We start from the raw sequence: 57,671 nt of genomic DNA on the forward strand, positions 1-57,671 counted from the left end.
GGATAAGATTTTGACTCTAGGTATATTAATAATTGATATATAGGGGTATAGCTCAATTGGTAGAGTAGCGGTCTCCAAAACCGTTGGTTCCGGGTTCAAGTCCTCGTGCCCCTGCCATACATAAAGCCAGTAATCATAAAGGTTACTGGCTTTTAAATACACACATTTATTATTGTGGTTTTTAAGCATTTGGTTGTATTTTGGTTGTCCTCCAAAAATATATGCTTAAGAATCACTATTTTTTTATAAGAAATTTTCTGCTTTTGAGACTTCTTCTTTTTGCATTTTTGTGTTTACATGAGAATAAGTGTCTAAAGTAAAACTAACTGTACTATGCCCTAATCTATCTGAAATGACTTTAGGGTTGGTACCTAATTTTAATAATAAAGTAGCGTGAGTGTGTCTTAAATCATGAAATCTTATCTTAGGTAGATTGTAATCTTTCAGCATTTTAGGAAAGTGTTGACTTATATAATGGGGATCTATAGGACGACCATCTTCCCAACAAAGAATGTAATCTAGCTCTATTCCATATTGTAATTTACGTTGTAAAGCTTCTTTTTTTAAGCTTTGTAAAAAAATAATAGTAGTATCTAAAAGTGTTACTATTCTATTTGAATTTTTAGTTTTAGGCTCCTTTAATGTTAGTTTACTATCTATTCTTTGCAAGGTTTTATTAACAATCATAGTACCATTTATAAAATCAACATCGCTCCATTTTAAAGCACATAGTTCTCCAACTCTTAAACCAGTGTGAACAGCTAATAAGGTAGGGGCATAAAGCTTATGATCCTTTATTTGCTCTAGGTAAAAAGATATTTCATCTGGTTGCCAATATTTCATTTCATTTTTAGTGGCTTTAGGCGGAGTAACTAAGTCGCATGGATTAGTATTTATAAGTTGCCATTGTTGGGCGTGTTTTAATGATAGATGAAACATGCGATGTATTTTAATAACTGTATTATTAGAAAGTTTTCTTTTGGTTATCAAATCTTCATAGAACTTTTGAATAACCATGGGATTTAACTTAGATAATTTATATCTTCCTAAGTATTTAGTGATATCTTTTTTAAATTCATTATATCGCTTGTAGGTACTGGGTGAACAATTACTTTTGGGGTAAGTTTCAAGCCAATAATCCATATATTCTTTAATAGTCATTTTATCATTAGCAATTAGTGTACCTTTTTCTATTTGGGTTATTATTTCTGCTAAAGCTGCTTCACATTCTTTTTTAGTTTTAAATCCTCTTTTCCTTTTATATTTTTTCTTACCTTTCTCATCAGTACCTATGTATACAAGGTATCCCCAAGAAGAACCTTCTTTTCTTATAGTTCCTTTCAATTTACTTCCTCCTTTTAAAATTGTATTATAAAATTCTCACATTAAAGAGAATAATTTATCTTAGTACTAATCTTCTTCGAAAATTTCTATCATCTTTAGAAGCTTTTTTCTATCTGATGGAGAAATTTTTTGGATTCTATTGAATAAAATTTGAAGGTCCTCTTCCATTTTATCTATATCATCCTTTTCATCAATATCATCTTTTAATAATTGTTGCCCTGTCATACCTAGTGCTATAGCTATCTTATTTAGGACATCAATACTGGGATTATATCTATCATTTTCAACATCTGCTAGATAGGAACGAGAAATATTGGCTTTTTCTGATAATTTTTTTTGTGTTAAACCTAATCTTTTTCTTACTTTTTTAATATTTTCACCTATAGACATATCTGAACTCCTTTTAACCCATAATGTCGTTATTTCCGACTATGGTACTATTATAATATTAAAAGTACGGAAATACAATAAACTAAAAGACGGAAATACAAGTAAAATTTAGCATTTAGACGGAATAACAAGTAAATGCGGTATATTTTTCTGTAATGCTTTCAAAAGCTTATTTTTACTTTTTTACTTTTTGACGGATATACAATACAATTATACATGAAGGGAGGCAATTTGATGAATAAAAAGGAACAACAAGAAATTATAGGACAAACTCTTCGGAATAAAAGAAAAGAGTTAAACTTAACACAATTAGAGGTATCTAAGGCAGTGTGTATTTCAAGAAATTATGTATCAGATGTAGAAAACGGAAGATATATGCCTAGTGTAAAAGTATTATTAAAATTAGCAACTTTTTTAAAATTAGATCTTAATTTTTTACTAGATATGACGGAAATACAAGTAAACATATAGGAGGAATGTAAATGTTAAGCCCACAAAAATTTGCAAAAGAAAGCGGATTATCATATCAACAAGTTTTACAGATGTGTAAAGGTAAAGAAATTAATGCATTAAGAACAGAGGGTGGACATTTCAAAATACCACCAAAAGAATTAGATAAATTTAAAAATAGTAATTATGTAACAAAAGAAGATTATTTACAAATCATTAGAGAAAACGAAAGACTCAAAGCATTATTAGAACAATTTAAAAAATACGCTTTAAATTTAAATATTTAGTAGGAGGCAAACAAAATGCAAAAAGTAATTTTAAACATAGAAAATGGACAACCTATGGTAGGGAAAAGGGAAGACAACTTACAGATTTTTAAAAATAATGAGTTTGGAGAAGTAAGAACAATACAAATAAAAAATGAAGTTTGGTTTGTTGGAAGAGATATAGCGGAATGCTTAGGATATAGTAATCCATTGAAAGCTATAAGAACTCATGTTGATGAAGAAGACAAAGGGATGAACGAAATGGACACCCCAGGAGGTAAGCAAAATTCAATATTCATTAATGAAAGTGGACTTTACAGTTTAGTATTAAGTTCTAAATTACCAACAGCTAAGAAATTTAAAAGATGGGTTACATCAGAAGTATTACCACAGATAAGACAAACAGGTGGATATATACCCCATAGTGAAGATGAAACAGAAGAAGATATATTAGCTAAAGCAATTCTAATAGCACAAAAAACTATAGATAAGAAAAATAAAATAATAGAAGAACAAAAACCATTAGTGAATTTTGCTAACAGAGTGGCAACATCACAAAATAGTTTATTAGTTAGAGAAGTTGCAAAGTTAGCTAGTAAACAAGGAATAACAATAGGTGAAAAAAGATTATGGAACAAATTAAGAGAATGGAATTTAATATTTAAAAATAGTAGAGAGCCTAAACAGTGTGGAATAGATAGAGGATATTTTGAAGTAGTAGAAGGCACTAAGGAGAGTTCTAAAGGTACTTTCACATATAAGACAACTCGTGTTACTGGTAAAGGTCAAGTTTATATAATTTCAAAACTAGGAAAAGAATTTAATAAATAATCAAGTTAGTTTTTAGGAGGGATTAAATGGACGTAATGATTGGAGGCACTATTGTAGACAATGAAAGGATTGAGCAAGCAGTTATTAATATTATTAACACACTGGCTTACAATGAATTAAATTATGATAGTTCTAATTATGTATTAAATTTAGTTAAAGATAAATTAGGAGAAAAATGTTTTATTAAAGCTTAGGAGGGATAGAAATGAATAAACACTATTCTAAATGTAAAGACGAAAAAAATGCTCCTGAAGTACCAGTTCAAGAGCAAAAAATAAAAAAAACATTAAGTAAGTTTCTAATATATATGGTAATTCTAAGTATATTACAATTAAGCTCAACTATTTTTTCAGTAGTATATGCTGAAAAGCAAAAAGCTTATTTGCAAGATTATTATAATAATCTTCAACAATTAAAAAAAATTAATAAAGGGTACAAATAGTAAAAGGAGGGACTATATGAATAAATCTAAATGGGAAATAGAACTTGATAAAAAAATAGAAGCCCAAAATAAAAGAATAATGGGCTATGTAATAAATATTTTTATAAGTATGATTACATCAATAGTATTTACATTATTACTACTTAAAGCAGTAGGTGGTAAGTAAGTATATGATCCCTGAAGTTGATATAGAAACCAATATAGGTACTATAACACTTTTATATATAAATTCCTTAGTTTGAAGCCACTCGAATTCTTTATAGTTTTGAGCTTCATAGCTAAGAAAAATATTAAAAATAGTATCATCACCATTATCACATTCAATATAACCTTTACTTTCTAAATACCATAAAATTTTATCAACTTCGGAATGAGTAAATTTTTTAGATAAATGTAGCATCAAAAATTTAGAACCGCTAACATAACCAATATCATTTTTAGCTTTATTTAAAGCTTTAAGTACTTGTTTCGATTTTCTATCTAACATAAATTTTCCCCCTTTCAACAAAATTTTACCACAAAGGGAACAAGCAGTAAAAGGAGGACATAGATGAATAAAAAAGAAAAAATAGCACTAGGAATACTTACAATATTATCACTGACACTATCAATAGTGTCATTTATAAGAAATTTTATTAGTTAGTCGTAAAGGGGATGATAAAAATGACTGAAGTAGGACAAGCAATAACAGAAACATACAGCCTACTTATAGTTACAACAATTATGATATTAGATATAAGAAGAATGATAAAAAATAGTAAGATGGGTTGGATAGCAGTAGCTTTAACACCAGTATTTATATTACTAATTAATATAGTCTACAAATAGAAAGGAAATATAAGTATGATAGTAAAATTTAAAAATATTGGACATAGCAATAAAAATTTTAAAAAGAACATAAAAGAAATATCTTATGAGGAAATGGTTAGATGTGTTGCTCCATATTGTTGTAGTTCATCAAGTAGTATATGGTTTTCATTTACAAATGAAGAAAGGACAAGAGGTCGTGTAAATGCAAATTTTCATACTATAGGATATTTTGAGATAAAAAAAGAGATGGCTTAAGCCACCAAAAAACTTGAATAAAAAATCGCTAAATACAGTTTATAAGAAATTGAAGTATTTGTAAAGTTTAAAATACAGAATAGAATTTCTACAAAGTTAGGAGGTTTAAACCTTGAGTGACAATAAAAAATATTATTATATAAGAATTAAAGAAAGTTTTTATGATACGGAAGATATGAAGATTTTACAAAGTATGGATAATGGGTATTTATACTCAGATATATTAATGAAACTATATTTAAAATCACTTAAAAATGAAGGAAGGTTAATGTTTAAGGAACATATTCCATACAACCCTAAGATGGTTGCTACAGTAACAGGGCACAATATTGCTATAGTAGAAAAGGCTATAAAAGTATTTATGGAGTTAGGACTGATAGAAATACTGGATAATGGAGCTATTTATATGCTAGATATACAAAATCTCATAGGTAAAAGTAGTTCAGAGGGAGATAGAAAAAGAGAGTATAGAAAGAAAATAGAGGCTGAAAAGCAAAACTTATTACCAAAAGGACAAATGTCCGACGAACGTCCACCAGAGATAGAGTTAGAGAAAGAGTTAGAGAAAGAGTTAGAGAAAAAGTTAGATATAGAGAAAGATACAGAGTTAGCGAAAAAGAAAGGAAGTAAGAAAGAAGGTACTAAGAAAACTTACAATACAATAATTGATGAATATACAAACAATGAAGAACTTAAAAATACTATATTAGAATTTATAAAAATGCGAACTTTAATAAAATCTAAAATGACAAATAATGCATTAGACTTAATGCTTAAAAACTTAAGTAAATTATCTAATAATGATGATATGAAAATTAAGATATTAGAACAATCAATAATGAATAGTTGGAAAGGTGTATTTCCATTAAAAGACCCTATAAAACAAAATGCTAGTAATATAGATTCTAATAACGTATTTTTAAATATGATGGATAGGGGTATGTAAATGACAAGAGAAGAAACTATAGTTACATTAAGTGTTATTAAAGCAGCATATCCGCAATGGGCGAGAGGATTAACGAAAACAGATGCAGATATGATGATTAATTTATGGTCAAGTATGTTAGAGGATTTTGAATATAAGATAGTACAAGTAGCCATTAAAAAGATTATAGCAACTAATAAATTTCCACCAAGTGTGGCCGAAGTTATAGAAGCTATTAATTATATAAAAACAGGTGGACAAGCAGAAATGACAGAGATAGAAGCGTGGGGATTAGTTAGACGAGCCATAAAGAATTCCGCTTACAATGCAGAGAAAGAGTTTAATAAGTTACCAGAAAAGATACAGCAGGCTATAGGGAGCCACAATGTACTCCATAATTGGAGCCAAGAGGGCATTAATGGTATAGAAACTGTTATAGGGTCTAATTTTATGCGGAGCTACAAACAAACAGTAATAAGGAAAAAAGAAGAAAAACAGTTACCACAGAGCATTAGAACTATGTTAGGAAGTATAGGTAATAAAATGATTGAGGGGGAAGAATTGTGCTAAATAATAATCAAAAAAAGATGTGTGAAAAAATAATAAAAAATAGCACAGAAATAAAACAAAGTTTTGTAGCTATGGAAGAATTAGCAGAGTTACAACAAGCTATTAGTAAATACCAAAGAGAACCAACTATATTTAATGTAGATAATATAATTGAAGAAATGGCAGATGTTTATATAATACTGGAAGAATTAAAATATGTATTTCCCATGTATGAAGATGAGATAGAAAAGCAAATAGAGTTTAAATTGCAAAGGGAATTAAAAAGAATAGCGGATAAAAATTCGTAATTTGAAATAATTCCAAAATAGGAAGGTGGAATAAAAAATGAATAATTTAGAAAATAGTATAAAGGATTGTATTACAAAGGAGATTGAAAAAGGGATTATAGAAAAAGTAATTGCAGAACAATTAGAAAAGTGCATTGAAAAATCAATAAGTGATATGTTTAGTTGGAGTGGAGATGTAAAAAAAGTTGTAGAAGAAAAAGTAAAATCAGTTATGATTCCATATTTAGAAAACTATGATTACTCACAATATATAACAAAGTTAGATAGTGTTTTAGTTGATGTTTTAAAAAGTAGTGCTTTAGATAATAAAAAAATGCTAGAAAACTTTAAAGAATTAATGACCAGTGAAGATATTAAAGGAGCAATTAAATTAAGTGATATATTTAAACAATGGACGGAATATTGTAAGGAAACTATTGATAAAGACAATATAGATATGGATTATGAGGGTGGTTATATAACTACAAGTTTTGAAGTAGAGGAAGTTAGTAATAGCTGGAGCAGTTATAAAACTTATATGGTTACATTTGAGTGTGAAGAAGATGAAGAGTTAAAGTTTGAATTTAGTATACAGGCATGGAAACCAACAGCAGATAGTAAATATACCAGCAATTATAAAAACAGTTGTGATTTAAGAAGCTTAAGATATTTAAATGACTTTGAAATACTAATGATGAGAATAAGTGAAGGTTATGAAAATATAATCTTGGATAGCGAAGGAGATAGCGAAGATACATCTATAGAATATGAAGAATAATGCGCAATCTGAAATAAAAGCGAGGTAAATATGAATATTGAAGAAAGTATTATAACTAATTTACAATTCAAAAATTGGAGGGCAGATTATGCAAGAAAAGATTAATTTAGGGCAAATAACATCATTAATTTATTGTGAAGATTGTGGTATACCTATTGAAATATATCCCTCTCAAAAAGAAACTGTGTGTAAAAATTGTAACAAGAAAATAAATCTTGAATATATTTTCGGTGTAGATTTAGCTAAGGACTATAATTCATAATTCAAAGAGCAGCTGCAGGAGCTGAAATGTTTACGACGTAAAGGAGTGATAAATTGAATACAGCAATAATGTTTAGTAGTAAAACGGATTTATGGGCTACACCTCAAAACTTTTTTGATAAATTAAATAAAGAGTTTGATTTTGATCTAGATCCATGTGCTACCCATGAAAATGCCAAGTGCTCTAAATATTTTACTAAAGAAATAGATGGTCTAAAACAGGATTGGCAAGGACATAAAGTATTTTGTAATCCTCCATATGGACGAGCTATAAAAGATTGGGTTAGGAAGTGTTATGAGGAAAGTTTAAAGCTTAATACAACAGTGGTGATGTTAATACCAGCTAGAACAGATACAAAGTATTTTCACGAATATATTTATAATAAGGTTAAGGAAATAAGATTTATAAAAGGAAGGCTGAAATTTGGAGATGCTAAAAATTCAGCACCATTTCCAAGTATGGTTGTAGTGTTTTAGCGTCACAATTCAAATAAATTATAAAGTTAAAGGAGAGATAATAATGAACTTCGGAAATTATATAGAACATGAATATACAAGAGAGATTACATGTCCATTCTGTGGATATGAGTATGTAGATAGTTGGGATTATGAAAATAACGAGGAAGATTTAGGATTAATGGAATGCCCAGAATGTGAAAAGCTATTCTATGCATCTAGAGAAATTGAGGTTACTTATTCTACAGAAAAAGCTAATTATGGAACTTGCAAGAAATGTAAAGCCGAACATGTTGTAATCGAAGACTATTGTTCTTCTATAGGAGAATATAAAGGGCTTTGTGTAAAGTGTGGGGAAAAAGAAGAAGCAAGACTTTACACAGAATATGCAAACACAAAGAGGTGATAAATATGTTTTTAGTACAACAATATTATTTGTTTAATGGCGAGGTTAAGTCACACACATACAGTATATGTGAAACATTTAAAGAAGCTTATAATGACCAAATTAAAGCATATAAAGCACTTCCAGAAATGTTTATAATTTTCCCAAGCATACCAAGTAAAATAAAAGATGAATTTCTGAAATTTATTTTAAATAAAAATAAAGACAAAAATATACTAACAATAATTAATTCATAGTTCAAATAAAATTAAATAGGTGTAGGGATTAAACTAAGTATTTCTACACCTATAGTGTACTAGAGTAATAAAACAATATAACGGTTAGGAGAAAAAAATATGAAGATTGAACTAGGATATATTAATTTTGGGGATCAACTTAATATATTTAACTTAATTAAGTATATAGATGATAAAAAAGAAAATAAGAGATCTTTAAATAAGAATGGAAATAAAGAAGTGAATACAGAAAAATAAAGGAGTATAACTATGGCTAAAATGAAAGGAAAAACAAAGATACTTATATTACCATGTAAAGATTTTAAACATAGGATTAGACTTACTAAGCATTACGAAAGGGATTATATTATAGAAAATATGAATGGATATTTGTATATGGTTAGGAGGGTATAAAGGTGCTAAAGGTTATTTTATGGAGCATAGATATAATTAGTTTAACTATACTAATGGCAGTTATAAAAGCGCATAAGAATCAATGCAGTATGTGCCACTACAATTGTAAACATTGTAGTGAGAGCGATGTTTGTGGCATAAAGAGGAGGAATAAGGGTGAAAGAAACCTATAATAATTTATTAGAATTGATTAAAATAAATGAAAACATAAAGCAGAATTGTGAAAATAATTTAAGATTAATAGAGAGATTTTTATTAAAACAAGGTCCAAAAGGGTTCCCTAATAGTACAAGTTATTTAGATGCTGATTGTATCCATGGAAGCAAAGGGGAAATGCATGTAGAAGATTATGGGAAACTAATGAATGAATGTGAAAAACTTAAAAATATGATTTTTTTACAACATAATATTTTGGAAGGACTTTATGAAACTAAAAATAATATAGATAAAAAGTTGAAAAAATTAGAAGGGATCGAATATGAGGTAGCTTATTTAAAGTTGGTCAAAGGATATACTATCCATTCTATAGCAAGTAAACTAAATATAAGTGAAAGTTATGCAAGACAAATAAGCTCCAGAATATAAAGAGTGTACTTTTTGTGTACTTTATTAATTCATAAATGTGATATAATGATAGTGTAGAAAAAGCAGGGCTTATCGTGCAATAAGGTAACTGCAAAAATAAAAAACAAATATAATATATTATGTCTATATACTAAAAAAACACTTAAGGAATTAACCTTAGGTGTTTTTATTTATGAAAGGATGTGAGGATATGCTAAGTATGTATACAAGTTACATGTGTATTTGTTGTAAGAAAGAATTTGTTTTATTAACAGAAGAATTACAAAATGCAAAAGGATACTTAGTATGTCCTTACTGTTCTAGTAAAAAAGTTAAGAAAGAAAATATAGCAGATAACTTAAAAGAGTGTATGGGACATAGTAGTTATAAAAAGATAAAAGGAACAATAAGGCAGGTGAGATAGTTGGGGATAAAAAGGCCTGCTAAACCAATTACTAGTACAACCAAAGTATTAGATATACAAGACTATCTCAAATATAAAAATCAAAGAGATTATGTATTATTTATACTGGGAATCACAACAGGGTATAGAGCAGGTGACTTAGTTAAATTAAAGGTTAGAGATATTAAAGAAGCTTTAAAGAGAAATGAATTTACAATTTATGAAGGAAAGAAGATGAATTGCAAAAACATAAAAGAAAGAAATAGAAAACCTAGAACTGTTGAGTTACTTCCTAAAGTAGCTAAGATATTAAAGAACTGGATTGCAAATAAGAAAGACTATGAATATATATTTCAATCTAGAAAAGGTATTAATCAACATATAGGAGTACAGGCGGTAAGTAATACATTAAAAGAGGCAGGAGAATATTTTGGCTTACATGACATAACAGCACATAGTATGCGTAAGACTTATTCGTATAAAATTTATATAGAAAGTAATAGAGATATAGTTGCAGTTAAAGAGTTATTAGGACATAGGAGCATAGAAGAAACTAAAAGATATATAGGACTTGATAAAGAAAAATATCATCAATACTCAAAATCATTAGGTGAGTATGTGAGATGATATTTTATTTTTTTATTATTCAATGTTTAAAAAATTACATAGTAAACATTGAAGGTACTAAATTAAGTGCATATATTAGAAGCTAATTTTTAAAATGAATATGCTATTCACCTATATAATTAAACATTCAAACAGAAAAATCCGAACGATTAAATAAAAAAACAATATAATATACGTATAAAAAGAGGTGTTTTAATTGAGTAAAGATAAGAACATAAAGGTTGCTTTTAAAAATGGTCAGGGAAGTATATTTGAAGGGTCTGTCATACTAAATTCAAGTGAGATAAGAAGTATTGAATATGATGAGAACAGGTATGCAATGAAACTTATTAATAACGGATTTATTAAGATGGAAATTAAGATGGAGAAAAATAGTGGCGAAAGAGTTTGCTAAAGCTTTTTATAAAAGCACAGCATGGAAGAAATGCAGAAACAGTTATATTAAATCTGTATATGGTCTATGTGAAAGGTGTGGCCGACCAGGATATATAGTACATCACAAGATGATGATAACTAAAAGCAATATAAACAATCCAGATGTAACACTTAATCATAATAACTTAGAGTATCTATGTTTAGAGTGTCATAACAAAGAACATAACTTTGGCAGAGAAAAAAATTCCAGTATAAGGAAAGGTTTTGCGTTTAACAGTAAAGGAGAATTTGTTCCAAGTCCCCCCATAAAATAATATTTATATTATCTTTGAAGGGTTCGATGTGCAACAACAATTTTCCTCCGCATTAATTTTCCAAAATGAAGGGGGGTATATTTTTGAGTATTTCCGAACAATTAGAAAGAGAAAAGAAAATTAAACAAGAAGTAAACAGAATTAAAAAATTATATAAGGATTTTCCAAAAGATAAAGTTAAGGTTTTAGAAGGTCTTATAAATCAAGCTTCCTTTATGAAGATTTCACTTGAAGAAGTAAAAAGTGATTTAATTAAAAATGGATTAACAGAGTTGTTTGAGCAGGGTGACCAATGTTTTGATAGAGAACGACCAAACTTCAAGATTTATACAAGTCTCATGAAAATATATACCAATGCTATGAAACAATTAATTGATCTATTACCAGTTGAAGTGAAAAAAGAGGAAACGGACGCATTAATGGAGTTCATCAAGAAAGGGAAGATTAAGAAATGACATATATAGAGGAATACTATAACAAAATTATGTCAGATGAAATAGTTGCTTGTAAAAGGATTAAGCAAGTTTATTCTATGTTAGTTGATAAACTGCATAATGAAGAAAAGTATTATCCTTGGATTTTTGATGAAGAAGCAGGGAACAGACCTATAGAGTTTATTGAAACATTTTGTAAACAAGCACAAGGAGAACTTGGTGGGGCTTTAAAGTTAGAATTATTTCAAAAGGCTAAACATCAAGCGGTATTTGGGTTTGTCCATAAAGATACAGGGTTTAGGCAATATCAAGAAGTATTAGATATTAGAGGTCGTAAAAATGGTAAAACCACTGAATTGGCAGCAGATGAATTATATATGTTAATTGGTGATGGAGAAGGTTCACCAGAAGTATATAACATAGCAACAAAGCTAGAGCAGGCTAAAAAGGGATTTAATGAGTGCTATAAGATGGCTCAACAATCAAAAGATTTAGGTAGGCATCTAAAGAAAAGAAAATCAGATATTTATTTTCATGCGAATTATGGGACGCTTCAAGCTTTAGCTAGTAACAGCAATGGACTTGATGGTTTAAATAGCCATATGGTTACTATAGATGAATTAGCAGCTATTAAAAATCGAGATATCTATGATTTAATGAAACAATCAATGTCATCAAGAAGACAACCTTTATTAAATTGTATTACTACTAATGGCTTTGTAAGGGGTTCTATATTTGATTCCCAATATGAGTATGCTTGTAAAGTTTTAGATGGAAAAACAGAAGATGATAGATTCTTACCATTTATTTATGAACTAGATGATAAAGAAGAATGGGACAAAGAAGAATGTTGGATAAAAGCAAATCCAGGATTAGGCCCTATTAAAAAAATAGAGTTTTTAAGAGATTGTGTAAAGAAAGCTAAATCAGATCCAGCATTTAAAGCTACTGTATTAGTTAAAGATTTCAATATGAAAGAAAATTCATCTACATGTTGGCTTAGATGGGACGAGCTTAATAACGAAACTATATTTAATATTAAGGATATGGGATTTAAATATGGTATAGGATGTTTTGACTTAGCTGAAACTACTGACTTAGCATCAGCTAAAGTTTTATGTATGAGACCTAATGATAATAATATTTACGTATTATCAATGTACTTTATCCCTGAAGAAAAGCTAAATAAAAAAGAGGATAATAAAGAAGATGATAATGTTCCTTATAAACTTTGGGAAAAACAAGGTTTAATAAGAGTATGTCCAGGAAATAAAGTTAATAAATTTGACATGCTGGAATGGTTTAAAGAAATAAGAGATAAGTTTGATATTTATATTCCTTGGATTGGATATGATCCATGGCATGTAGATGATAGTTTACTTCAAGCTTATCAAGATGAATTCGGTAAAGATGCAATGATTAAAGTAAGACAAGGTGTTTTTACTTTATCAGCACCTATGAAAGAACTTAAAGCGGATCTAGAAGCACATAAAGTAATTTATAATAATAATCCTATAGATAAATGGTGTTTAAGTAACACTGAAATCAAGACAGATATAAATAATAATATACAACCTATTAAGGGTGTAGATAATAGAAAGCGTATTGATGGATGTGTAGCACTTATTATTGGGTATGTTGTTCTAAAGGATAAAATGAGTGAGTATGAAATAATGATTTAATAAGGGGGTGAAAAATAATGAGTATATTAAATAAATTCTTAAACAGAAGTCCATCAGTGGTTAGATTTGAAATGATAGCAGATAAGGGCAATGGATTTTATTCATGGAATGGAAATTTATATCAAAGTGATATTATAAGATCCTGTATAAGACCTAAATCAAAGGCTATAGGGAAACTGGTTCCAAAACATATTAGAAATAATAATCAAGATGGATTTTCAATTAACCCAGAAACATATATGAGATTTTTACTTGAAGAACCAAACCCTTATATGACAGGGCAAATACTACAAGAAAAAGTAGCAACTCAATTACAATTAAATAATAATGCTTTTATATATATAAATAGAGATGATCTAGGATATCCAACGGAACTATATCCTATACCAGCATTAGGAGTTGAGGCCTTATATGATAAAGAAGGTTCATTATATCTAAAATGTACATTGATTAATGGGAAAACTTGTACTTACCCATATAAAGACGTTATCCATTTAAGACAAGATATTAATAATAATGATATTTTTGGGGAAAGCCCAGCAAAAGCATTAAATCAGCTCATGGAAATAGTAACAACTACAGATCAAGGAATTGTTAAAGCTATCAAAAATAGTGGAATTGTAAAATGGTTACTGAAGTTTAATCAAAGCTTAAGACCTGAAGACATGAAAAAACAAACAGATGATTTCACTAAGAATTTTTTATCAATAGAAAATTCTGGAGGAGCTGCAGCAACGGATGCAAAATCTGATGCTAAGCAAGTAGAACCTAAAGATTATGTTCCCAATGCTGCTCAAATGGATAGAACTATAGGAAGGTTATATTCATTTTTTAATACAAATGAAAAGATAGTACAAAGCAAATACAATGAAGATGAATGGAATTCCTATTATGAAAGCGAAATCGAACCTTTAGCTATGCAATTTTCAAATGAGTATACAAGAAAATTATTTTCAAGAAGGGAAAGAGGATTTGGAAATAAAATAATATTTTCAGCTAATAATCTTCAATATGCATCAATGAGTACTAAGATGCAGTTAGTACAAATGGTGGATAGGGGGGCATTAACACCTAATGAATGGAGAGAAGTTCTTGGACTTGAACCTACTGAAAATGGAGATAAGCCTATTAGAAGATTAGATACTACGGTTGTGAAGGGAGGTGAGTAATAAGTGGATATTGAAATTAAAGGTGACATTATCGAAGATGATAATAAATGGATTTATGATTGGATTGGATGGAGTTATACAAGTCCTAAAAATGTAATATCAAAACTTAAAGAAGCTAATGGACAGCCAGTAACATTAAAGGTTAATAGCCCAGGAGGATCAGTTGCAGCAGCATCAGAAATTTATACAGAATTAAGAAGTTATCAAGGTGAAGTTAATATTCAAATTGTAGGATTAGCAGCAAGTGCAGCAAGTGTTATTTCTATGGCAGGAAAAAGTTCCATGTCACCAACGGGGCAATTAATGGTACATAATGTATCGAGTTCAGCTTGTGGAGATTACAGGGCAATGGATCATATGTCAGGTATATTAAAAAATGCAAATGAAACTATTGCAAATGCTTATATAGATAAAAGCGGAATGAGTAAAGAGCAGGCACTTCAATTAATGAATAATGAAACTTGGTTAACTGCTGAAAAAGCAAAAGATCTGGGGTTAATTGATGAGATAATGTTTATGGAAAGCTCAGATCAATTTAAAGGATTAAGCAATTTCAATAAAAAGGTTTTTTATAATTCTTATTCAACTATACCAAAAGAATTATTAAATAAATTAGAAAATCTCAATCAACCATCAAGAGAAAGCATGGTTGATTTTTTTATTCAACAAAAGGCACAAGCACAAATAAACTTACTAAAATTAGGAGGAATAAAAGATTATGAATAAAGAACAGTATATTAAACAAAGGAATGCATTAATAGAAAAGGGACAAAAGTTAATAGACGAAGGTAAGTTTGAAGAATTTAATACTACAAAATTAGAAGTGGAAAAACTTGATAATGATTTTGAAAATTCAGCTAAATTACAAGCAAACTTAAATTCACTTAAAGATAATTCTAAGTTTACAAATATAAGTTCAAAGGGCGTTGATATAGCTGGTGGAGTTGTAGTTGATAGCACATCCAATGAATTGGATAGTAATTATACTAATTCTATTGAATATAGAAAAGCGTTTATGAATTATGTTGTTAAGGGTGCAGATATTCCAAGAGAATTTAAAAATTCAACTACAAAAACTACAGATGTAGGAGAATTTATTCCAGAAACTGTTTTATCTAAAATAGTAGAAAAAATGGAAGCAACGGGCATGATCCTTCCTTTAATAACTAGAACTGCTTATAAAGGTGGAGTTAAAATACCAACTTCAACTGTAAAACCAACTGCTACATGGGTAAGTGAAGGAAGTGGAAGTAACAAACAAGGGAAATCAACAAGTTATATTTCATTTGGATATAATAAACTAAGATGTGCTATTTCATCAAGCCTAGAAGTAGACACTATGGCACTACCTTTCTTTGAAACTACCTTTATAAATAATGTAGTTGAGGCTATGACAAAGGCTTTAGAACTATCAATTATAAGTGGTACAGGAAATGGTCAACCAAAAGGTATATTGCTTGAAACAGTTTCAAATGACCAAAACGTAAATATTGAGGCTGATAAAGGATTAGAATATAAAACATTAACAAGTGCAGAGGCAGCATTGCCATTAGCTTATGAAAATGGTGCAGTATGGTTTATGACTAAAAAAACATTCATGGAATTTATGTCTATGACTGATTCAAATGGACAGCCTATTGCAAGAGTTAACTATGGTATAAATGGTAATGCAGATAGAACTTTACTCGGAAGAAAAGTTATATTAAATGATTATATGAAAAGCTACGCAACTACAGTAACAGAAGATACAGTAGTTGCTTTCTTATTTAATCCAACTGATTATGTGCTTAATAGTAATTTAAATATGACTATTAAAAGATATGAAGATAATGATACTGATGATATGGTTACTAAAGCTATAATGTTAGTCGATGGTAAAGTAGTGGATAAAAACTCTTTAGTAGTTATAACTAAAAAGTCAACAGTAAAGGCATCAGAATAAGGGGAGTAATTTCTTCCCTTTTACTCTTATGATGGAGGTGCCAAATTGCTTGAAAAAATAAAATTAGTACTAAGGTTTGATGATGATGAGTTTGATGGAGATATAGGAGAAACCATAGAAGCAGCTAAAGCTGATTTAGAACTATGTGGTGTAGATAAAAATAAAATTAATGAAACAGATCCATTAATATTAAGAGCAATAAAAACATTCTGCAAGGCTGAGTTTAGTACAGATATTAAGGAAGCGGAACGATATAGAAAATCATACGAAAGTATTAGAGACCATATGACGTTATCTAAAGATTATACTGAGGTCACTTAATTAAATAATTAAGAGGAGACAATATGGCTATTAATATACAAAAATTAGATAAAAGAATAATTATAGAAAAACGTATTGTAGAATACGTTAAAGGATTTAAAAAGGAAACTTGGCATGGACATTATGAATGTTGGGCTGAGTTACTAGATTTATTTAATACTGAAAAATATGCAGCACTTCAAGTGAAGTTGGAGAATAGTATTAAATTTAAGTGTAGAATGTGTAGAAAATTAAAAGAATTAATAGGTGATGACTTAAAAGAATATAGGTTAATATGGAATAAAAAAATATATGAAATAAAATTTGTAGACTCTATGAATGGCAGTAGAACAGAAATTGTTTTGCAAGTTTTAAGGGTGAATTAATATGCATATAGGAGTTAATGGATTAGATGAACTAATAAAACAGGCTGAAGAATTAGCTACTGGCAGAGAGTTAGAAGCAACAGATAGAAAAGCTATAAAAGAATGTATAGATAATGCAAAACCAATTGTAGAAAGCACTGCTAGAGTATCCACAGATGTAATGAAAAGTGGCAGAAAGGGAAGTAGAACAGGGATACATTATAAAGATGTTATAAAAACCAAAGTAGGAAAAAAAGATGGAAAGGTTATAGGGTATGTACAAGTAGATGATGGTAAAAGTAATAATTCATGGTTTTATAGTAGATTTGATGAATTTGACTATGGAAATAGCAAATATCCACCAAACAAACCCTTTCAAAAAGCTTTCAAAGGTCAAAGAAAGAAATGGGATGAGATATTTAAAAAATACTATGAACAACTAATAAAAAAATTAAATGATTAGGTATGGAGTGATAAATGGATATACAAGAATTAATTACAAGTATTTTAAGTGAATCGAATGTACCTGTTATTTACGGTTGGTATGATAAGGAATTAAATAAAGCTCATATAACTTTTTTGGAAATAGATACAGAGGAAACAGATTATCAAGATGATGTACCAACAAGTATAGAACATTTAATACAAGTTGATATCTGGACAAGAGATGGACAGGAAGCCCAAAAGTTAAAGAAAGAAGTAAAAGAAAAATTAAAGAATAGTGGATTTAGATTTCAAAATGGACAAGATAAGTTTGAAATGGATACAAAACTATGGCATATACCACAAAGGTTTTTAATAATAGAAAATATATAAAGAAGGAGCCGATATAATGGTAGTCAGCAAAAAAAGAAAGATACAAGCTTCAATGATAGAAAATGGAGTTATAGTAATAGATTTAAATAATGATCTAGATCTGAAAATAGATAATAATAAAGTTATAGTTTTTAAAAAGAATAATACTGCTCAAGAAATGTAAGCTCAAGAGCAGTATATGTCTTATTTAGTAGAATTGTCGACCTGTAATGAGGGACATTCCATTTGAACTTTTTTGCATGTACAACATCCCATAAGTTTAACTGCTAAGCCAGATCCTGGATTAAACGTTGGGGGATTGATAGTGGTGTCTACAGTTGTTAATACAAAAGAGCTCCCTGATGTAGGCGGTATTTCTCCATAAGTTAATGCACCACAAAATGGACAATTAGTTAGCACAAGTATCACCTCCCTTTAAATATTATTTCTACAAATAATTACAAAATCCTTTAATTGGATGTACTAAAAATTAAGAAAGGAAATGATAAATTATGGCAATAAATAGAAATGTAGGTTTAAGAGATTTATATACAGCTGATGTAACTACAAATACAAAAGAAGAATATACAACTGGTAAACCAGAATTATTAGCTAGAGCTGTTAGTGCTAAAATACAAGAAAAATTTAATAGCCAAACCTTATATTCTGATGATAGCCCTGAGGGAGCTATAAGAAGTTTTGAAGGTGTATCTATAGACCTTGAAGTAGATAAATTGTTATGCCAAAAAATTGCAAGCTTATATGGCCAAAAATATGAAAATGGTTTTTTAGTAGGTAATACACAAGATACAGCAAAAGATAAAGCACTAGGTTTTAGATCCAAAATAGGAGATACAAATAAATATGAGTTCTATTGGTTTTATGTTGTTGGAGTAGATGGAGGACTTGAAACAGAATTAGAAACATTAGCAGAAAAGCCGAAGGGTGCTAAAGTTAAAATTAAGCTTCTAGGTCGAGGTAGGGAAAAAGATGATAATTATAAAATAGTTGTAAATGAAACCGAATTGATGGAAGGAGAAACTGATGCAATGGCAGCTATAAAAGCTTGGTTTAGTAAAGTTCAAGAACCAGTAGCAAAAGTAGCATAATATATGGGTGTACTTAATATGGTACACCTTTTGTATTAGAATTTAGGAAAAAATAAATATTGCTCCTAAGAATTTATAAGAATAAGAATTTTTAAAAGAAAACAAATAATAGAGAGAAGGTTAGATTATATGAAAATAATTATATGTGAGAAAACTTATGAGCAGACTAAATTTAAAGGTAGAATAACAAGAAATTTATTAGAAATACAACAACACTTAGAGGAAGTGGGAGAAAATTTTAAAGCAAGTGATTTAGATTTATTATGTCAATTTATAGTTAATGTATTTGATAATGAATTCACTACAGATGATTTATTAGATGAATTTGAGTATTCAGACATAATTTTAACTTTTAGAAAAATTACTGATGAAATTAATAAAAAAACAAAAAAGAAATTTGAACAACTAGCAAAAAAATAGCACCCTCATATTCCTGTGAATATGGGGGTGAATCTATATGTAAAGAATTAGATGAAATGTACGCTGATGAATATGAATCAGAATGTGAAAGAATAGCAAGATATACAGATGTATTATTTTATATATACAGGTCAGCTATGCAAAATATGGCTACATTTGAAAGTTGCGAAGAAATGGATATTGTTGCATATATAGATTATTTAATATTTTGCATAGATCATAAGAAAGAATTTGAACAAAGTGAGCAGGTGAATGAATAATGGGAGCTAATATCAAAATTAAATCTGAATCTAAATCCTTTCAAGATGATATGAAAAAGGTTGTACAAGACTTAAAGACAATGAATAGTGAATTAGGTGTAGTTACAACAAAAGCTGAATTATTTGGAAGTGAAACGGATAAATTAGGAGCTAAATCTAAAACTTTGTCTCAAAACATCAAAGGACAAACAAAGTTATTGGATTTACAGCGAAAAACTATGAGTTCCCTTACTGGAGATATAGGTAAATATAAAAATAGAAATGAAGAATTAGGTAAATCAATAAAGGATGTAGAAACTAAATTAAAAGATGAAATTAAAGCCAATGGTGAAAATTCTAAAGAAGCTAAGAAATTAACTAAAGAATTAAATAGTTTGCAAAAAGAATACAAGGCCAATGAAAAAGCTATTGATAAGGCGGAAAATAATATAAATAAATATAGAGAAAAAACCGCAGAGACAGAAAAGGCCATATTAAAAAATAACAAGGCTTTAGAGGAGACTAATAAAAAACTTAAGAATCAAAAGTGGGAAGAACTTTCTGCAAAGATGGATAAAGCCAATAATAAAATGGTAGACGTAGGAGGTAAAATTGCTAATGTAGGAAGTAGTTTAACTACAAGATTGACACTCCCCATAGTTGGACTAGGTGGTGCCAGTGTAAAAATGGCATCAGATCTAGATGAAAATATGAATAAAGTTAACAGCGTATTTGGTAAAAATGCTGACGGAGTAAAAAAGTGGTCTGAAACAAGTATTGAAAAAATGGGTATGGCAAGTAGTACTGCTTTAGATATGTCTTCTAAATTTGGAGATATGGCAACTTCAATGGGACTTCCTATTGATAAAAGTGCTAGTATGTCTAAAAATTTGACTCAATTAGGTGCAGATTTAGCAAGTTTTAAAAATATTAGCTTAGATCAAGCATCTACTGCACTAACTAGTGTGTTTACTGGAGAAACGGAGAGCTTAAAAGGTTTGGGCATAGTAATGACAGAAACAAATTTACAAAGTTTTGCATTAGCTAGCGGATTTAAAAAATCAAGCACTAATTCAGTGGAAGCACAAAAGGCAGCATTAGCACACGAAAAAGCACAAAAGAGTCTTAATGAAGCGATTAAATCACATGGCCAAAATTCTATGCAGGCTCGTGAAGCTGATTTAAAAGTGAAAGAGTCACAAGAAAAGTTAACTAAAGCTATGAAGGGCGGGAAATTAGAGTTAACTGAAGCTGAAAAAGTACAACTTAGATACAATTATGTTATGGATAAAACAAAAAATGCTCAAGGGGACTTCCAAAAAACTGGAGCAGGTACTGCTAACCAAATGAGAATGTTAAGAGAGAATGTTAAGCAGTTAGGTGCTAGTGTAGGACAAGAATTAATTCCACAGGTTTTACCTTGGATAAAAAAAGCAAATGAATGGGTAAAAGGATTATCAAAAATGGATACTGGAACTAAGAATTTGATAGTATCTATCGGGAAGTTTGCAGCTATAACTGCTCCAGCTATTATGGTGGTTGGAAAGGGAATAAGTTTTATTGGTAATTTTAACAAAGGTATAAAATCCACTATTGGATTTATGAGGGATCTACCATCTAACACTAAGAAAACAATAACCAGTATAAAAGATTTTAATAAAAATATGGGTAATGGTGTTAAAAGTATAGCTAATTTTACAAAGAATATAGGTAAAGCAACTTTTACTAAGTTTACAAATGGATTAAAGCTTGCGGGAAATGGAGCTAAAACTGCTGGAATGTATATTGGCACTTTTGCAAAGAATGTGGCACTAGCTACTAGAAATATAGCTAAGGCTGGCTTTACTAAACTTGCTAATGGTTTAAAATTAGTTGGACAAGGTGCATTAACTGCTGGAAGGAATATAGCTACTTTTGCAAAGAATGTAGCAGTAGCAGGGTTAAATGCTGCAAAAGCCACTATAAGTTTTATAGCACAGAAAACCGCATTAATAGCACATAAAATAGCTACTATAGCTAGTACAGCGGCACAAACTGCTTTAAATGTAGTTATGAATATGAATCCTATCGTTCTAATAGTTACATTGATAGGAACTTTAGTATTAGCATTAGTTCATTTGTATAAAACAAATGATAAAGTAAGAGCTATTATGGATAAATGTTGGAATGGAATTAAAACAGCTGTTATTACAGTTGTAAATGGAATTAAGGCGAGTATAACTTCTGCATGGAATGGAATAAAGTCCGTTACACAAACAGTGTGGGGTGGCATCAAGATGTTAATAGTAAATCCAATTAAAGGAGCAGTTGATTTTATTAAAGGAGCAGTAGAAAAAATTAAAGGCTTTTTTAACAATATGCACATTAAATTACCTAACATCAAGTTACCGCATTTTAGTTTAGAAGGTGAATTTAGTCTAAAAAAAATGTCAGTCCCACACTTAGCTGTTAATTGGTATAGTGAAGGTGGTATTTTTACAAGACCTACAATATTAGGTGGTATCGGTGTAGGAGATGCAAATAGAGGATTTGGTAGAAATGCAGAGGCAGTATTACCATTAAATCAACTTTGGAATAAATTAAATGATAATTTTGATAGATTAGCACAACGACTAGAAAATAATACTAATAAAAATGGTGATGTAATAATTAAAATAGAAAATTTTAATGGTACAAAACAAGATATGCGGAATTTAGCACAAGAATTGGAGTTTATGACAAGACAGCAAAAGCTAGCAAGAGGAGGTAAGATTAAATGATACATAAATCTTGGTTTATATGGAAAGATGTTAACAGCTTAGATTTAGGGATAATTGTTAATAAATTACCTTCTATAATTAAAAGTGAAAAAAATATAGAGAGAATAGAAGTTGTAGGTAGAAATGGATTTTTAACACAAGATTATAATACTTATAAATCCTGTGTTAAGTCTGTAGAATGTACTATAAGAAATTTAGATAATATAGATCATATATGTAGTTGGCTCAATGGCAATGGCTATGTGATATTCTCTAATGAAGAAGATAAGCTCTATAAAGCTACTATAATTAATCAAATACCTATAGATAAAATAGCAAGAACTTATCATAATTTTATAATTCAATTTGAATGCCAACCTTTTAAATATGATAGATATTCTAGTCCAATAATAAAAATAACAGAAAATAACGTAACTAGAAATAGCAAAGTAATACATCCACTAGCTACACTTAATTATACTGGTGGTAATTTAGTAGAAGTAAATAAGTTACCAGTTATAAATGAAAGTAATTCTATGGAGATAATTAATCCTGGCACTGTAGAAAGTGCTTCAGTTATAACTATTTATGGATATGGAAATATAGATCTAAACATAAATAATAATATAATTAATCTAACAAATATACAAAATCACATAACAATAGATAGTGAAATAATGGATTGTTACAGAGATGGACAATTATTTAATAACTATATGAAGGGAGAGTTCCCAACCTTCAAACTAGGAATAAATAAAATATCTTGGATGGGGAAAATTCAAAGACTAGAGATAAAACCAAACTGGAGGTGGTTGTAATGGCTTATACAAGAACGAATTGGGTGGACGGATTTACACCACTAAATTCGGATAATTTAAATAATATTGAAGCTGGTATTGCTAAAGTAGATAATTCATTATTGAACATTTATACAAAAAATGATTGGAAAGTTTATAAAAAAGATGGATTTACATTCTTTGAATTTCCCAATGGAATCCAAAGAATAACTGGTGTTGTTGATTCAGTTGTGGGGAGAGGTTATGCAGCTATTGCATTGCAAAATTATTTTAAAGAAATATTTGATATAGATCCTCAGATTAAATACGGTGAGGGTGGCAGTGAGGAGAATAAAGTTGTGATAGGTTCAGTTCAAATATCTCCAGTGAGCAATACTAATATTTATATAAGACTGCTTACTGGAGATGTACCACAACAACCACGTAAAATTTATTTTCAAGCTTGGGGAATTAAAAAATGATTAAATTATTTGAACCTACTGCCACAGACTTTACAACTAATGGAGTAACTATATTAACTAATGCTATAGATGCAGAAATTTTAGAAGAATTAAATGGAGCTTATACACTTACTTTTAAATATCCTATAGAGAAACCTAAGATAGTAAAAGGTATAATACAATCTAATGTTAATGTAATTACTAATAAGAGTACAATAGTAGGAACTAGGACAGATGTGAATCTGCATCCTAAAAGTTATTTTCTACAGAAAGATTATATAGTTTATGCCAATGGCCAAGCCTTTAGAATATACAATGTTAAGAGGGATATGTCTACAATAGAAGTTAATTGTAGGCATATTTTTTACGACCTTTTAGATAATTTTTTAGAAGATGTAAGACCAACTAAATTAAACAGGCTAGACGCTTTAAAGTGGATTTTAGAAAGAACTCAATACCCTCACAAGTTTACTGCTACTGGTAATCTAGGTGGGACAAATACAAGAAATTTTATAAGAAAAAATGTTGTAGAGTCCATAATGGGTGAAGAAAGTATTTTATCTACATGGGGGGGAGAAATAGTAAGAGATAATTTTTCTATAGGTATATGGGATTCAAGAGGAAATGACAGAGGAGTTTTAATACAAGGCGGTAAAAATTTAGTAGGTATAGAGGAAGATTTAAATACAGATAACGTAATTACACGTGTTATGCCTACAGGGCTTGATGAGAATGATACTGTTATTATGCTCCCAGAAAAGTATATAGATAGCCCATATATAAATGCTTATCCCCATCCAAAAGTTAGACATATACATTATGGAGATATAAAAGTAAATAAGGAAACTGGAATAACTAAAGATGATGTAATAAGATTATTAAGATTAAGAGTTAAGGAACTTTATGAAGTAGAAAAAGTAGATATTCCAGAAGTTAATTACAAAGTGGATTTTATAGAACTTAGCAAAACAGAAGAATACAAGAATTATATATCTTTGGAGAAAGTAGAAGTTGGGGACACTGTAACAGTAAGATACAATAAATTAAACTTAGATATAAAAGCTAAAGTAATAAAAACAACTAAAAGACAGTTAGGAAATACGTGGATTAACGATACTGTAGAGCTAGGTAATTTTAAAAAAGATATAAGTAATTCTCTAAATAAAATAGATTCTATAACAACACCAGATGGGAAAGTTAAAGGTGAAGTAATATGGGGGTCGATAGATGCTGCAAAGGCAACTTTAAAAGCTATGGCAGATAGTGCAGAAACGCAAGTGGAAAGAGCAGCTTTTTTCGAGGATAGGGATACAAATTCTCCTACCTATGGAGCAATGTGTCTTGGTACTAGGGGGTTCCAGATAGCTAAAGAAATGTCTAACGGAGAGTGGCAGTGGTCTACCTTTGGAACTGGCCAAGGATTTACAGCGGACTTAATAAGTGCTGGTGTATTAAAATCTTTAGATGGTACTTTAAAAATAGACTTGGGCGGTGGAGCCTTTAGAACATATAACAATACAGGATTTCCAGCAATAGATATGGAAAATATGAATCTTAGTTTTTATGATTGGAAGAAAGCCAATAGTAAGGTTGGCATGTTTTATACATCTTACCAATTAGATGAGCCTCAACAAATGGGCTTGTCATTTGCTCATTTTCAAGATTATATTATGAATTTAACTTATTATAATCCAAGTGAGGATAATTACCTTGCTTATATTACATTTGATAAATATTTTAAGAGAGATACAACTCGACAACCGATAACAATATCTGAAAATATGGATGTAAGACGAAATATGTACTGGTATTGGGCGGCTAATAATGCAGTTATGGCAAGTTTACAATTATGGTCTACGGGTTTGAATATCGGATATATGGGAGATAATTCGAGACTTAATTTTGGTAGGCAATGGACAGATAGTATGGATATAATGTTTAGTGCTTTAAATCATAGGACATCTTCAAATCATGTAGGTTTTGCAAGTTGGGAAAATGCTCATTTCGATAAAGAAGTAAGGGTATCTGGTGCTTTAAAAGTAGATGGTAGTAAGAACTCACTTCAAAAAACCCAACATTATGGGGACAGGTTAATAAATGCCTATGAAACAATGGGTTATTATTTCGGTGACTTAGGTAGTGGAATAGTTGGAGAAGATGGAATTGCTATTGTAGCTATAGAAGATATGGTAACTGAGGTTATGAATACTGATATACCTTACCACGTGACTTATACCGAAATAGTTCCGTATGAATTAACAGATAAAGAAGTGAAAAAGCGTTCTCCATTTAGGTTGGTTGAAATGAAGCCAACTTATTTTATATTTAGGGGAGAACCTAACACACATTTTACATGGGAACTTAAAGCTAAAAGAAAAGGCTATGAGCAGGTAAGGGCTGAAAATAATGCCAATGATACTAGACTTAATAATATAGATGATCATATTGAATTTGAATCAACTGAAGAAAATGACAATTTAGAAAATGTTTTATTAGAAGAAGATACTTTAATTGATAATTTATTAGGGGGTTTTTAAATGAAAGTATTAACAGGAATAGCAATAGTAAATAGAAGTGAAGGTAAGAGAATAGCCTACACATGTTCAAATGTAAATGAGATCACTGGAGAGATAATCGAAGACAACATAAAAAAATCATTCATAGCACTAAATACTGATTTATTGGAACATGTAAAAGCGTTAGAAGATTATGTAAAAGAAAATAAAATTGAGGTCTAATTATGAGCATTTTTATAGGAGGAGATACAACAGAAATACCTTATAATTTTTCTACGAAAGTAGCTGGTAGTATGACAGAATGTCCTATGAAGTGCTACTATGCTGATAGTCCAGAATTATTATTTCCAAATGATACTAAGTGGATTGAATTTACCCAAGAAGAATATGATAAATTAAAAAAATTAGATAATATTGTATCTCCTAATGGAGGATATGGAGTTGGAGAAAAAGGACAATTTCTTATAGAATTAGACCTTAATGGATTGTGTAATAGTTTATATGGTGGATCTAATACTGTTTTAAAAAATTCCATTAAAGAAATAAAGGCTTATACATGGGCTATGGGTTCTGGAGATAATGGCGGTAATATTGGTTATAAAGGTGTAAGTAGAATGTGGGTACCAACTGGAGGGTATTGGACTTTAGATTCATGGTTGGACAAAGGCACAGCTTTTAATTATTCAGATAAGATAGAAAATATGTATTCACATTCTTCAGAGGTGACCAATCTAATTACAAATAAGAATAAAATATATATATTAATATCTTCTGGTTATCCAGCCAGTGGAACTATTCCAAGTAAAGTATTCTTAGATTATATAAATATAAAATTAGAACTAGTAAGACAACGAGATAAAATAGATCCAATTGATATAGAACTAGGAGAAGAATGGAGTGTTTTACTTAAGGGTGTAGCAATTAATCCCCAATCCCTTGAAGCTAATCAAAGCATTATTAATATTGCAAATTCATATGGGAGATTTTCATTTTATAGACAAGGCACCAACAAATTACTTAGATTATGGGAAAGTTATAGTTTATTGACTGAAGAAACAATAACAACAGAAGCTAATAAATTTCAAGTATGTAATATACTTATAATCAAAAAGGACAATATGATAACTGGTTATATAGCTAAAAATAAAGATAATAATATTTATAAAGCTTCCATAAGAACTTCATTAACAAAAGGACTTTATAAATTATATCTTGGTAGAGCTTCAATGGACTTAGAATACTCAGATTCATTTATAGAAGATATTCAAGTTTTAAATAACAAAACTTTTAAGGATAAGGAAGCAGAAATAATTTTAAAAGGTAGAAATGAGATAGATCAAAACAATAATTATTATAATAAATTAGCAGAGAAATATAAAAATCCTAATATATGTCCAACATTAGATAACTTTTATATTAACTTACAGTATAGCTCACCAGCTGTAGAATTAAAAGATGGGAAATTATTTATAGAGAATACTAAATCCCGAAACGATAGTAATGAACAATATGTATTTTCTAAAAAATTTCAATTGTTGCCTAATAATAGGTATGAATTACAAGTGAATTGTGAATCTATAGGAAATTGTGAGGTGTTTATATTAAACAGTAAAACCCAATTTGGGCTAAGTGTTTTGAATGGTAAAAAATTAACTACTGGAATAAATAAGTTTGTATTTACAACTACAGAAACAAACTGTCCATTAGATTCTCAACACATTCGATTGGATGTAAATACATGGGATTCTAAACTAGTTGTGAATAAAATAGAATTAAGAAGATTAGATTAGAAATAGAGAGGATGATAATATGTTTTATAATGTAGAAAAGAAAGTAAGCTCCATATACAATACAAGTGATTTACAAGTAGTAGGATATGTAGATGTATTTATAGATGAAGATAAAACTCAAAAGCTAACAACCATAAGCTTTAATGAATTAGGAATTTATTTAGCTTTTAAAGATTGCCCTAAGGATAAAGAAGAATTTAATAATTTTATAGATTCTAAAGCTTTAGAGGAAATAAATAAAGAAGAAATACAGAGCAAGTTACAAGAAGTTAAAGTTGCCTATGATATGGGATTAATAGAACTAAATAATTTATAAATGGGAATTAGAGACCAGATAGGTCTTTTTTATTTTATTTAAAACAGGAGTGAAGTTTATGAGATATGAAATAACAAATATTAATAATGAAAATTTAACTTTAGATAGTAGAGAAGTAGCTTATAAAATGATAGGAACTAAAGGCGCTCAATTTACAGTAACATATATAAATAAGATAGAAAAGATGATAATATGTTAAATATAATTTTAAGCTTTAAAAAATGAAAAGAGAGGAGCATCTATTAAGATACTCCTTTTACTTAAGAGTGACACATTAAATATTTTGTATATTAAATTTTAGTTTATTATTTTAATGCTTCAGCTACTTGCATAGCTTGAACAGTAACATCATAATTGTGTTCATCTTTAACGGTTATAAATAAAACTTTCTCTTTTTCTATATCTACTGTAATGGTAAGTGCTATAGGTAATGCTAGCATTACACTACCTGTGCTTTCATTCTGAACTGCAAATAATATATTATATTGATAAGTTGTTTTATGAGCCTCAGTACTTTGCCAGAATATCCAAGCATCTCCATCTTGTTGTTGTAAATCAGTAAAAGCTTCTTTTATAGCTTTTTCATAAGCTTCTGTTTCAGCTGCAGTTAAACTAACAGATAAGAGTTCTTGTAATAATTCTACAACTTTATCTATCATTGCTTTGACTACAGCTGTGCTTTGTGAAATTGTTTGATTCACTGTACCTACTATAGCCATTTCAGGGTGATTATTAACTATATCAATAGCCTTTTGAAAGTTAAAATTTAAAACTTTTTTATCATTAATAGTAACATATTCTACAGCACCTTGAAAAGCTCTAGCCATTTGTAACGCTTGACCAACATATTGTACGCCTACACTAAATATTTGCTTAAATTTAATTGTCTCACTTTCTTCGTCTCTTGATAATAAAATAACTTTGTCAAATCCTTTGGTATTCATAAAAAACCTCCATATTATAAATTTGAATTATTAATTTATAATATTCAACGATATTTAATAACTTTATTAAATAATTATTGATTTACTATAAATTTAATTTGTCACTTTAATAATATTCTATAGAAATTCAATTATTACTAAAATATAAATGTTTTTAAAGAGATGATGTCTCGATAATTTAAGTATTATTCTCACAACATTTTTGAACATAGACTATTGATAATATTGATTTAATAGTACAATATAGAAATGAAATTAAACAAAAATCAAAATTAGGACAGTATATATTAAGAGATGAAGGGCTAGATGATATATTATACAGTGAAAAAATAAAAGTGTAAAAAATTTAGAGGAGGATAAATAATATAAAAGCTAAATGTATAGAAGAACTCGAATTTATAAAAGAGGACACAATAAAATAAATTCCAAAGGTAAAGTAGACACCAAATAGGTGTTTTTATTTTGCATATTTTTAATTAAGAGAGGTGACATATGAATATTGAAATATCAATATTATACACTATTTTAGGTGCTGCATTAAGCTATTTAGGGTATAAAAGACTTAAAGAAAAAGATAATAAGGAAGAAGGAAAAAATGAAGGTATAACTGCTTTAAAGTTAGATTATATTTCAAAAGGTGTAGATGATATAAGATTAGATTTAAAAGCAGCAGATAGAAAAATAGAAGATGTAAATACTAGATTAATTAAAGTAGAAGAAAGCACTAAGAGTGCTCATCATAGAATAGATGGATTAGAAAAGGAGGATTAAACTATGGAATTTATAAAACAATTTCTACAAATAAAAAAGATAATAGCATTATTAACAACTATAGTATTTTGTACTTTAGCACTAAAAACTAATATATCTAGTACAGAGTTTCTTTCTGTATTTACATTAATAATAGGATTCTATTTTGGTCAGTCTAGTGCTAGACAAGCAGTGAAAGAAAGTAAAGAGCAGGAATAAACCTGTTCTTTGTTTAATTAAATATAAAAAAAATATGGGAGGTATTTATATGAAAATAGGATTAAGAGGTGGACATTCCCCAAATTGTAAAGGTGCAAGTGGATATTTAGATGAACAAAGTTGTGTAAGAGAGTTATATTATAAGATTAAGCCATTATTAGAAGCACAAGGTCATATAGTAATTGACTGCAATAGTAATGCTAGTAGTGTAAATGAAGAGTTAAACCAAGGTACAAATAAATGCAATGCTAATAACTGTGATTTATATATTCCATTACATATGAATGCATCTAATGGACAAGGTAATGGTGTAGAGTGTTGGACTTACAGTTCAAGTAGTAGCACAGCTAATGCAATAGGAAATAGAATATGTTGTAATTTAGCAAGTGTAGGTTTACAGAATAGAGGTGTAAAACATAGTACAGGATTACATGATACCAGAGCAGTTAAAGGACAAACTTGTTTGGTGGAAATTTTATTTTGTGATAATAAGCACGATACTGACATATGGAGAAATGTAGGAATTAATAAAATAGCTAATCATATAGCTAGTGCTATATGTAATAAAACTATAAGTTCTAGTTCTCATAGTATTAGTTCTTCAAAGCCTAATACTTCTTCTAGTTCCTCAACTATCTATGGTACACATAATTTAATAGGAGCATTACAAAAAGAAATAAATAACCAAGGTTTTGGAAATATTGCATTAGACAACATGGCGGGAGAGGTAACATTAAATAGCGCACCAATGTGTAAACAAGGTGCTAGAGGAAATATAACTAGAATTATACAAAAAATGCTTATAAATATAGGTTATCCAGTTGGAAGCTATGGAGCAGATGGAGTATTTGGAGAAGGTACAGTAACAGCTATAAAAGCACTACAAAAAGATTGCAATTTAAATCCAGATGGAATTGTAGGAAAAGAAACATGGAAAGCATTATTTAGGAATTTAAAATAGATTTAAAATCCGAGGACGTTTCAAACGACCACAAAAATTAATCATAAATTAAAAAATAAGTTTTAGGGGTACTTCTTTAATGGGAGTACCTCTTTTTTATTTGTTTAATATTATGAATATTGGTTAAAACTTATAAATAGAATTTAATTAGAATAATAAATTTGATTTGTTAATCAATTAAGTTAAATTGTAGAATATTGAAGTTTAAATGCTTTTATGGTATTATATAGAAAAATATATAGCTTGTACCAAAAACTTCAATCTTCTATATTGAGAGGTGTGAAGTATGGGAAAAGTAATAAATTTTTTTAATAGATGGGGGGATGATGGAATGAATTCAAGTAATAAAATTTATAATGTTATAGATGTGGCTAAATATGTAATAAATAAAAGTATTGAAATGGAGACCCCTATAAGCAATCTTAAATTGCAAAAAATATTATATTTTATTCAGGGTGAGTTCCTTTCAGTATTAAAAAAACCAGCTTTCTTGCAAGAAATTCAAGCATGGAAACATGGACCTGTTGTGCCAGAAGTTTATTATGAATTTAATAAATATATAGCAGATGAGATTACTTCTAAATTTAATGATTTTAATGAAACAATTCTTGAGAAAAAAGACCGTAATATAATTGATAAAGTTATAAAAGATAATTTAAATAAAGATGCATGGAAACTAGTTCAAATTACACATAAGCAGTCCCCATGGATAGATAATTATAAACCAGGAGAAAATATCATTATACCAAATGGTGATATAAAAAAATATTTTTGTAATAAGCATAAAGATAAGGAAAGAAACAAGGAAATATGAAGGATGTAGAATGCAAAAAATAAATTATCATGAAAGTTTTGCGGCAGAACAAGAAAAAGATAATGAAATTAAAAATATAATTAAAGATATAATAGATAAAGGTGTAGATGATATTGATGCTTTTATACAAAGATTTAGTGAAGTGTACAATCATGAGTATAGGCATAAGTATTCTGAGATACTGAAACTTTTGATGAAAATTAAGTCTGAATCAGGAGCTGAGTCATTAGATTACTTAGTATTAAATATGAATATTTTAAAAGAACATATTTCTTGTTCCCAATATAGTTTTAAGAAATCTTTTTTTAAACTGTATGATCATATAATGTTGGAAGTAACCCGAATACAATTATACTATGATTATGAAAAAAGAGAAAAGTTAATTGAAAGCAAAGTAAATACAGCTAAAAATCAATTAGAGTATTATGGAAATTTATATAATAATTTAAGTACAGATATTAATGGATTATATTCAACTGTTAATAATGTTAATGAACAACTTCAAGGTTCTAATGCACAATCTATATCTATACTAGGTATATTTTCAGGTATAGTTATAGCTTTCTTTGGTAGTATAAAAGTTGCAGAAAATATTTTTTCAAATTTGGGTGAAGGTATAAGTAAATGTAGGATTATTTTTATGGCAGGATTGGTAGGATTTATTTTGTTTAACACCATTTTTGTGTTGTTATATTTTATTGCTAAAATTTCTGATAAAAATATTGCTACTGGTAATTTTAGTTTATATTACCGTAAATGTTATGATTGGAATTGCTGGGATGAAGAAAAAGGATCCTATAAAGAAAACAGCAAAAATATAAAAAAATATAGGAAAATTTTAGATTCACCGTGTAAAAGATTGAAAATTAGATATCCTATTGTATATTGGGTCAATTTATTTATGCTATTAATAATTACAATGTCATTTGTAGTATGGCTCATGCAAAATCAAACTATATTTAGAATTTAACTAAGATGATAATGTTGATATTGAATAATTACATAATGTGGATTAATAAAAAAGATGGTAGTTCCTTAATTGGAGCTACCATCTTTTTTTTATTGGGAAAGTATAAATATTATTATTAACTTGTAAGAAAGAAGGGCTGAGCTCTATTAATATAAATTTTCTATTCATGTTGGTGTAGTGTTTTGGGTTATTTTTATTATACCCAAATAATATAATTTTAACTATAAAAAATAAATATTTAAGCAGGAATGTTATTTATAAATGTAGAATTATACTCATAAGACTTTAGTGATCTAAAGCACAGGCCGCACTTAATAATAAAAAGAGCCCTATTTTAAATAGAGCTCTTTTTATTTGGAAAATATAAATGTTTAGTTTATAGTACCTAATGATATATTAAGTATGTCACATTTAAGAATCGTTTATTCAAGGATTTTAGGGAAAATATCTTTATTCTTGTAGAAGGTTAATAATATTAATATAACTATTATCAAATAAGTGGCTCCATTAACATGGAATTTTCTATGCATAATGCATATCACAGTGTAATTAAATCCAATTCTAGTATATCCAAATATAATGATTTTATTTATAAAAATTAATACATTAAGAAGGAATTTTTATTACAAATATGGAATATATTAAATAACACACCTTTTAAAAAAACACCTTTTAATACAATCCATTCCTCTTTTGAATATATCAAAAAAAGAGTCCATATTTATTTTGTGGACTCTTTTTATTGGTTAATTTTATTATATATTAATACAATAAAAGGAATTTATTCATAAAAGTAGAATATTAAATATAAGGTCTTTCTGAAAAATTTTTAAAGTCCCTTTCCAAATATAGAAAAGAAGCCCATTAAAAAGTACAGGGCTTCTTTTTACTATATAATTATGTATTAACCCATCTAAATTATATACATAGAAGAATAGTTTTAAACGTAAAAAGGAATATTGTTAAAAATGTAGAATACTATTATATACTTCCTATAGTTGTTTATTCTTATAAATAAAAAGAGCTCAAGCATATAGTGGGGGCTCTTTTTACATTATATTTATCAAGTAGGACTTTTAACTCTACTTTTATTATATGTATAGAAACTTATTTTAGTTATAAATGAAGGAATATATTAACATTTATAGAATATTAATATTATATGGTTGTTTTCCGTAAATAACTATGTAATATGCAATTCTTCTTAAATAGCGAAAAGAGTCTACTTGATATAGTAGGCTCTTTTTATATAGTTTAAATTTAATATTTTATTTACAAATATAACATTTTTGGTATAATTAAACTATATTTGCATAAGGGGGAACAAAAAAATGAAAAAAGTAATAGGAATTATAAGTATAGTGTTATTTGCGCTTGTTAGCTTTCAATCCTGTGCAGCAGGCACTATGAATGCTCTTAACAACTCCAAAGAAACAAGTGGGTCAGCAGGATTTATGTTGGCTATATGTATGCTTGTGGCTGGAATTATAAGTATAATCTCTAAAAAAAGCAAAGGAATGACCATAACAGCTATAGTTTTTTATGCAATAGGTGGAATAATTGGACTAGCTAATGTTGGTGCATTTAAAGATTTACAAATTTGGTCAATTCTTAATTTAATATTTGCAGGATTATTGATATTCCATATTGTAAAAAATAAAGAGTTGTATACTAAAAAAGTTAAATAATTTAAAAATAAAGTTCTAGTATTATCTAGAGCTTTATTTTTTATAAGTTTTCCAATATCATTTCCCTTTCTAATGCCTATATGTCTGAAATTACACATCTTGGAGCATAATTACTTAATTATTAAAGACTGTTTAATAAAGTTTATATAAAAATAAAAAGTCCTTGTATAACCGTACAATAAATTACTGGTAATAACAGCTTACTTTTTCTTTTACTTGTATAGAATGGTTCCATTTTATTTGTTCTACATAAAAGATAGTCTAGGGATATATTAAAATAGTCAGCTATTTTTACTAACAAATGAATATCTGGTTCACGAATACCATTTTCATAGTTAGCTACAGCAGAACGTGTTGTGTTGAGAACATCTGCGATTTGATCTTGGGTTAAATCTCTATCTTCTCTTAATCCTTTAAGTCTATCTTTAAATACCAATATAATCACCTCAAATAAAAATTTTATCATTAGAGTATATTGGAATTATTGAGTGTCACATTGTGTGACGCTGATATTAAACTATTTCATAGAACAAACGTTCTTTACAGTAATGGATAAAAGTGCTATTATTATGGTAACAACTCGATTAGTGGAGGGATTAAGATTATGGAAAAACTAGAAACACAAAATTATAAATTTGATGATAAAGTAATTTTATTAAAGCAAAAAATATCTAGATTAGAAAATGAGAATAAAAGACTTAAAATTATTTTAAAAAATATATTTATTTTTATAAGAAATAATAGTATTATATAATTTATACTGGTTGTATTTTGGTTGTGTAAATTTCAAAAAATATAGGCAAAATACAAAAAAATATTATCTATGATTTTATTAAGATGTACTTATTTAGTGCAATTCTAATAAACTAGGAATATTGGAAAAAGAGTTCGAACGAACTCCAAAACCGTTGGTTCCGGGTTCAAGTCCTCGTGCCCCTGCCATACATAAAGCCAGTAATCATAAAGATTACTGGCTTTTTAATAAAAATAATTTATAGGTGATGGAGTTCACCATAACTGCTTAATGCTAATGACTCCTACAGGTAATACTATAAGTATATCTGTAGGAGTTTTTATATTTACATTTTATTGTGGAGGGATACTATGACGCAATTAAGAAAAAAGTTTTTAGGCATTACAGAAAAAGTAAATCATGCTGCATTATTAGCCAATTTAATAAAATGGGCTATATTAGGAAGTATAGTGGGGGTAGTGATAGGAGCATTATCAGCACTGTTTTTAATTAGTTTACAAACTGTAACTGATAAACGTATGGAATATCCTTGGTTAATTTATTTATTACCATTAGGAGGGGCTTTTGTTAGCTTTTTGTATGCTAAATATGGTAAAACATCTGGTGAAGGAAATAATTTAATCCTAGATCAAATTCATGGGGGAAATAAGGAAATACCATTAAGGATGGCACCTTTAGTTTTTATTGGAACTATAATTACTCATTTGTTTGGTGGATCTGCAGGAAGAGAAGGAACAGCGGTACAGATGGGTGGAAGTATAGCAGAATATATAGGAAAATTATTTAAATTAGATAGAGTAGATAAAAGAATTATACTAATGTGTGGAGTTAGTAGCGGTTTTGGATCAGTATTTGGAACTCCATTGGCAGGAACCATTTTTGGCATGGAAATCATATCAATAGGTACTATGGAATATAGTGCATTAATTCCTTGTTTTGCAGCAAGTTTTACCGGAAATTTAGTTGCCACAGCCCTAGGAGCAAAACATTCCCACTATGTAATAACTTCTATTCCTGAGTTGTCAGGGATTGTAATAATAAAAGTTATTTTTGCTTCATTATTATTTGGAGTTATTAGTATAGTTTTTAGTGAAAGTATACATGGATGTAAAAGAATATTTTCTAAGTTCTTTCCAAATCCAATGATAAGAAGTATGGTAGGAGGAATAGTAGTAATATTATTAGCTACACTTATTGGAACAAGAGAATATTTAGGACTAGGATTGCCTGTTTTATCTACTTCTTTTCATAATGTTTTATCAAAATTTGCATTCTTATGGAAGATAGTATTTACAGCAGTCACTTTGGGTTCAGGATTTCAAGGAGGAGAAGTTACTCCATTGTTTTTTGTAGGGTCTACTTTTGGAAATGCATTGGGAGGAATTATTAATTTATCACCATCTTTTCTTGCTGGCTTAGGACTAGTTGCTGTGTTTTGTGGTGCAACCAATACTCCAATATCATCTTTTGTTTTAGGTTTAGAACTATTTAATGGAGATGCAATTATTTACTTATTTATGGCTTGTATTATTAGTTATCTATTTTCAGGTTATCATGGAATCTATACCTCACAAAAAATAAGTAGTGTAAAAAGCAAGATACTTCAAATACCAGGGGACACAACTATAGGTTCTATAAGACAATTTAAAAAATAAAATCCTAAATTTACTTTAATTTTATTTTATTTAATATATATGATAAAATTATATAGGAATTAAATCTAAATTCATATTAATAGCATTGTGCTGGAGGGTCTAATAATGAAGGAAATAGATTTAGTGATTATAGGCGGAGGACCGGCAGGTATGGCTGCTGCCATTTCAGCCAGAAACCAAGGAATTGATAATATCTTAATATTAGAAAGAGAAGACACATTAGGCGGAATACTTAATCAATGTATACATACAGGATTTGGAATACATGTATTCAAAGAAGATTTATCTGGTCCAGAATATGCTCAAAGATTGATAGATAAGGTAAATATATTAGAGATAAAATATAAAATAGAGACAATGGCTTTATCTATAGATAGAGATAAAATTATTAAAGCAGTTAATCCTCAAGATGGAATGTTTACCATAAAAGCTAAAGCTATCATACTAGCAGTAGGCTGTAGGGAAAGACCTAAAGGAGCAATAAGCATACCAGGAAGTAAGTGTGCAGGTATATATACAGCAGGTTCTATACAGAAATTTATAAATATAGAAGGTTATATGCCTGGTAAAGAAGTGGTTATATTAGGTTCAGGAGATGTGGCTTTGGCTATGGCAAGAAGAATGACCTTAGAAGGAGCTCATGTAAAGGCTGTAGTGGAGATAATGCCTTATTGTTATGGAACAGAGAACAATGTGATTAATTGCTTAGATCAATTTAATATACCACTTAAATTAGGTCATACTGTTGTAAATATAAAAGGAAAAGATAGAGTACAGGGAGTTACTATAGCAAGAGTAGATGAAGATAGGATGCAAATACCAGGTACTGAAATGTATATACCTTGTGATACTTTAATGTTATCTGTAGAGCTTAGAGGAGACAGTGAAATTATAAGGAAAACTGGTATAGAATTAAATAAATCTACTTGGGGGCCTAAGGTAGGAGAAAACCTCCAAACTATGGTGGATGGAATATTTGCTTGTGGAAATGTGTTGCACATATTTGATACTGCAGACAATGTAACTAAGGAAGGGTATAAAGTAGGAGAGAGTGCTGCTTACTATATTAAAGGTAAGAACTTTTTGCAAGGTAAAAAAGTAGAGTTATGGGCAGATAAGGGGATAAAATATCTATTACCTAATTTTATAAATTTGGAAAATTTAAAAGAGGATGTACAGCTAGAATTGAAGTTTGATAAGCTATATGAAAATCAAGATATTTATATTTATTATGACCAAATTAAGGAGAAATTAAGTTCAAATGAAAATATAAAACCTGAAGATATTATTAATATAAAAATATCTAAGTATAAACTATTAAGTTATAACAACTTAAAGAAGATAACTATAGGCATAAAGTAATATGGCAAATTAAAATATATAGTTTTAATGAATCTATTTAGTAGAGTATACATAAGTTATATAACATTAATAGAATTTATTAAAATAGATTTAATTTTAAAATCACAACTATAAAAAGCACTGACAAGTATTGAAATGAGGCTGTGGCATTAAAGAATTTAAGCACAATATATTGTTTTACAAGTTTAAAGGTAACACAATATATTGTAGAATTTATTCTTAGTGCGACAGCTCAATTTTATTAACTTTAATTTTGTTAAATATAGGTTTAATTATTTCTATGTAAATACTTTTATAAATTTGTATTAAAATAATTTTGTTAAACATTTTTACAAAGTATCATTGTTTGTTTATTAGCGGTTACCATGTCACTTTTATTTATAGGTTTGCCACAGATTTCACATATTACTTTATCATGAGATACTACTAAAGGCTTGGATTTACTTTTATTATATTTATTTTTTTTATTAGGTGGAGGATTATAAGTTATAGGTTTATCTGGAGTGTTCTTTTTTATAATATTATAATCTATTTTAAAAGAACTTTCTCCAAATAGCTCTAGTTCAAAACGAGGAAATTCTTTATCATAAAATTCTTCTATTATTAATCTTGTTATTTGAGCATCATTAACTATAAGACCACTTTTTTCTATTCCATCAAATATACTTTTAGTTATGTTATTGGTATCTGGGTGGCGTTTTTCGCTTTTATAATACACTTTTAGTACCGCAATCAAGGATTCAGATAATACTTTGTTAGGATTTTGAAGCCTTGTTTCATAAGCTATTTTTTCTTCATATACTGCATATCTATCATGATATTTACCGGAATTTAAAGGCATTATAGCTCGTCCTTGTAAATTGAATAATTTAAAATTAGATTTAGATATGGGGGACCCATCAACTATTACTTTGGCGTAGTTTTTCATATTTAAACTCCTTTTGATATTCTGTAATTTATTATAACATAGTTCATCAGAAAATTTGGATATAACAGAGTCAATTTTGTGTTAGCTATACTTAGATAATTTTTTATGATAAAACTACATTTGAATATCTAAATTCAATAAAGTATAATGTAATTTAGATTTACAAAAGAGTGATAAAGTAAACAGTTGATATATAGTTGAGTACATAAAAAGGAGTAGAGATTATGAAAGAAAACATAAATATTTTAGCAATAGAAAGTAGTTGTGATGAAACTTCCGCAGCTGTGGTGGTTAATGGCAGAGAAGTTTTATCCAATATAATAGCTTCACAAATAAGCACCCATGAAAAGTTTGGAGGAGTGGTTCCAGAAGTCGCATCAAGAAAACATATAGAGGTTATAGGCACAGTTGTACAAGAAGCTTTAGAAGAAGCAAATCTTACTTTAGATGATATAGATGCTATTGGTGTAACTTATGGACCAGGATTAGTGGGAGCGTTACTTGTGGGATTACAATATGCAAAAGGGTTAGCTTTTGCTACAGGAAAGCCACTTATAGGAGTAAATCATATAGAAGGACATATAAGTGCTAATTTTATACAATATAAAGATTTAAAGCCACCCTTTATGTGCTTAGTGGTATCAGGAGGACATACATTTATAGTTTATATGAAAGACTATGGTGAATTTGAAGTATTAGGTGAAACTAGAGACGATGCAGCGGGAGAAGCTTTTGATAAAGTAGCCAGAGCGATAGGTCTTGGATATCCAGGAGGACCTAAGATAGATAAGTTATCTAAAGAAGGAAATGAAGAAGCTATAAAATTTCCAAGAGCTAATTTTCACAATGATACGTTAGATTTTTCTTTCAGCGGAATAAAATCAGCTGTATTAAATTATTTAAACAAGAAAGAAATGAAGGGTGAAGATGTAAATAAAGCAGATGTGGCAGCTTCTTTTCAAAAATCTGTAATAGATGTTCTTGTAGACAATACTATAAAGGCTTGCAAGAGTAAGAAAGTAAATAAGATAGCTGTAGCAGGAGGAGTAGCATCTAATTCTTGTTTAAGAGAGACAATAATAACAGAATGCAAAAAACAAGGAATAGAAGTATTAATCCCCCCATTTATATTGTGTACAGATAATGCAGCTATGATAGGTAGTGCAGCTTACTTTGAATATATTAAAGGAAGAAGAACTTCTTTAGATATAAATGCTGTACCAAATTTAAAGTTAGGCGAAAGATAGAACATGAGAAACTTTCAATAAAGGTAAAATTTCATATAATAATGAAGACTTTTTTTATAAATAATATGATAGTTTATAATAAAAATAAACTACTATATAGCCTATAAAAAAAGTCTTTTTTATGGTATGTATAATTATTAATATTAATATTATAATATTGTATATATTAAAAAACTATTAATAATTATCTAAAAATGTTAAAAAGTATCACTATATTACTGAATATAGTAAGATATAATTATATCATCATATTAAGTTTATATTAACAGTAAAGGAATTTTTTTATATTACAATACCTTTACAAAAATAATAAACTAGAATATCAAATGAAAGAAAAACAAGAAAAAATGCAATTGAAAAATTTTATAAATTATATATAATGTAGAGGTATATTTATAACTTAGAAAATAATGCGGTAAAAAAATAGGGTATTATATAAAAAAGGGGGATAACAATGAATAAATTTAAAAGAGTGTTAGTAGCAAATAGAGGAGAAATTGCCATAAGAGTATTCAGAGCATGTCATGAGCTAGGAATAAGGACTGTTGCAATATATTCTGAAGAAGATAAATTCTCATTATTTAGAACGAAGGCAGATGAAGCATATCTTATAGGAAAAAATAAAGGACCTATAGATGCTTATTTAAATATAGAAGAAATAATACAATTGGCTCTAAAAAAAGGGGTGGATGCAATACATCCAGGCTATGGTTTTTTATCAGAGAATTCTGAGTTTGCCAGAAAATGTGCAGAGGCAGGAATAGAGTTTATAGGACCTACATCAGACATGATGGAAAAGTTAGGAGACAAAATAAAATCTAAAATAGTTGCAGAAGAAGCTGGAGTATCTACTATCCCCGGAGTTCAAAAACCAATAATATCAGAGAAAGAAGCATTAGAATTTGCAAGGTACTGTGGATATCCAATAATGCTTAAAGCAGCTGCCGGCGGCGGTGGTAGAGGTATGAGGATAGTTAGAACAGAAGAAGAATTAATATCCTCCTTTAATAGTGCAAAAAATGAAGCTAAGAAAGCTTTTGGTATAGATGATATATTTATAGAAAAATATTTAGAAAATCCTAAACATATAGAAGTTCAAATATTAGGAGATAAGCATGGAAATATAGTACATTTACATGAAAGAGATTGTTCTATACAAAGAAGACACCAAAAGGTTATAGAATTTACACCAGCTTTCGCTCTTTCAAAGGAAAAAAGAGAAGAAATATGTAACGACGCTTTAAAAATAGCAAAAACTGTTGGATATAGAAGTGCAGGTACATTAGAATTTTTAGTAGACACTACAGGAAATCACTATTTTATAGAAATGAATCCAAGAATACAGGTAGAGCATACTGTTACAGAGATGATTACAGGAATTGATATTGTTCAAAGTCAAATATTAATAGCTGAAGGATTTAAATTAGATTCAGAAGAAGTAGGGATAAAGTCCCAAGAATCTATACAAACAAGAGGATATGCTATTCAATGTAGGGTAACTACAGAAGATCCATCCAATAATTTTGCACCAGACACAGGGAAAATAGAAGATTATAGAACGGGTTCAGGATTCGGTATTAGACTAGATGGAGGAAATGGATTTACAGGTTCTATTATAAGTCCATATTATGATAGCTTATTAGTAAAAACAACATCTTGGTCTAGAACATTTAATGATGCTATAAGAAAATCTACAAGAGCTATAAAGGAATTTAAGATAAATGGTGTTAAAACTAATATAGGATTTTTGATAAATGTTTTAAATCATGAACAGTTTAAAAAAGGTCTATGTGATACTAACTTTATAGAAAAGAATCCACAATTATTTGATATAACATCAAAAACTGATGATGAAATTAGAATATTAAGATTTATAGGTGAAAAGGTAGTAAATGAAACCCATGGTATAAAAAAGGATTTTGATGTACCTACAGTACCAATAGTAGATGAAAATTTAAAATTAAGAGGAACTAAGCAAATATTAGATGGAAATGGACCAAAAGGATTAATAGATTGGATAAAGAATGAAAATAAGCTTCTTTTAACAGATACAACTATGAGAGATGCTCATCAATCTCTTATGGCTACAAGAATGAGAAGTGTAGATATGTTTAAAATAGCTAAGGCTCAATCAGTGCTTGGTAAAGATTTATTTTCAATGGAAATGTGGGGAGGAGCAACTTTTGATGTTGCTTATAGATTTTTAAATGAATCCCCTTGGACTAGATTAGAAGAGTTAAGAAAAGCTGTACCAAATGTATTGTTCCAAATGTTAATAAGAGGAGCTAATGCAGTTGGCTATAAAAATTATCCAGACAATGTTATAAGGAAATTTATAAAACAATCTGCTAATTCTGGAATAGATGTATTTAGAATATTTGATTCATTAAATTGGCTAAAAGGAATGGAAGTAGCCACAGATGAGGTTCTAAATCAAAATAAAGTTGCAGAAACTTGTATGTGTTATACAGGAGATATATTAGATGAATGTAGAGATAAATATAGTCTCCAATATTATGTAGATTTAGCAAAGGAAATAGAAAAAACAGGAGCTCATATACTTGGAATAAAAGATATGTCAGCTTTATTAAAACCATATGCTGCAGTTAAGCTTATAAAGGCATTAAAAAATGAAATATCTATTCCTATACATCTTCATACACATGATACTACAGGTAATGGTGTAGCAACAGTGCTTATGGCAGCTCACGCAGGGGTTGATATTGTAGATACTGCTTTTAATAGTATGTCAGGGCTTACAAGTCAACCAGCACTAAATTCTATAGTTGCAGCATTAGAAAATACAGATAGAGATACAGGTTTAGATTTAACAGATATGCAGGAGTTATCAGATTATTGGAGCGCAGTAAGACCGGTATATAGTCAATTTGAGTCAGAGTTAAAATCAGGCTCAGCAGAAATATATAAATATGAAATACCTGGAGGACAATACTCTAATTTAAAACCACAGGTAGAGAGTTTTGGACTAGGTCATAAATTTGAAGAAGTAAAAGAAATGTATAAAAAAGTTAATGAAATGCTTGGAGATATTATAAAAGTTACCCCATCTTCAAAAGTAGTTGGAGATTTAGCTATATTTATGGTTAAAAATGATTTAACACCTGAAAATATATATGAAAAAGGGGAAAAAATGGCATTCCCAGATTCAACGGTATCATATTTTAAGGGAATGATGGGTCAACCAATGGGGGGATTCCCAGAAAAATTACAAAAGTTGGTTTTAAAAGGAGAAGATCCTATAACTTGTAGACCAGGAGAAATGCTACCCTCAGAGGATTTTGAAAAAATAAGAGAGTATTTAAAACACCAATATGGTTTAAAGGCAACAGAAAATGATATTATAAGTTATGCTTTATATCCAGAGGTTTTTGAAAAATATTTAGATTTCTTACAAGAGTACGGAGATTTAACTTATATGGGAAGTGATGTATTTTTCCATGGACTATATGAAGGTGAAACTGCTGAAATAGAATTACAAGAAGGAAAAACTTTTATAGTTCAATTATCAGAAATAGGTAAGGTAGACTCAGAAGGAAATAGAACAGTTGTGTTTGAAATAAACGGTAATAGAAGAGAAATGAAGATAAAAGATAAATCTAGTTTAATGGCACAAAGTATAGCTTCTAATAGTACAAAGATGGCTGATGCTTCAAATAAAAAACATATAGGTTCTAGCATACCAGGTACAGTACTAAAAGTTTTGGTAAATAAAGGTGATAAAATAAAAGAAGGAAATAGCTTGATTGTAATAGAAGCTATGAAGATGGAAACTAATATAGTAGCCAGCTTTGGAGGCGTAGTAGAAAATCTCTTAGTAAAAGAGGGGGATCAAGTTAAATCAGGACAATTGCTTTTAGAATTAGAATAATATAAAAAAAAGCACTGCTTGGGGAAGCGGTGCTTTTTACTATGGGAAGTTTATAATGGGTTTTACTAGTTTTATTTATCTATTTTATATATACATTATACAATAAAAAGGTGATTGTGTCAAAACATTAACAATAAAAATTCAAAAAATTATTAAAATAAAGAATTTATATTGGGGATATTATGATAATTATCGAATGATATTAATAATTTATAATTTAAAAATGTCAATGATTTCTATATAATTGTTAAACATATAATTATTATTGATAGTTTTTAATGAAATATATAGTATAAGAAATATATGGTATAATTAATATCACTATATAAAATAATAGGCATAGATAGTAAATTTAGAAAGGAGAAAATAATACCATGAATTTAAATTTAGGAGAAACATATAATGGATTTAAATTGATAAATGAAGAAGAAATAAAAGAAATTAATTCTGTAGCCCAAGTATTTGTGCATGAGAAAAGTGGAGCTAAGTTACTTTTTATAAAAAATGATGATGATAATAAGATTTTTTCTGTAAGTTTTAGAACTCCTCCAAAAGATAGTACGGGAGTAGCTCATATACTAGAACACTCTGTTTTATGCGGTTCAAGAAAATTTCCTGTTAAAGAACCATTTGTAGAATTAATAAAAGGTTCTTTAAATACATTTCTAAATGCTATGACTTTCCCGGATAAAACCATGTACCCTGTAGGAAGTACAAATGATAAAGACTTTACAAACTTAATGGATGTATACTTAGATGCAGTGTTGTATCCTAATATATATAAATATCCTGAAATAATGATGCAAGAGGGTTGGCATTATGAAATAGAAAATAAGCAAGATGATATAACATATAAAGGTGTAGTATACAATGAAATGAAGGGAGCTTTTTCTTCTCCAGAATCTATATTATTTAGAAAGATACAAGAATCTTTATTACCAGATACCATATATGGCGTTGAATCTGGTGGAGATCCCGATCATATACCAGATCTTACACAAGAAGATTTTAGAGAGTTTCATAAAAAATATTATCATCCGTCTAATAGCTATATGTATTTGTATGGAGATATGGATATATTAGAAAAATTAAAGTTTATAGATGAAAATTATTTAAAAGATTTCAATAAACAAGAAGTAGATTCAAAAATAAAACCACAAGAACCATTTAAAGAGCCTAAATATATGGAAGTTAAGTATCCTATATCTAAAGAAGAAAAAATTGAAGATAAAACTTATTTAAGCTTAAACTTCTCTGTAGGTAAATCTATAGATAAAGAAGCATACTTAGCTTTTGAAATTTTAGAACATATACTTCTTGAAACGCCATCATCACCATTAAAGAAAGCTCTATTACAATCAGGAATAGGTAAAGATGTTTTTGGTGTGTATGATAATAGTATACTTGAATCTACAATTAGTATAATAGTGAAAAATTCTAATAATGATAAAATACAAGAATTTAAATCTGTAGTATTTGATACACTTAAAAAGCTGGTTAGAGAAGGAATAGATAAAAAATTAATAGAATCATCAATAAACTTAAAAGAGTTTAGTTTAAGAGAAGCAGATTATCAGGGATATCCAAAGGGTTTAATATATAATATGAAATCTATGGAAAGTTGGCTTTATGATGAAGAACCTACAATGCATTTAAAATATGAAGATGTACTACAAAAAATAAAGTCTGCATTAAGTTCTAATTATTTTGAAGATTTAATAGAAAAATATATTTTAAATAATAATCATTACTCAATTCTTGTTGTAAGGCCAGAAAAAGGTCTTGAAGAGAGAAGAATAGAAAATATAAGAAAAAAATTAAAAGAATACAAAGAAAGCTTAACAGATAAAGAATTAGAAACACTAATACAGCAAACCAATAAATTAAAGGAAAGACAAAATGAAAAGGATTCTATGGAAAATTTAAGTAAGATTCCATTACTTTCTATAGAAGATATAAATAAAGAAGCAGAAAAGCTTCCATTAGAAGAAAAAAATATTTTAGGAATTAAAACTTTATACCATAATGTATTTACCAATAAAATTTCATACTTTAACTTATATTTCAACACAAGGTCAGTAGAAAAAGAAAATATACCTTATACAGGGCTATTGGCATTTGTTCTTGGAAAAGTAAGTACAAAAAATTACAATTATCAAGATTTATCTAACGAAGTTAATATAAGTACAGGTGGAATTAAGTATAATACAGAAACTTTTAATGTAAAGGAAAGTTATGAAGACTATACTCCTATGTTTATTATAAAGTCTAAATGTTTAACTAGTAATATTAAAGAACTTATGAAGTTGTTGTCAGAAATATTAAGTAACTCTAAATTTGATGAAAAAAACAGATTAAAAGAAATAATACAAGAATTAAAATCAAGATTAGAAATGATGATGTTTGACAGGGGACATATTGTAGCTGTTAAGAGATTATTTTCATATTTTTCATCTCACGGCAAATGTGATGAACTTTTATCAGGAATAGAATTCTATAAATTTATTGTGGATATAGAGAAGAATTTTGAAGATAGATTTGAAGAAATAAGTAGAAATCTACAAGAGGTATTTAATCAAATATTTAATTCTACAAATTTACTATTAAGTATCACTGGGGAACAAGAAGAGTTTAATGGAGTAAGTAAAGAATTCAAAACATTATATGATAGTTTAAAAGAAGAAAAATTAAAATATAATAATTACGAATTTGAATTTAACAATAAAAATGAGGGATTTTCCACTTCTTCTAAAGTTCAGTATGTAGCCAAAGGATATAATTATTTAAAATTAGGATATAAATATAGTGGAAGTATGCAAGTTTTAAGAACTATAGTAAATTATGATTATTTATGGAACAGGATTAGAGTACAGGGTGGAGCATATGGTGCTTTTGCATCTTTTGTGAAGAATGGGAATATGTTCTTTGGGTCTTATAGAGATCCCAACTTAGTAAAGACTATAGAAGCTTATGATGAAGCATTTAAATATGTATCTCAATTCAATCCTGAAGATAGAGAAATGACGAAATACATTATAGGAACTATTTCTGATTTAGATACGCCTTTAAGTCCTGCTGCAAAAGGAGAAAAATCAACAGAAAATTATTTAAGAAAAATATCTTATGAAGATATGCAAAAAGAAAGAGATGAAATATTGTCTACTAATAAGGAAAAAATAATAGCTTTCAGTGATATTATTAAAGATTTAATGAAAGAAAATTATATATGTGTTATAGGTAATGAAGATAAAATAAAAGAGAATAAGGATAAATTTAATAATATAATAAATTTATTTGAATAATAAAAATAGTATGTTGTAAATTTGCAACATACTATTTTTATATTATATTATTTTGCTATGTCTAAATTATCTTTTTTTGAAGTAGTTTTTTTCAAGAATAATCCCAAAACTGCTAAAGCTACCACAATGCCTATAGGATATCCAATTGAAGGGTTAAGTTTAAATCCTTCTGGAGCTACAAGTATATAAGTTATAGAAACTGCAGTCATAAAGGTAGCAGGTATAGTTGCCATCCAATGAGATTTATTTATATTATATAAGTAAGCAGCTGCAGTCCATAGAACTATCATAGCTAGGGTTTGATTTGACCAAGCAAAATATCTCCAAACAACATCGAAATTTATTTTTGTTAACACAAAACCTATCACGAATAGAGGAATACTTATTGCTAATCTATTTTTTATAGGTCCTTGTTCATAATTTAGTAAGTCTGCAATTATAAGCCTAGAACTTCTAAAAGCTGTGTCACCAGAAGTTATAGGACATGCAACAACTCCAAGTATGGCTAAGGCTCCACCTATTTTACCAAGAAGAGAATTTGAAATAGTGTTTACTACCCAAGCTTGTCCTCCGTGAGCAGCCATTTGCTTACCAAGCTCTCCAGTGTTGCCAAAGAAAGTCATTGCAGCGGCAGCCCATATTAAAGCCAGTATACCTTCAGCTATCATTGCTCCGTAGAATATTTGTCTTCCTTGTTTTTCATTTGTTATACATCTAGCCATTAATGGAGATTGAGTTGAATGGAAACCAGATATAGCTCCACAGGCAATTGTTACAAACATTAATGGCCAAATTGGAAGTTTTTTAGGATGTAGATTTGCTAATGTTATTTCTGGTATATGATAACCTTTAACTATTAAGCAAGTAGCAACTCCTATAGCCATTATAAGTAAGCATAAACCGAATATAGGATATATTTTACCTATAATTTTATCAACAGGAAGCATAGTTGCAAGAATGTAGTATATAAATATTACATATATCCAAACTACTTTATTGTATCCAGTTAATGTATTTAAAAGACCAGCAGGTCCTATTATAAATACAACACCAGTAAGAATTAAAAGTATTACTGAGAACCCTCTCATAAATTGTTTGAAACCAGGTCCAAGATATTTACCAACTACTTCTGGAATACTTGCGCCATCGTGTCTTACAGATAGCATACCTGAAAAATAATCATGTACTCCACCTGCAAAAATAGAACCAAATACAATCCATAAGAATGCAGAAGGTCCCCAAAGTGCACCTGCTATAGCGCCAAATATTGGACCTAAACCTGCTATATTTAAAAATTGAATCATAAAAATTTTCCAAGCGGGCATAGGAACAAAATCTACTCCATCTTCTAATCTTATAGCTGGAGTTTTTATTGTTTCATCAGCCCCAAACATTTTTTCTACTATTTTACCATAAATTAAATAACCAATAACAAGTGCTATTAATGAAAGAAAAAATGATATCATAAAATTACCTCCTACCCAATACAATCGATTACATATCGAAATTTAAATTATATAATAATGATAATATAGTATTAAATTTTTATTAACAATATTATTATGAAAGAACATAAAAACACATTAAATTGTAAAAAAATTTCCCTGTTTAGCAATTTAGTATAGAAAAAATATTTATTTATTGTATAATTTATTAAAGAATATTTAATAAATTATATATAATACTGTAATTTAAGGAGAAAAATCCATGATATATATACAATTATTACAAAGTATGTCCTTAATTGGAATATCAGCTTATTTATATAGCCAAACTAATACTTTTAATAAATTTCTTAATAATAAATCACATTACAAATATAAGATTTTGATGATAATTTTTTTTAGTGTCTTATCTATATTGGGAACTTATACTGGGGTTAATATAGAACCCTATGCACTAGCAAATGTAAGACCCATAGGATCTATAGTAGCAGGATATATAGGTGGACCATTAGTAGGTGTCATTGTAGGGACTATAGCAGGAACCCACAGGTATCTTTTAGGAGGATTTACAGCTTTTGCTTGTGCTATAGCTACCATAGTAGAAGGTCTTGTGGGTGGAATAGTTAATAAAATAAAAAGAGATAAACATATAGATGTTTTAACAGGTGTTACTGCAGCAATAATCGCAGAAGTATTACAGATGACCATAATTTTATTAATATCAAGACCATATGAAGACGCACTACAGTTAGAAAAAATTATAGCTTTACCAATGATAATCACAAATTCCATAGGAGTAGGTATATTTATAAATATTATAAATAATACTGAAGAAAGGTATAAAAAAATTGCTGCTATACAATCTCAGAAAGCTTTAAATATAGCAAAAAAAACTTCAATTTATTTAAGAAGTGGTTTTAATCAAGAAATTTCAGATAAAGTATGTTCAATAATATATGAAGCAATAAATTTAGAAAGCATATTTATTACAGAAAATAAAGGCATATTCTCTTATAATGGAGAAGAAATAGATAAGGAAAAACTAAGAGATAAAATAAATGAATATTTTAATATTAAGGATTATAAGTTAATAAAATTTCAATATAATAATAAAGATAAGCTCTTCTATTGTATACCTATATATACAGAAAAAGATAAATTTAAATTTATTATAGGAATAGAAATTAAATCTTATAAAAGTGTAGATAAATATTTCAGTGATTTTGCTAATGAATTAACGGCTCTTTTGGCTACTCAAATAGAACTATATGAATTAGATCAATTAGCTCAAGAAGTCTCAAAGGCAGAATTAAAAATGTTAAGAAATCAAATACATCCTCACTTTCTATTTAATACACTAAATACTATAGCATCCTTTTGTAGAACTGATTCCATAAAAGCTAGAGAGCTTATACTAAATCTTTCAAATTATTTTAGACAAACCTTAAAAAGACAAGAAGAAAAAATTATTTTAAAAGAAGAAATGGAATTTTTACAATCTTATTTGGCTATAGAAAAAGCTAGATTTGGTGATAGACTAATAGTAACTATTAATATACCAGAAAAGCTTTTAGATTTTAAAGTGCCTGTCTTTATACTTCAACCAATAATAGAAAATTCTATGAAGCATGGAATATTAATAAAGCCACAGGGAGGAGAGGTAATAATTACTGCGGTAGATGAACAAGATAAAATTAAGTTTTCCATAAAAGACACAGGGGTAGGTATGGATAAAAATAGGCTTAATCATGTAATTAAAAACTGGCCAGGAATAGGTCTTTCAAATGTAAATAAAAGATTAAAATTACTTTATGGAGAAAGAAGTTATATACATATAGTAAGTAATCTAAATGAAGGAACAGAAGTTATATTTCGTATACCTAAGGAGGCATTTTAGATGAAAGAAATTAGAGCCATTATAATAGAAGACGAAAAGCCAGCTATAGAAGAACTTAAATATGTTTTATCTAAATATAATTTTTTAAATATAATAGATGTAGCTATAAACGGCAAAGATGGATATGAATTAGTAGAAAAATTACAGCCAGAAGTAGTGTTTATGGATATAAATATACCTGTAGAAAGTGGTATGACTTTATCAAAAAAAATAAAAAAATTTAATAAAGATATAAATATTATATTTATAACAGCCTATGAACAATATGCATTGGAAGCTTTTGAAATAGATGCTTTAGACTATATATTAAAACCTTTTGATGATAAAAGAATAGATATAACTATAAAAAGATTGCAAGAAAAAATCAGAGAAAAATATAAAGAGAAAATTCCTGTTATGATAAGTGATATATTAAATAAGTTGGAAAAAGAAGAAAAAATATTTAAGAAAATACCTTGTGAATGCAACGGCAAAATAGTGTTAATAGATACAAAAAATATATATTATTGCTATACTATGAATGATAAAACATATGTGAAAACAGATTCACAGGAGTATGCAACTCACAATACATTAAAAGAAATAGAAGGGAAGACAGATTTGTTTAGAGTCCATAGAAGTTATATAGTAAATATGGATAATATAAAGGAACTATATTCTTGGTTTAATGGTACATATAAATTGGTTATGAGCGATAAAGAGCAATCAGAAATTCCTGTTAGTAGAAATAATGTTAAGAGAGTAAAAGAAATATTAGGAATATAAAAGGATAAAATTATATTTTAAAAATGAGATTAGTTTAATATAAAAAATAAAAGGGGCTGTGGCGCTAAGAATAAACGCTACAATATATTGTGTTAACTTTAAACTGTAAAACGATATATTGTGCTTAAATTCTTTAATGCGACAGCCCCTTATTTTGAAAATTTAAAGGTAAGATTTATTTCAATTTGTTTTTTATATTATTCTGCTAATTGTTCCCATTTTGAATAAAGATCTTCAACTAATTTTTGTTTGTTTATAATATCTTTATTTATTTGTTCACTTTTAGTGGAATCTGAATACACTTCTTCTATGCAAAGTTGTTGTTGAAGTGATATTATTTCTTCTTCCAGATTTGTTATTTCTTTTTCTAAATTTTTTATTTTAAGCTTTTCTTGCTTTAATTTTTTTTCTTCTTCTTTTTTTCTCTTTTTTTCATGATGTATTTGAGTTTTGGTTTTTGAATTTTCAGAGGTTATAGCTTCATAATTAAATCTGTTAGGGTTAATTTTTTTATGCATATAGTAATTATAATTTCCCAGATATTCTTTTATACCATCTATATTTAATTCGTAGATTTTTCCTATGGATTTATTTAAAAAATATCTATCATGAGATATAACTAAAACTGTACCATTGTAGATTAAAAGAGCATCTTCTAAGGCTTCACGAGACATTATGTCTAAATGATTAGTAGGCTCATCTAAAAGAAGAAAGTTAGATTTAGAAAGCATTAATTTTAATAAATTAACCTTACATTTTTCTCCACCACTAAGCTTTGATATTTCTTTAAAAACATCATCACCGGTAAATAAGAATGCAGCTAAAGCATTTCTTACTTCTGTAGTAGTCATTTCAGGAAATTCATCCCATATTTCATCAAGTAAAGTATTATTTTCATTTAAATCTGATTGCTCTTGATCGTAATAACCAATATATACATTTTTACCTACATATTTTGTACCACAGTTGCTTTTAATTTCATCCATTATTATTTTTAATAATGTGGTTTTACCTCTACCGTTATCCCCAATCAAAGCTATTTTTTCGCCTCTTTTTATATCCATTTCCACATTTTCAAATAAAGTTATATCCCCATAAGATTTACTTAGATTTTCTACGTGAAGTATGTCATTCCCACTTTTTATTTGAGTTTCGAAACTTATTTTTACAGGTTTTGGTAAGTTATCCGGAGCATCTATTTTTTCAATTTTATCTAAAGATTTTTGTCTGCTTTCTGCTGCTTTTATACTTTTTTCTCTGTTAAAGGATCTATACTTTTCTATTATTTTTTCTTGCCTTTTGATTTCAGCTTGTTGAAGATTATATGCTTTTAACTTTACTTCGTACTCTTTTTTTCTAAGTTCTATAAATTTAGAATAATTGCCGTTATAGCAATTAATATGACCATTTATAAGTTCAAAAGTTTGATTTGTAATTTCATCTAAAAAATATCTATCATGGGATATAATTAGTACTGTACCTTTATAAGCTTTTAAATATTCTTCTAGCCAATTTATGGCTGTTAAATCCAAATGATTTGTGGGCTCATCTAGAAGCAATATATCTGGACTTTGGAGCAAAAGTTTACAAAGAGCCACTCTAGTTTTTTGACCACCACTTAATATATTTATTTGTTTAGTAAAATCCTCTTCTTCAAAACTTAATCCTTTTAATACTCTGTGAATCTCACCTTTATAGGTATAACCGCCTCTATTTATATATAAATCTGTATAAGTAGTATAATCCTTTATGATTTTATTATGGTATTCTTTATTATTCTCATCATAAGGTTCATTCATCAATTTTTCTAATTTATTTAATTTTTCTTCCATTTTTATAAGTTCATGAAAAACCTCTAATACTTCCTCATAAATAGTATTGTGAGAATCTAAAGAAAGATGCTGTGCTAGATATCCTAAAGATTTAGATTTATCTATAAATATATCACCATTATCTTGTTCTAAAGAAGACGTTAGAATTTTAAATAAAGTAGATTTACCAGCACCATTAGGACCTATTAATCCAACTTTATCTCCTTCATTTATATTAAATGTTAAATTATCTAAAATAGAATCAATACCATAAGTTTTTGAAATATTTTTGCAACTTAATACAACCATTAATTTCACCATCCTTAACAAATACTATTCTACTATGTATTACATTTTTTTTGTAGTGCTATATAGGACTATTTTATTTTATTTTTTACTTTAGTATTCACTAATTTTAGTGTATAATATTTAATTATATGATACAATATAGGTAATAATATTAGTAAAAATATGATATTAAGAGGTGTAATATGGATAAGAAAAAAAATATTTCGATGGCAGTTATAAGAAGATTACCTAAATATCATAGATATTTGTATGAATTATTAAAAAATGATGTAGACAGAATATCTTCAAAAGAATTAAGTGAGAAAATAGGTTTTACTGCATCTCAAATACGCCAAGATCTAAACTGTTTTGGAGATTTTGGTCAACAAGGATATGGGTATAATGTTAGAGAATTACACCATCAAATAAGTAACATATTAGGACTAAATAATCCTTATAATAGTATAATTATTGGAGCAGGCAACATAGGTCAGGCATTGGCTAATTATACTAGATTTGGAAAATTGGGAATTGATGTAAAAGTCATGTTTGATACAAATCCTAAATTAATAGGATTAAAGATAAGAGAAATAGAAATATTAGACATTGATTACTTATCTGATTATCTAGAAAAAAACAAAGTAGATATAGGAGTAATATGTGTACCTAATGATAAGGCTCAAAAAGTAGCTGACGTTCTTATAAAAAATGATATAAAAGGTATATGGAATTTTGCACCTATAGATTTGTCAGTTCCAGAAGATGTAGTGGTAGAGAATGTTCATTTAAGTGATAGTCTTCTAACTTTAACTTGCTTAATAAATAAAACTGAATAAAATATTAGATTTTATTTATTTTAAGATTTGGTTTGTTATTCTATTAACAAACCAAATAAAAAATTGAAACCTTTTAACGGTTCTCTTTACATAGGTAAAGAGGGCCTTTTTATATTTGAGAGTAGTTAAGTTTTAAAATTATTAATTTGATAAAAAATACAATAATTATGTTATAATTATAATGAAAATAATAATATAAATACAGGGGAATAAGGGGGAGTAATTATTATGTACAAAATATTAAAAAAGGAAACCATTGCGCCTAATATATTTCTGATGAAGATTAAAGCGGAAAGAGTAGCAAGGTCAGCACAACCAGGACAATTTGTTATAGTTAAGATGGATGAAAAAGGAGAAAGAATACCTCTTACTATATGTGATTATGATAAAGAAGAGGGTAGTGTAACTATTGTTATTCAAGCTATAGGTTCTTCAACAAAAAGAATGGAAAACTTTAAAGAAGGAGATAGTTTTAGAGACTTTGTAGGACCACTAGGACAACCATCAGATTTTGTGTATGAAAATTTAGATGATGTAAAGAAAAAGAAAATGGTATTTATAGCAGGTGGACTTGGTGCAGCACCAGTATATCCACAGGTGAAATGGCTTAGTGATCATGGTATAAAAGCAGATGTAATTATAGGATGCAAATCAAAAGAACATCTAATACTAGAAGAAGAAATGAAAAAAGTGGCAGGAAATGTTTATGTAGCTACAGATGATGGTTCTTATGGATACAAAGGACTTGTAACTAATCTATTAAAAGAATTGATTGACAAGGAAGAAAAGGCTTATGATCATGTGGTGGCAATAGGGCCTATGATTATGATGAAGTTTGTAACTTTACTTACAAAGGAATATAGCATAAAGACTATAGTAAGTTTAAATACATTGATGGTAGATGGTACAGGAATGTGTGGAGCTTGCAGAGTAACTGTAGGCGGAGAAACTAAGTTTGCCTGTGTAGATGGCCCAGAATTTGATGGACATTTAGTAGATTTTAATGAAGCTATGAGAAGACAACAAATGTATAAAACAGAAGAGGGAAAGAAGATATTAGAGGATCAAGAAAAAGCAGAAGGACATGTATGCCATGTAGGATTGGATGGTGATAAATAATGGGAAATAGAATGAAAAGGGTTTTAGTAAGGGAACAAGATCCTATGAAAAGGATCACAAATTTTGATGAAGTCTGTTTAGGATATACAGAAGAAGAAGCTGTAGAAGAAGCTAAAAGATGCCTTCATTGCAAGAAACCTATGTGTGTAGGAAAGTGTCCTGTAAGTGTTAATATACCAGATTTTATAGAATATATTAAAAATAAGGAATTTGAAGAAGCAGCTAAATCAATTGCAAAAGATAGTGCATTACCAGCAGTTTGTGGAAGAGTATGTCCTCAAGAGACTCAATGTGAAGGTAAGTGTGTTTTAGGAATAAAGGGAGAATCGGTAGCAGTAGGTAAATTAGAAAGGTTTATAGCAGATTGGTCAAGAAAGAATAATGTGGATTTAAGTAAAACAGAAGATAAGAAGAATAAAAAAGTAGCAGTAATAGGAAGTGGTCCTGCAGGGCTTACATGTGCAGGAGATTTGGCCAAAAAAGGATATGATGTTACTATATTTGAAGCTTTACATGAACCAGGGGGAGTATTAGTTTATGGTATACCAGAATTTAGATTACCTAAAGACACAGTAGTAAAGCATGAAATAGATAATGTTAAAAAATTAGGAGTTAAGATAGAAACTAATGTAATAGTTGGAAAAACTGTAACTATCAATGAATTAATAGAAGAAGAAAATTTTGAAGCTATATTTATAGGCTCTGGAGCCGGATTGCCTAAATTTATGGGTATACCAGGTGAAAATTTCAATGCAGTATTTTCTGCTAATGAATTCTTAACAAGAACAAATCTTATGAAAGCCTTTAAAAGCGAATATGATACACCTATAAAGGTGGGAAAAAGAGTTGCTGTAGTTGGTGGTGGAAATGTAGCTATGGATGCTGCAAGAACTGCTAAAAGGCTTGGAGCTGAAGTACATATAGTGTATAGAAGATCAGAATCTGAATTGCCAGCTAGAGTAGAAGAAGTTCATCATGCCAAAGAAGAAGGAATAGAGTTTAATTTACTAACTAATCCTGTAGAGATCTTAGGAGATGAAAATGGTTGGGTGAAAGGCATGAAATGTATTAAAATGGAATTAGGTGAGCCTGATCAAACAGGTAGAAGAAGACCTATAGAAATATCAGGTTCAGAATTTACCATAGAACTAGATAGTGTAATTATGTCTTTAGGAACATCTCCAAATCCTCTTATAGCTGCTACAACAGAAGGATTAGAAAATACAAAACGAGGATGTATAGTAGCCGAAGAAGAAACTGGAGCTACCACAAAGTCTGGAGTATTCGCTGGTGGAGATGCAGTAACTGGTGCTGCCACTGTTATATTAGCTATGGGAGCAGGGAAAAAAGCAGCCAAAGCTATAGATGAATATCTAAATAATAAATAATATTAAGTTACAATTAATATTGACAAATATGTATAATTAGTTATATTGTATAAGCTGTACTCTAAATTTAGAGTACAGCTTATTTATTATTAGATTTTGGTATATACTATTTAGAAGTATAAAAATTTATTTATAAGGAATGATTTATATGGATTTTAATTATGTGGAAAATTGTAAAAACGGTATAGTTGTAAAAGACGTAAGAAATTTTGAATTAGACCATAT

General features: G+C 28.6%; 70 protein-coding genes, 1 tRNA gene, 1 pseudogene and 1 riboswitch (1 of these 73 running past the window's edge). Of the genes and pseudogenes, 63 read left to right on the forward strand and 9 right to left on the reverse strand.

Going from position 1 to position 57,671, the window contains the following annotated elements; translation table 11 throughout:
* Positions 1-41: 41 nt before the first annotated feature.
* Positions 42-117: transfer RNA gene (locus NGI68_RS13180), tRNA-Trp, on the forward strand.
* Positions 118-243: 126 nt separating this feature from the next.
* Here the strand turns inward: NGI68_RS13180 and NGI68_RS13185 are convergent.
* A complete protein-coding gene (locus NGI68_RS13185) occupies positions 244-1,344 on the reverse strand; it encodes a tyrosine-type recombinase/integrase (protein ID WP_251861934.1) in 1,101 nt (366 codons plus the stop codon).
* A 66-nt stretch (positions 1,345-1,410) separates the two neighbouring features.
* Entirely contained in the window at positions 1,411-1,734 is a 324-nt protein-coding gene (locus NGI68_RS13190) for a helix-turn-helix domain-containing protein (RefSeq protein WP_251861935.1), read from the reverse strand.
* Positions 1,735-1,968: 234 nt separating this feature from the next.
* On the opposite strand from NGI68_RS13190, the gene NGI68_RS13195 reads away from it, so the two are divergent.
* From NGI68_RS13195 to NGI68_RS13220, 6 genes are read left to right on the forward strand one after another with little or no spacing between them, the layout of a single operon-like run.
* Positions 1,969-2,205, forward strand: a complete 237-nt coding sequence (locus NGI68_RS13195) for a helix-turn-helix domain-containing protein (RefSeq protein ID WP_251861936.1) — start codon at positions 1,969-1,971, stop codon at positions 2,203-2,205.
* Positions 2,206-2,216: 11 nt separating this feature from the next.
* On the forward strand, positions 2,217-2,471 hold the full coding sequence (locus NGI68_RS13200) for a DNA-binding protein (RefSeq protein ID WP_251861937.1): 255 nt from the start codon (positions 2,217-2,219) through the stop codon (positions 2,469-2,471).
* Positions 2,472-2,486: 15 nt separating this feature from the next.
* Positions 2,487-3,281 (forward strand): BRO family protein, encoded by a 795-nt coding sequence (locus NGI68_RS13205; protein WP_251861938.1) that lies wholly within the window; start codon positions 2,487-2,489, stop codon positions 3,279-3,281.
* 26 nt (positions 3,282-3,307) lie between these two features.
* Positions 3,308-3,475 (forward strand): hypothetical protein, encoded by a 168-nt coding sequence (locus tag NGI68_RS13210; protein WP_251861939.1) that lies wholly within the window; start codon positions 3,308-3,310, stop codon positions 3,473-3,475.
* A gap of 11 nt (positions 3,476-3,486) precedes the next feature.
* Positions 3,487-3,723, forward strand: coding sequence for a hypothetical protein (locus NGI68_RS13215; protein WP_251861940.1), 237 nt, complete (start codon positions 3,487-3,489; stop codon positions 3,721-3,723).
* A 16-nt stretch (positions 3,724-3,739) separates the two neighbouring features.
* The gene (locus NGI68_RS13220) at positions 3,740-3,889 is read left to right on the forward strand and encodes a hypothetical protein (protein WP_251861941.1); all 150 of its coding nucleotides are present in this window, start codon (positions 3,740-3,742) and stop codon (positions 3,887-3,889) included.
* On the opposite strand, the gene NGI68_RS13225 is transcribed toward NGI68_RS13220, so the two are convergent.
* On the reverse strand, positions 3,863-4,210 hold the full coding sequence (locus tag NGI68_RS13225) for a hypothetical protein (RefSeq protein ID WP_251861942.1): 348 nt from the start codon (positions 4,208-4,210) through the stop codon (positions 3,863-3,865). The two genes, NGI68_RS13220 and NGI68_RS13225, sit on opposite strands and share 27 nt — an antisense overlap.
* A gap of 176 nt (positions 4,211-4,386) precedes the next feature.
* On the opposite strand from NGI68_RS13225, the gene NGI68_RS13230 reads away from it, so the two are divergent.
* From NGI68_RS13230 to NGI68_RS13360, 27 genes are all read left to right on the forward strand, one after another.
* Positions 4,387-4,551 (forward strand): hypothetical protein, encoded by a 165-nt coding sequence (locus NGI68_RS13230; RefSeq protein ID WP_251861943.1) that lies wholly within the window; start codon positions 4,387-4,389, stop codon positions 4,549-4,551.
* Between the two features lie 15 nt (positions 4,552-4,566).
* A complete protein-coding gene (locus NGI68_RS13235) occupies positions 4,567-4,788 on the forward strand; it encodes a hypothetical protein (protein WP_251861944.1) in 222 nt (73 codons plus the stop codon).
* 112 nt (positions 4,789-4,900) lie between these two features.
* A complete protein-coding gene (locus tag NGI68_RS13240; RefSeq protein ID WP_251861945.1) occupies positions 4,901-5,734 on the forward strand; it encodes a phage replisome organizer N-terminal domain-containing protein in 834 nt (277 codons plus the stop codon).
* A complete protein-coding gene (locus tag NGI68_RS13245) occupies positions 5,735-6,283 on the forward strand; it encodes a replicative helicase loader/inhibitor (RefSeq protein WP_251861946.1) in 549 nt (182 codons plus the stop codon). It abuts the gene before it with no gap.
* Positions 6,277-6,570 carry a nucleoside triphosphate pyrophosphohydrolase family protein gene (locus NGI68_RS13250; RefSeq protein WP_251861947.1) on the forward strand — a complete coding sequence of 98 codons (294 nt, stop codon included), beginning with the start codon at positions 6,277-6,279 and terminating at the stop codon, positions 6,568-6,570. Before NGI68_RS13245 ends, NGI68_RS13250 begins: the two co-directional genes overlap by 7 nt.
* Before the next feature lie 37 nt (positions 6,571-6,607).
* On the forward strand, positions 6,608-7,327 hold the full coding sequence (locus NGI68_RS13255; protein ID WP_251861948.1) for a hypothetical protein: 720 nt from the start codon (positions 6,608-6,610) through the stop codon (positions 7,325-7,327).
* Positions 7,328-7,415: 88 nt separating this feature from the next.
* A complete protein-coding gene (locus NGI68_RS13260) occupies positions 7,416-7,589 on the forward strand; it encodes a hypothetical protein (RefSeq protein ID WP_251861949.1) in 174 nt (57 codons plus the stop codon).
* Between the two features lie 53 nt (positions 7,590-7,642).
* Positions 7,643-8,065, forward strand: a complete 423-nt coding sequence (locus NGI68_RS13265; RefSeq protein WP_251861950.1) for a phage N-6-adenine-methyltransferase — start codon at positions 7,643-7,645, stop codon at positions 8,063-8,065.
* A 43-nt stretch (positions 8,066-8,108) separates the two neighbouring features.
* Entirely contained in the window at positions 8,109-8,450 is a 342-nt protein-coding gene (locus NGI68_RS13270) for a hypothetical protein (protein WP_251861951.1), read from the forward strand.
* A gap of 5 nt (positions 8,451-8,455) precedes the next feature.
* On the forward strand, positions 8,456-8,686 hold the full coding sequence (locus tag NGI68_RS13275) for a hypothetical protein (RefSeq protein WP_251861952.1): 231 nt from the start codon (positions 8,456-8,458) through the stop codon (positions 8,684-8,686).
* 99 nt (positions 8,687-8,785) lie between these two features.
* Positions 8,786-8,923, forward strand: a complete 138-nt coding sequence (locus NGI68_RS13280; protein ID WP_251861953.1) for a hypothetical protein — start codon at positions 8,786-8,788, stop codon at positions 8,921-8,923.
* Positions 8,924-8,935: 12 nt separating this feature from the next.
* A complete protein-coding gene (locus NGI68_RS13285) occupies positions 8,936-9,079 on the forward strand; it encodes a hypothetical protein (RefSeq protein WP_251861954.1) in 144 nt (47 codons plus the stop codon).
* Between the two features lie 156 nt (positions 9,080-9,235).
* Positions 9,236-9,664, forward strand: coding sequence for an RNA polymerase sigma factor sigma-70 region 4 domain-containing protein (locus NGI68_RS13290; protein WP_251861955.1), 429 nt, complete (start codon positions 9,236-9,238; stop codon positions 9,662-9,664).
* Positions 9,665-9,854: 190 nt separating this feature from the next.
* Positions 9,855-10,067: a hypothetical protein gene (locus NGI68_RS13295; RefSeq protein ID WP_251862042.1), complete on the forward strand. Its 213-nt coding sequence runs from the start codon at positions 9,855-9,857 to the stop codon at positions 10,065-10,067.
* A complete protein-coding gene (locus tag NGI68_RS13300) occupies positions 10,068-10,673 on the forward strand; it encodes a tyrosine-type recombinase/integrase (RefSeq protein ID WP_251861956.1) in 606 nt (201 codons plus the stop codon). It begins immediately after the preceding gene.
* A 196-nt stretch (positions 10,674-10,869) separates the two neighbouring features.
* Positions 10,870-11,067 (forward strand): hypothetical protein, encoded by a 198-nt coding sequence (locus tag NGI68_RS13305; protein ID WP_251861957.1) that lies wholly within the window; start codon positions 10,870-10,872, stop codon positions 11,065-11,067.
* Complete coding sequence (locus tag NGI68_RS13310; RefSeq protein WP_251861958.1) at positions 11,048-11,362, forward strand: HNH endonuclease; 315 nt, start codon at positions 11,048-11,050, stop codon at positions 11,360-11,362. Before NGI68_RS13305 ends, NGI68_RS13310 begins: the two co-directional genes overlap by 20 nt.
* A gap of 83 nt (positions 11,363-11,445) precedes the next feature.
* On the forward strand, positions 11,446-11,817 hold the full coding sequence (locus tag NGI68_RS13315) for a hypothetical protein (protein WP_251861959.1): 372 nt from the start codon (positions 11,446-11,448) through the stop codon (positions 11,815-11,817).
* Positions 11,814-13,478: a terminase large subunit gene (locus NGI68_RS13320; protein WP_251861960.1), complete on the forward strand. Its 1,665-nt coding sequence runs from the start codon at positions 11,814-11,816 to the stop codon at positions 13,476-13,478. Before NGI68_RS13315 ends, NGI68_RS13320 begins: the two co-directional genes overlap by 4 nt.
* Before the next feature lie 17 nt (positions 13,479-13,495).
* A complete protein-coding gene (locus tag NGI68_RS13325; RefSeq protein WP_251861961.1) occupies positions 13,496-14,647 on the forward strand; it encodes a phage portal protein in 1,152 nt (383 codons plus the stop codon).
* Positions 14,648-14,650: 3 nt separating this feature from the next.
* Positions 14,651-15,373 carry a head maturation protease, ClpP-related gene (locus tag NGI68_RS13330; protein ID WP_251861962.1) on the forward strand — a complete coding sequence of 241 codons (723 nt, stop codon included), beginning with the start codon at positions 14,651-14,653 and terminating at the stop codon, positions 15,371-15,373.
* Entirely contained in the window at positions 15,366-16,589 is a 1,224-nt protein-coding gene (locus NGI68_RS13335) for a phage major capsid protein (RefSeq protein WP_251861963.1), read from the forward strand. The genes NGI68_RS13330 and NGI68_RS13335 overlap by 8 nt, the downstream gene beginning before the upstream one ends.
* A gap of 45 nt (positions 16,590-16,634) precedes the next feature.
* A complete protein-coding gene (locus NGI68_RS13340; RefSeq protein WP_251861964.1) occupies positions 16,635-16,910 on the forward strand; it encodes a head-tail connector protein in 276 nt (91 codons plus the stop codon).
* Between the two features lie 23 nt (positions 16,911-16,933).
* Complete coding sequence (locus NGI68_RS13345; protein ID WP_251861965.1) at positions 16,934-17,275, forward strand: phage head closure protein; 342 nt, start codon at positions 16,934-16,936, stop codon at positions 17,273-17,275.
* Position 17,276: 1 nt separating this feature from the next.
* The gene (locus tag NGI68_RS13350) at positions 17,277-17,717 is read left to right on the forward strand and encodes an HK97-gp10 family putative phage morphogenesis protein (protein ID WP_251861966.1); all 441 of its coding nucleotides are present in this window, start codon (positions 17,277-17,279) and stop codon (positions 17,715-17,717) included.
* A gap of 14 nt (positions 17,718-17,731) precedes the next feature.
* Positions 17,732-18,070 carry a hypothetical protein gene (locus NGI68_RS13355; RefSeq protein ID WP_251861967.1) on the forward strand — a complete coding sequence of 113 codons (339 nt, stop codon included), beginning with the start codon at positions 17,732-17,734 and terminating at the stop codon, positions 18,068-18,070.
* 16 nt (positions 18,071-18,086) lie between these two features.
* Entirely contained in the window at positions 18,087-18,233 is a 147-nt protein-coding gene (locus tag NGI68_RS13360; RefSeq protein WP_251861968.1) for a hypothetical protein, read from the forward strand.
* Positions 18,234-18,253: 20 nt separating this feature from the next.
* Here NGI68_RS13360 and NGI68_RS13365 read toward each other — a convergent pair whose 3' ends face one another.
* Positions 18,254-18,469: a hypothetical protein gene (locus tag NGI68_RS13365; RefSeq protein ID WP_251861969.1), complete on the reverse strand. Its 216-nt coding sequence runs from the start codon at positions 18,467-18,469 to the stop codon at positions 18,254-18,256.
* A gap of 92 nt (positions 18,470-18,561) precedes the next feature.
* Here NGI68_RS13365 and NGI68_RS13370 point away from each other — a divergent pair, with 92 nt between their 5' ends.
* The 11 genes from NGI68_RS13370 (at position 18,562) to NGI68_RS13420 (ending at position 28,613) form a co-directional block, all read left to right on the forward strand.
* Entirely contained in the window at positions 18,562-19,158 is a 597-nt protein-coding gene (locus NGI68_RS13370; protein ID WP_251861970.1) for a major tail protein, read from the forward strand.
* Positions 19,159-19,287: 129 nt separating this feature from the next.
* Complete coding sequence (gene gpG / locus NGI68_RS13375) at positions 19,288-19,578, forward strand: phage tail assembly chaperone G (protein WP_251861971.1); 291 nt, start codon at positions 19,288-19,290, stop codon at positions 19,576-19,578.
* A gap of 56 nt (positions 19,579-19,634) precedes the next feature.
* Positions 19,635-19,838 (forward strand): hypothetical protein, encoded by a 204-nt coding sequence (locus tag NGI68_RS13380; protein ID WP_251861972.1) that lies wholly within the window; start codon positions 19,635-19,637, stop codon positions 19,836-19,838.
* Entirely contained in the window at positions 19,838-22,576 is a 2,739-nt protein-coding gene (locus tag NGI68_RS13385) for a phage tail tape measure protein (protein WP_251861973.1), read from the forward strand. The genes NGI68_RS13380 and NGI68_RS13385 overlap by 1 nt, the downstream gene beginning before the upstream one ends.
* Complete coding sequence (locus NGI68_RS13390) at positions 22,573-23,373, forward strand: distal tail protein Dit (protein ID WP_251861974.1); 801 nt, start codon at positions 22,573-22,575, stop codon at positions 23,371-23,373. The genes NGI68_RS13385 and NGI68_RS13390 overlap by 4 nt, the downstream gene beginning before the upstream one ends.
* On the forward strand, positions 23,373-23,813 hold the full coding sequence (locus NGI68_RS13395; RefSeq protein WP_251861975.1) for a hypothetical protein: 441 nt from the start codon (positions 23,373-23,375) through the stop codon (positions 23,811-23,813). The genes NGI68_RS13390 and NGI68_RS13395 overlap by 1 nt, the downstream gene beginning before the upstream one ends.
* Complete coding sequence (locus tag NGI68_RS13400; protein WP_251861976.1) at positions 23,810-26,329, forward strand: phage tail spike protein; 2,520 nt, start codon at positions 23,810-23,812, stop codon at positions 26,327-26,329. Before NGI68_RS13395 ends, NGI68_RS13400 begins: the two co-directional genes overlap by 4 nt.
* Complete coding sequence (locus NGI68_RS13405) at positions 26,330-26,530, forward strand: hypothetical protein (protein ID WP_251861035.1); 201 nt, start codon at positions 26,330-26,332, stop codon at positions 26,528-26,530.
* A 2-nt stretch (positions 26,531-26,532) separates the two neighbouring features.
* Positions 26,533-28,098: a hypothetical protein gene (locus tag NGI68_RS13410; protein ID WP_251861977.1), complete on the forward strand. Its 1,566-nt coding sequence runs from the start codon at positions 26,533-26,535 to the stop codon at positions 28,096-28,098.
* Between the two features lie 19 nt (positions 28,099-28,117).
* Complete coding sequence (locus NGI68_RS13415; RefSeq protein WP_251861978.1) at positions 28,118-28,414, forward strand: hypothetical protein; 297 nt, start codon at positions 28,118-28,120, stop codon at positions 28,412-28,414.
* Between the two features lie 58 nt (positions 28,415-28,472).
* Entirely contained in the window at positions 28,473-28,613 is a 141-nt protein-coding gene (locus NGI68_RS13420) for a hypothetical protein (protein ID WP_251861979.1), read from the forward strand.
* Between the two features lie 106 nt (positions 28,614-28,719).
* Here the strand turns inward: NGI68_RS13420 and NGI68_RS13425 are convergent, their stop codons facing one another.
* Positions 28,720-29,358, reverse strand: coding sequence for a hypothetical protein (locus NGI68_RS13425; RefSeq protein ID WP_251861980.1), 639 nt, complete (start codon positions 29,356-29,358; stop codon positions 28,720-28,722).
* 492 nt (positions 29,359-29,850) lie between these two features.
* Here NGI68_RS13425 and NGI68_RS13430 point away from each other — a divergent pair, with 492 nt between their 5' ends.
* From NGI68_RS13430 to NGI68_RS13455, 6 genes are all read left to right on the forward strand, one after another.
* A complete protein-coding gene (locus NGI68_RS13430) occupies positions 29,851-30,129 on the forward strand; it encodes a hypothetical protein (RefSeq protein WP_222633656.1) in 279 nt (92 codons plus the stop codon).
* A gap of 3 nt (positions 30,130-30,132) precedes the next feature.
* A complete protein-coding gene (locus tag NGI68_RS13435) occupies positions 30,133-30,327 on the forward strand; it encodes a hypothetical protein (protein WP_251861981.1) in 195 nt (64 codons plus the stop codon).
* A gap of 49 nt (positions 30,328-30,376) precedes the next feature.
* Positions 30,377-31,288, forward strand: coding sequence for an N-acetylmuramoyl-L-alanine amidase (locus tag NGI68_RS13440; RefSeq protein ID WP_251861982.1), 912 nt, complete (start codon positions 30,377-30,379; stop codon positions 31,286-31,288).
* A gap of 286 nt (positions 31,289-31,574) precedes the next feature.
* Positions 31,575-32,102, forward strand: coding sequence for a Panacea domain-containing protein (locus NGI68_RS13445; protein ID WP_251861983.1), 528 nt, complete (start codon positions 31,575-31,577; stop codon positions 32,100-32,102).
* Between the two features lie 10 nt (positions 32,103-32,112).
* Positions 32,113-33,072, forward strand: a complete 960-nt coding sequence (locus NGI68_RS13450) for a hypothetical protein (RefSeq protein WP_251861984.1) — start codon at positions 32,113-32,115, stop codon at positions 33,070-33,072.
* Between the two features lie 1,331 nt (positions 33,073-34,403).
* Positions 34,404-34,760, forward strand: coding sequence for a hypothetical protein (locus tag NGI68_RS13455; protein ID WP_251861985.1), 357 nt, complete (start codon positions 34,404-34,406; stop codon positions 34,758-34,760).
* A gap of 142 nt (positions 34,761-34,902) precedes the next feature.
* Here the strand turns inward: NGI68_RS13455 and NGI68_RS13460 are convergent, their stop codons facing one another.
* Complete coding sequence (locus NGI68_RS13460) at positions 34,903-35,205, reverse strand: helix-turn-helix domain-containing protein (protein WP_502799395.1); 303 nt, start codon at positions 35,203-35,205, stop codon at positions 34,903-34,905.
* 159 nt (positions 35,206-35,364) lie between these two features.
* Here NGI68_RS13460 and NGI68_RS13465 point away from each other — a divergent pair, with 159 nt between their 5' ends.
* From NGI68_RS13465 to NGI68_RS13475, 3 genes are all read left to right on the forward strand, one after another.
* Entirely contained in the window at positions 35,365-35,514 is a 150-nt protein-coding gene (locus NGI68_RS13465; protein ID WP_251861987.1) for a hypothetical protein, read from the forward strand.
* Positions 35,515-35,748: 234 nt separating this feature from the next.
* Positions 35,749-35,807: riboswitch (Fluoride riboswitch) on the forward strand.
* A gap of 57 nt (positions 35,808-35,864) precedes the next feature.
* On the forward strand, positions 35,865-37,169 hold the full coding sequence (locus NGI68_RS13470; RefSeq protein WP_251861988.1) for a voltage-gated chloride channel family protein: 1,305 nt from the start codon (positions 35,865-35,867) through the stop codon (positions 37,167-37,169).
* Positions 37,170-37,274: 105 nt separating this feature from the next.
* Positions 37,275-38,531 carry an NAD(P)/FAD-dependent oxidoreductase gene (locus NGI68_RS13475; protein WP_251861989.1) on the forward strand — a complete coding sequence of 419 codons (1,257 nt, stop codon included), beginning with the start codon at positions 37,275-37,277 and terminating at the stop codon, positions 38,529-38,531.
* Between the two features lie 305 nt (positions 38,532-38,836).
* Here NGI68_RS13475 and NGI68_RS13480 read toward each other — a convergent pair.
* Positions 38,837-39,459 (reverse strand): annotated as a pseudogene (locus tag NGI68_RS13480) (RusA family crossover junction endodeoxyribonuclease).
* 224 nt (positions 39,460-39,683) lie between these two features.
* On the opposite strand from NGI68_RS13480, the gene tsaD reads away from it, so the two are divergent.
* The 3 genes from tsaD (at position 39,684) to NGI68_RS13495 (ending at position 47,897) form a co-directional block, all read left to right on the forward strand.
* A complete protein-coding gene (gene tsaD / locus NGI68_RS13485) occupies positions 39,684-40,706 on the forward strand; it encodes a tRNA (adenosine(37)-N6)-threonylcarbamoyltransferase complex transferase subunit TsaD (RefSeq protein WP_251861991.1) in 1,023 nt (340 codons plus the stop codon).
* A 454-nt stretch (positions 40,707-41,160) separates the two neighbouring features.
* Entirely contained in the window at positions 41,161-44,595 is a 3,435-nt protein-coding gene (locus NGI68_RS13490) for a pyruvate carboxylase (RefSeq protein ID WP_251861992.1), read from the forward strand.
* Positions 44,596-44,969: 374 nt separating this feature from the next.
* Entirely contained in the window at positions 44,970-47,897 is a 2,928-nt protein-coding gene (locus tag NGI68_RS13495; protein WP_251861993.1) for an insulinase family protein, read from the forward strand.
* 47 nt (positions 47,898-47,944) lie between these two features.
* Here the strand turns inward: NGI68_RS13495 and NGI68_RS13500 are convergent, their stop codons facing one another.
* Entirely contained in the window at positions 47,945-49,363 is a 1,419-nt protein-coding gene (locus NGI68_RS13500) for a carbon starvation CstA family protein (protein WP_251861994.1), read from the reverse strand.
* A 241-nt stretch (positions 49,364-49,604) separates the two neighbouring features.
* Between NGI68_RS13500 and NGI68_RS13505 the strand changes: the two genes are divergently transcribed.
* Positions 49,605-51,239 (forward strand): LytS/YhcK type 5TM receptor domain-containing protein, encoded by a 1,635-nt coding sequence (locus NGI68_RS13505; protein ID WP_251861995.1) that lies wholly within the window; start codon positions 49,605-49,607, stop codon positions 51,237-51,239.
* Positions 51,240-52,004, forward strand: coding sequence for a LytR/AlgR family response regulator transcription factor (locus tag NGI68_RS13510; protein ID WP_251861996.1), 765 nt, complete (start codon positions 51,240-51,242; stop codon positions 52,002-52,004).
* 197 nt (positions 52,005-52,201) lie between these two features.
* Here the strand turns inward: NGI68_RS13510 and NGI68_RS13515 are convergent, their stop codons facing one another.
* Positions 52,202-54,124: an ABC-F family ATP-binding cassette domain-containing protein gene (locus NGI68_RS13515; RefSeq protein ID WP_251861997.1), complete on the reverse strand. Its 1,923-nt coding sequence runs from the start codon at positions 54,122-54,124 to the stop codon at positions 52,202-52,204.
* A 182-nt stretch (positions 54,125-54,306) separates the two neighbouring features.
* Here NGI68_RS13515 and NGI68_RS13520 point away from each other — a divergent pair, with 182 nt between their 5' ends.
* From NGI68_RS13520 to NGI68_RS13535, 4 genes are all read left to right on the forward strand, one after another.
* Positions 54,307-54,939, forward strand: a complete 633-nt coding sequence (locus NGI68_RS13520; protein WP_251861998.1) for a redox-sensing transcriptional repressor Rex — start codon at positions 54,307-54,309, stop codon at positions 54,937-54,939.
* A gap of 228 nt (positions 54,940-55,167) precedes the next feature.
* Positions 55,168-56,058 carry a sulfide/dihydroorotate dehydrogenase-like FAD/NAD-binding protein gene (locus NGI68_RS13525; protein ID WP_251861999.1) on the forward strand — a complete coding sequence of 297 codons (891 nt, stop codon included), beginning with the start codon at positions 55,168-55,170 and terminating at the stop codon, positions 56,056-56,058.
* Positions 56,058-57,446 (forward strand): NADPH-dependent glutamate synthase, encoded by a 1,389-nt coding sequence (gene gltA, locus NGI68_RS13530; protein WP_251862000.1) that lies wholly within the window; start codon positions 56,058-56,060, stop codon positions 57,444-57,446. The genes NGI68_RS13525 and gltA overlap by 1 nt, the downstream gene beginning before the upstream one ends.
* Before the next feature lie 148 nt (positions 57,447-57,594).
* Positions 57,595-57,671, forward strand: partial view of a DNA-3-methyladenine glycosylase family protein gene (locus tag NGI68_RS13535; RefSeq protein ID WP_251862001.1) — the 5' end (the start) only. Its footprint extends 841 nt past the window's final position; 77 of the gene's 918 nt are visible here — the first part of the coding sequence; the start codon lies at positions 57,595-57,597; its stop codon lies off the right edge, out of view.

Source organism: Clostridium sp. Marseille-Q2269, from assembly GCF_943736985.1.
Lineage (GTDB): Bacteria > Bacillota > Clostridia > Clostridiales > Clostridiaceae > Clostridium_F.

Excerpts from the sequence above, each read along its gene's own strand:
- NGI68_RS13190 (WP_251861935.1), bottom strand. The coding sequence starts at position 1,734 with ATGTCTATAGGTGAAAATATTAAAAAAGTAAGAAAAAGATTAGGTTTA.
- NGI68_RS13195 (WP_251861936.1), top strand. The coding sequence starts at position 1,969 with ATGAATAAAAAGGAACAACAAGAAATTATAGGACAAACTCTTCGGAAT.
- NGI68_RS13200 (WP_251861937.1), top strand. The coding sequence starts at position 2,217 with ATGTTAAGCCCACAAAAATTTGCAAAAGAAAGCGGATTATCATATCAA.
- NGI68_RS13205 (WP_251861938.1), top strand. The coding sequence starts at position 2,487 with ATGCAAAAAGTAATTTTAAACATAGAAAATGGACAACCTATGGTAGGG.
- NGI68_RS13210 (WP_251861939.1), top strand. The coding sequence starts at position 3,308 with ATGGACGTAATGATTGGAGGCACTATTGTAGACAATGAAAGGATTGAG.
- NGI68_RS13215 (WP_251861940.1), top strand. The coding sequence starts at position 3,487 with ATGAATAAACACTATTCTAAATGTAAAGACGAAAAAAATGCTCCTGAA.
- NGI68_RS13220 (WP_251861941.1), top strand. The coding sequence starts at position 3,740 with ATGAATAAATCTAAATGGGAAATAGAACTTGATAAAAAAATAGAAGCC.
- NGI68_RS13225 (WP_251861942.1), bottom strand. The coding sequence starts at position 4,210 with ATGTTAGATAGAAAATCGAAACAAGTACTTAAAGCTTTAAATAAAGCT.
- NGI68_RS13230 (WP_251861943.1), top strand. The coding sequence starts at position 4,387 with ATGACTGAAGTAGGACAAGCAATAACAGAAACATACAGCCTACTTATA.
- NGI68_RS13235 (WP_251861944.1), top strand. The coding sequence starts at position 4,567 with ATGATAGTAAAATTTAAAAATATTGGACATAGCAATAAAAATTTTAAA.
- NGI68_RS13245 (WP_251861946.1), top strand. The coding sequence starts at position 5,735 with ATGACAAGAGAAGAAACTATAGTTACATTAAGTGTTATTAAAGCAGCA.
- NGI68_RS13255 (WP_251861948.1), top strand. The coding sequence starts at position 6,608 with ATGAATAATTTAGAAAATAGTATAAAGGATTGTATTACAAAGGAGATT.
- NGI68_RS13260 (WP_251861949.1), top strand. The coding sequence starts at position 7,416 with ATGCAAGAAAAGATTAATTTAGGGCAAATAACATCATTAATTTATTGT.
- NGI68_RS13270 (WP_251861951.1), top strand. The coding sequence starts at position 8,109 with ATGAACTTCGGAAATTATATAGAACATGAATATACAAGAGAGATTACA.
- NGI68_RS13275 (WP_251861952.1), top strand. The coding sequence starts at position 8,456 with ATGTTTTTAGTACAACAATATTATTTGTTTAATGGCGAGGTTAAGTCA.
- NGI68_RS13280 (WP_251861953.1), top strand. The coding sequence starts at position 8,786 with ATGAAGATTGAACTAGGATATATTAATTTTGGGGATCAACTTAATATA.
- NGI68_RS13285 (WP_251861954.1), top strand. The coding sequence starts at position 8,936 with ATGGCTAAAATGAAAGGAAAAACAAAGATACTTATATTACCATGTAAA.
- NGI68_RS13295 (WP_251862042.1), top strand. The coding sequence starts at position 9,855 with ATGCTAAGTATGTATACAAGTTACATGTGTATTTGTTGTAAGAAAGAA.
- NGI68_RS13320 (WP_251861960.1), top strand. The coding sequence starts at position 11,814 with ATGACATATATAGAGGAATACTATAACAAAATTATGTCAGATGAAATA.
- NGI68_RS13325 (WP_251861961.1), top strand. The coding sequence starts at position 13,496 with ATGAGTATATTAAATAAATTCTTAAACAGAAGTCCATCAGTGGTTAGA.
- NGI68_RS13335 (WP_251861963.1), top strand. The coding sequence starts at position 15,366 with ATGAATAAAGAACAGTATATTAAACAAAGGAATGCATTAATAGAAAAG.
- NGI68_RS13345 (WP_251861965.1), top strand. The coding sequence starts at position 16,934 with ATGGCTATTAATATACAAAAATTAGATAAAAGAATAATTATAGAAAAA.
- NGI68_RS13350 (WP_251861966.1), top strand. The coding sequence starts at position 17,277 with ATGCATATAGGAGTTAATGGATTAGATGAACTAATAAAACAGGCTGAA.
- NGI68_RS13355 (WP_251861967.1), top strand. The coding sequence starts at position 17,732 with ATGGATATACAAGAATTAATTACAAGTATTTTAAGTGAATCGAATGTA.
- NGI68_RS13360 (WP_251861968.1), top strand. The coding sequence starts at position 18,087 with ATGGTAGTCAGCAAAAAAAGAAAGATACAAGCTTCAATGATAGAAAAT.
- NGI68_RS13370 (WP_251861970.1), top strand. The coding sequence starts at position 18,562 with ATGGCAATAAATAGAAATGTAGGTTTAAGAGATTTATATACAGCTGAT.
- gpG (WP_251861971.1), top strand. The coding sequence starts at position 19,288 with ATGAAAATAATTATATGTGAGAAAACTTATGAGCAGACTAAATTTAAA.
- NGI68_RS13380 (WP_251861972.1), top strand. The coding sequence starts at position 19,635 with ATGTACGCTGATGAATATGAATCAGAATGTGAAAGAATAGCAAGATAT.
- NGI68_RS13385 (WP_251861973.1), top strand. The coding sequence starts at position 19,838 with ATGGGAGCTAATATCAAAATTAAATCTGAATCTAAATCCTTTCAAGAT.
- NGI68_RS13390 (WP_251861974.1), top strand. The coding sequence starts at position 22,573 with ATGATACATAAATCTTGGTTTATATGGAAAGATGTTAACAGCTTAGAT.
- NGI68_RS13395 (WP_251861975.1), top strand. The coding sequence starts at position 23,373 with ATGGCTTATACAAGAACGAATTGGGTGGACGGATTTACACCACTAAAT.
- NGI68_RS13400 (WP_251861976.1), top strand. The coding sequence starts at position 23,810 with ATGATTAAATTATTTGAACCTACTGCCACAGACTTTACAACTAATGGA.
- NGI68_RS13405 (WP_251861035.1), top strand. The coding sequence starts at position 26,330 with ATGAAAGTATTAACAGGAATAGCAATAGTAAATAGAAGTGAAGGTAAG.
- NGI68_RS13410 (WP_251861977.1), top strand. The coding sequence starts at position 26,533 with ATGAGCATTTTTATAGGAGGAGATACAACAGAAATACCTTATAATTTT.
- NGI68_RS13415 (WP_251861978.1), top strand. The coding sequence starts at position 28,118 with ATGTTTTATAATGTAGAAAAGAAAGTAAGCTCCATATACAATACAAGT.
- NGI68_RS13420 (WP_251861979.1), top strand. The coding sequence starts at position 28,473 with ATGAGATATGAAATAACAAATATTAATAATGAAAATTTAACTTTAGAT.
- NGI68_RS13425 (WP_251861980.1), bottom strand. The coding sequence starts at position 29,358 with ATGAATACCAAAGGATTTGACAAAGTTATTTTATTATCAAGAGACGAA.
- NGI68_RS13430 (WP_222633656.1), top strand. The coding sequence starts at position 29,851 with ATGAATATTGAAATATCAATATTATACACTATTTTAGGTGCTGCATTA.
- NGI68_RS13435 (WP_251861981.1), top strand. The coding sequence starts at position 30,133 with ATGGAATTTATAAAACAATTTCTACAAATAAAAAAGATAATAGCATTA.
- NGI68_RS13440 (WP_251861982.1), top strand. The coding sequence starts at position 30,377 with ATGAAAATAGGATTAAGAGGTGGACATTCCCCAAATTGTAAAGGTGCA.
- NGI68_RS13445 (WP_251861983.1), top strand. The coding sequence starts at position 31,575 with ATGGGAAAAGTAATAAATTTTTTTAATAGATGGGGGGATGATGGAATG.
- NGI68_RS13450 (WP_251861984.1), top strand. The coding sequence starts at position 32,113 with ATGCAAAAAATAAATTATCATGAAAGTTTTGCGGCAGAACAAGAAAAA.
- NGI68_RS13455 (WP_251861985.1), top strand. The coding sequence starts at position 34,404 with ATGAAAAAAGTAATAGGAATTATAAGTATAGTGTTATTTGCGCTTGTT.
- NGI68_RS13465 (WP_251861987.1), top strand. The coding sequence starts at position 35,365 with ATGGAAAAACTAGAAACACAAAATTATAAATTTGATGATAAAGTAATT.
- NGI68_RS13470 (WP_251861988.1), top strand. The coding sequence starts at position 35,865 with ATGACGCAATTAAGAAAAAAGTTTTTAGGCATTACAGAAAAAGTAAAT.
- NGI68_RS13475 (WP_251861989.1), top strand. The coding sequence starts at position 37,275 with ATGAAGGAAATAGATTTAGTGATTATAGGCGGAGGACCGGCAGGTATG.
- tsaD (WP_251861991.1), top strand. The coding sequence starts at position 39,684 with ATGAAAGAAAACATAAATATTTTAGCAATAGAAAGTAGTTGTGATGAA.
- NGI68_RS13490 (WP_251861992.1), top strand. The coding sequence starts at position 41,161 with ATGAATAAATTTAAAAGAGTGTTAGTAGCAAATAGAGGAGAAATTGCC.
- NGI68_RS13495 (WP_251861993.1), top strand. The coding sequence starts at position 44,970 with ATGAATTTAAATTTAGGAGAAACATATAATGGATTTAAATTGATAAAT.
- NGI68_RS13500 (WP_251861994.1), bottom strand. The coding sequence starts at position 49,363 with ATGATATCATTTTTTCTTTCATTAATAGCACTTGTTATTGGTTATTTA.
- NGI68_RS13505 (WP_251861995.1), top strand. The coding sequence starts at position 49,605 with ATGATATATATACAATTATTACAAAGTATGTCCTTAATTGGAATATCA.
- NGI68_RS13510 (WP_251861996.1), top strand. The coding sequence starts at position 51,240 with ATGAAAGAAATTAGAGCCATTATAATAGAAGACGAAAAGCCAGCTATA.
- NGI68_RS13515 (WP_251861997.1), bottom strand. The coding sequence starts at position 54,124 with ATGGTTGTATTAAGTTGCAAAAATATTTCAAAAACTTATGGTATTGAT.
- NGI68_RS13520 (WP_251861998.1), top strand. The coding sequence starts at position 54,307 with ATGGATAAGAAAAAAAATATTTCGATGGCAGTTATAAGAAGATTACCT.
- NGI68_RS13525 (WP_251861999.1), top strand. The coding sequence starts at position 55,168 with ATGTACAAAATATTAAAAAAGGAAACCATTGCGCCTAATATATTTCTG.
- gltA (WP_251862000.1), top strand. The coding sequence starts at position 56,058 with ATGGGAAATAGAATGAAAAGGGTTTTAGTAAGGGAACAAGATCCTATG.